This is a genomic window from Mycobacterium sp. SMC-18, assembly GCF_045310895.1.
Classification (GTDB): domain Bacteria; phylum Actinomycetota; class Actinomycetes; order Mycobacteriales; family Mycobacteriaceae; genus Mycobacterium.
The window spans coordinates 111338-165905 of the sequence record NZ_JBJIAL010000005.1 but is presented as its reverse complement, the minus strand read 5'-3'; the positions used below and the strand labels follow the sequence as shown (position 1 = coordinate 165905).

General features: G+C 67.4%; 56 protein-coding genes and 3 pseudogenes (2 of these 59 cut by a window edge). 25 read left to right on the top strand and 34 right to left on the bottom strand.

What is annotated here, in order from left to right; all coding sequences use genetic code 11:
• On the bottom strand, positions 1–531 hold the 5' portion of the coding sequence (locus tag ACJH6J_RS06655) for an A/G-specific adenine glycosylase (protein WP_135356480.1). It extends 357 nt beyond the left edge of the window; only the first 531 of its 888 coding nucleotides appear in the window; its start codon is at positions 529–531; its stop codon lies off the left edge, out of view.
• A 37-nt stretch (positions 532–568) separates the two neighbouring features.
• On the opposite strand from ACJH6J_RS06655, the gene ACJH6J_RS06650 reads away from it, so the two are divergent.
• Complete coding sequence (locus ACJH6J_RS06650) at positions 569–1186, top strand: carbonic anhydrase (RefSeq protein WP_135356481.1); 618 nt, start codon at positions 569–571, stop codon at positions 1184–1186.
• Positions 1187–1339: 153 nt separating this feature from the next.
• A complete protein-coding gene (locus tag ACJH6J_RS06645; RefSeq protein WP_135356528.1) occupies positions 1340–2083 on the top strand; it encodes a hypothetical protein in 744 nt (247 codons plus the stop codon).
• A gap of 2 nt (positions 2084–2085) precedes the next feature.
• Here ACJH6J_RS06645 and disA read toward each other — a convergent pair whose 3' ends face one another.
• From disA to ACJH6J_RS06625, 4 genes are all read right to left on the bottom strand, one after another.
• On the bottom strand, positions 2086–3165 hold the full coding sequence (gene disA, locus ACJH6J_RS06640; RefSeq protein WP_346415104.1) for a DNA integrity scanning diadenylate cyclase DisA: 1080 nt from the start codon (positions 3163–3165) through the stop codon (positions 2086–2088).
• 75 nt (positions 3166–3240) lie between these two features.
• Positions 3241–4635, bottom strand: coding sequence for a DNA repair protein RadA (gene radA, locus ACJH6J_RS06635; protein WP_135356482.1), 1395 nt, complete (start codon positions 4633–4635; stop codon positions 3241–3243).
• A 35-nt stretch (positions 4636–4670) separates the two neighbouring features.
• Positions 4671–5249: a DUF4241 domain-containing protein gene (locus tag ACJH6J_RS06630; RefSeq protein ID WP_212807273.1), complete on the bottom strand. Its 579-nt coding sequence runs from the start codon at positions 5247–5249 to the stop codon at positions 4671–4673.
• A 67-nt stretch (positions 5250–5316) separates the two neighbouring features.
• Complete coding sequence (locus tag ACJH6J_RS06625; RefSeq protein WP_371825686.1) at positions 5317–5916, bottom strand: hypothetical protein; 600 nt, start codon at positions 5914–5916, stop codon at positions 5317–5319.
• A gap of 349 nt (positions 5917–6265) precedes the next feature.
• Between ACJH6J_RS06625 and carD the strand changes: the two genes are divergently transcribed.
• Genes carD through rlmB form a run of 4 tightly spaced genes read left to right on the top strand, consistent with a single transcriptional unit; the run spans position 6266 to position 9649 of the window.
• Positions 6266–6754, top strand: coding sequence for an RNA polymerase-binding transcription factor CarD (carD, locus tag ACJH6J_RS06620; RefSeq protein ID WP_020100886.1), 489 nt, complete (start codon positions 6266–6268; stop codon positions 6752–6754).
• Between the two features lie 20 nt (positions 6755–6774).
• On the top strand, positions 6775–7248 hold the full coding sequence (gene ispF / locus ACJH6J_RS06615; RefSeq protein ID WP_020100885.1) for a 2-C-methyl-D-erythritol 2,4-cyclodiphosphate synthase: 474 nt from the start codon (positions 6775–6777) through the stop codon (positions 7246–7248).
• A 19-nt stretch (positions 7249–7267) separates the two neighbouring features.
• Complete coding sequence (cysS, locus tag ACJH6J_RS06610) at positions 7268–8707, top strand: cysteine--tRNA ligase (protein ID WP_256445373.1); 1440 nt, start codon at positions 7268–7270, stop codon at positions 8705–8707.
• A gap of 3 nt (positions 8708–8710) precedes the next feature.
• Positions 8711–9649: a 23S rRNA (guanosine(2251)-2'-O)-methyltransferase RlmB gene (gene rlmB / locus ACJH6J_RS06605; RefSeq protein ID WP_064984810.1), complete on the top strand. Its 939-nt coding sequence runs from the start codon at positions 8711–8713 to the stop codon at positions 9647–9649.
• Between the two features lies 1 nt (position 9650).
• On the opposite strand, the gene ACJH6J_RS06600 is transcribed toward rlmB, so the two are convergent.
• From ACJH6J_RS06600 to ACJH6J_RS06580, 5 genes and pseudogenes are all read right to left on the bottom strand, one after another.
• Complete coding sequence (locus tag ACJH6J_RS06600) at positions 9651–11207, bottom strand: metallophosphoesterase family protein (RefSeq protein ID WP_212807271.1); 1557 nt, start codon at positions 11205–11207, stop codon at positions 9651–9653.
• A 90-nt stretch (positions 11208–11297) separates the two neighbouring features.
• A complete protein-coding gene (locus ACJH6J_RS06595; protein ID WP_212807270.1) occupies positions 11298–11705 on the bottom strand; it encodes a nitroreductase/quinone reductase family protein in 408 nt (135 codons plus the stop codon).
• A gap of 13 nt (positions 11706–11718) precedes the next feature.
• A pseudogene (locus ACJH6J_RS06590) lies at positions 11719–12888 on the bottom strand (SLC13 family permease); the annotation flags it as partial.
• Positions 12840–13760 carry an MBL fold metallo-hydrolase gene (locus ACJH6J_RS06585; RefSeq protein ID WP_318985410.1) on the bottom strand — a complete coding sequence of 307 codons (921 nt, stop codon included), beginning with the start codon at positions 13758–13760 and terminating at the stop codon, positions 12840–12842. The pseudogene ACJH6J_RS06590 and the gene ACJH6J_RS06585, both read right to left, overlap by 49 nt.
• Positions 13760–14518 (bottom strand): 5-oxoprolinase subunit PxpA, encoded by a 759-nt coding sequence (locus tag ACJH6J_RS06580; RefSeq protein WP_318985411.1) that lies wholly within the window; start codon positions 14516–14518, stop codon positions 13760–13762. Before ACJH6J_RS06580 ends, ACJH6J_RS06585 begins: the two co-directional genes overlap by 1 nt.
• Before the next feature lie 24 nt (positions 14519–14542).
• Here ACJH6J_RS06580 and ACJH6J_RS06575 point away from each other — a divergent pair, with 24 nt between their 5' ends.
• The gene (locus ACJH6J_RS06575; protein ID WP_406784036.1) at positions 14543–15346 is read left to right on the top strand and encodes a sulfurtransferase; all 804 of its coding nucleotides are present in this window, start codon (positions 14543–14545) and stop codon (positions 15344–15346) included.
• Between the two features lie 19 nt (positions 15347–15365).
• Here the strand turns inward: ACJH6J_RS06575 and ACJH6J_RS06570 are convergent, their stop codons facing one another.
• The 3 genes from ACJH6J_RS06570 to ACJH6J_RS06560 are packed head-to-tail and all read right to left on the bottom strand — an operon-like array spanning position 15366 to position 17916.
• A complete protein-coding gene (locus ACJH6J_RS06570) occupies positions 15366–16214 on the bottom strand; it encodes a metal ABC transporter permease (RefSeq protein ID WP_406784037.1) in 849 nt (282 codons plus the stop codon).
• Positions 16189–16986 carry a metal ABC transporter ATP-binding protein gene (locus ACJH6J_RS06565; protein ID WP_346416110.1) on the bottom strand — a complete coding sequence of 266 codons (798 nt, stop codon included), beginning with the start codon at positions 16984–16986 and terminating at the stop codon, positions 16189–16191. The genes ACJH6J_RS06570 and ACJH6J_RS06565 overlap by 26 nt, the downstream gene beginning before the upstream one ends.
• 9 nt (positions 16987–16995) lie before the next feature.
• Entirely contained in the window at positions 16996–17916 is a 921-nt protein-coding gene (locus ACJH6J_RS06560) for a metal ABC transporter solute-binding protein, Zn/Mn family (protein ID WP_406784038.1), read from the bottom strand.
• Positions 17917–18013: 97 nt separating this feature from the next.
• On the opposite strand from ACJH6J_RS06560, the gene ACJH6J_RS06555 reads away from it, so the two are divergent.
• A complete protein-coding gene (locus ACJH6J_RS06555) occupies positions 18014–19114 on the top strand; it encodes a LacI family DNA-binding transcriptional regulator (protein ID WP_064984829.1) in 1101 nt (366 codons plus the stop codon).
• On the opposite strand, the gene otsB is transcribed toward ACJH6J_RS06555, so the two are convergent.
• Complete coding sequence (gene otsB / locus ACJH6J_RS06550) at positions 19111–19854, bottom strand: trehalose-phosphatase (protein WP_226519844.1); 744 nt, start codon at positions 19852–19854, stop codon at positions 19111–19113. The two genes, ACJH6J_RS06555 and otsB, sit on opposite strands and share 4 nt — an antisense overlap.
• A gap of 3 nt (positions 19855–19857) precedes the next feature.
• Positions 19858–20463 carry a cholesterol catabolism transcriptional regulator KstR gene (gene kstR / locus ACJH6J_RS06545; RefSeq protein WP_346416108.1) on the bottom strand — a complete coding sequence of 202 codons (606 nt, stop codon included), beginning with the start codon at positions 20461–20463 and terminating at the stop codon, positions 19858–19860.
• 255 nt (positions 20464–20718) lie between these two features.
• Between kstR and ACJH6J_RS06540 the strand changes: the two genes are divergently transcribed.
• Complete coding sequence (locus tag ACJH6J_RS06540) at positions 20719–22827, top strand: acyl-CoA dehydrogenase (RefSeq protein WP_318985415.1); 2109 nt, start codon at positions 20719–20721, stop codon at positions 22825–22827.
• Here the strand turns inward: ACJH6J_RS06540 and ACJH6J_RS06535 are convergent.
• On the bottom strand, positions 22824–23711 hold the full coding sequence (locus ACJH6J_RS06535) for a helix-turn-helix domain-containing protein (RefSeq protein WP_406803717.1): 888 nt from the start codon (positions 23709–23711) through the stop codon (positions 22824–22826). The two genes, ACJH6J_RS06540 and ACJH6J_RS06535, sit on opposite strands and share 4 nt — an antisense overlap.
• A 188-nt stretch (positions 23712–23899) precedes the next feature.
• On the opposite strand from ACJH6J_RS06535, the gene ACJH6J_RS06530 reads away from it, so the two are divergent.
• Positions 23900–25249, top strand: coding sequence for a hypothetical protein (locus tag ACJH6J_RS06530; protein ID WP_406803716.1), 1350 nt, complete (start codon positions 23900–23902; stop codon positions 25247–25249).
• Positions 25250–25338: 89 nt separating this feature from the next.
• Here the strand turns inward: ACJH6J_RS06530 and ACJH6J_RS06525 are convergent, their stop codons facing one another.
• From ACJH6J_RS06525 to ACJH6J_RS06515, 3 genes are all read right to left on the bottom strand, one after another.
• On the bottom strand, positions 25339–25851 hold the full coding sequence (locus ACJH6J_RS06525; RefSeq protein WP_406803715.1) for a DUF6130 family protein: 513 nt from the start codon (positions 25849–25851) through the stop codon (positions 25339–25341).
• Positions 25848–26354: a DUF1097 domain-containing protein gene (locus ACJH6J_RS06520; protein WP_406803714.1), complete on the bottom strand. Its 507-nt coding sequence runs from the start codon at positions 26352–26354 to the stop codon at positions 25848–25850. Before ACJH6J_RS06520 ends, ACJH6J_RS06525 begins: the two co-directional genes overlap by 4 nt.
• A gap of 73 nt (positions 26355–26427) precedes the next feature.
• Positions 26428–26850 (bottom strand): organic hydroperoxide resistance protein, encoded by a 423-nt coding sequence (locus ACJH6J_RS06515; RefSeq protein WP_318985420.1) that lies wholly within the window; start codon positions 26848–26850, stop codon positions 26428–26430.
• 156 nt (positions 26851–27006) lie between these two features.
• Here ACJH6J_RS06515 and ACJH6J_RS06510 point away from each other — a divergent pair, with 156 nt between their 5' ends.
• Positions 27007–27471, top strand: a complete 465-nt coding sequence (locus ACJH6J_RS06510) for a MarR family winged helix-turn-helix transcriptional regulator (RefSeq protein WP_406803740.1) — start codon at positions 27007–27009, stop codon at positions 27469–27471.
• Between the two features lie 4 nt (positions 27472–27475).
• Here ACJH6J_RS06510 and ACJH6J_RS06505 read toward each other — a convergent pair whose 3' ends face one another.
• Complete coding sequence (locus ACJH6J_RS06505; protein ID WP_406803713.1) at positions 27476–28330, bottom strand: LysR family transcriptional regulator; 855 nt, start codon at positions 28328–28330, stop codon at positions 27476–27478.
• A 71-nt stretch (positions 28331–28401) separates the two neighbouring features.
• On the opposite strand from ACJH6J_RS06505, the gene ACJH6J_RS06500 reads away from it, so the two are divergent.
• Positions 28402–29406: a bile acid:sodium symporter family protein gene (locus ACJH6J_RS06500; protein WP_406803712.1), complete on the top strand. Its 1005-nt coding sequence runs from the start codon at positions 28402–28404 to the stop codon at positions 29404–29406.
• Positions 29407–29588: 182 nt separating this feature from the next.
• Here ACJH6J_RS06500 and ACJH6J_RS06495 read toward each other — a convergent pair whose 3' ends face one another.
• Complete coding sequence (locus tag ACJH6J_RS06495) at positions 29589–30401, bottom strand: amidohydrolase family protein (protein ID WP_406803711.1); 813 nt, start codon at positions 30399–30401, stop codon at positions 29589–29591.
• A 37-nt stretch (positions 30402–30438) separates the two neighbouring features.
• Between ACJH6J_RS06495 and ACJH6J_RS06490 the strand changes: the two genes are divergently transcribed.
• Positions 30439–30900, top strand: coding sequence for a MarR family winged helix-turn-helix transcriptional regulator (locus ACJH6J_RS06490; protein WP_406803710.1), 462 nt, complete (start codon positions 30439–30441; stop codon positions 30898–30900).
• 60 nt (positions 30901–30960) lie between these two features.
• Here ACJH6J_RS06490 and ACJH6J_RS06485 read toward each other — a convergent pair whose 3' ends face one another.
• Together ACJH6J_RS06485 and ACJH6J_RS06480 are read right to left on the bottom strand one after the other, a co-directional pair.
• Positions 30961–31536, bottom strand: a complete 576-nt coding sequence (locus tag ACJH6J_RS06485; RefSeq protein ID WP_133426406.1) for a hypothetical protein — start codon at positions 31534–31536, stop codon at positions 30961–30963.
• A gap of 22 nt (positions 31537–31558) precedes the next feature.
• Complete coding sequence (locus ACJH6J_RS06480) at positions 31559–32620, bottom strand: 2Fe-2S iron-sulfur cluster-binding protein (protein ID WP_406803739.1); 1062 nt, start codon at positions 32618–32620, stop codon at positions 31559–31561.
• A gap of 155 nt (positions 32621–32775) precedes the next feature.
• Between ACJH6J_RS06480 and hsaA the strand changes: the two genes are divergently transcribed.
• From hsaA to ACJH6J_RS06455, 5 genes are read left to right on the top strand one after another with little or no spacing between them, the layout of a single operon-like run.
• Positions 32776–33966, top strand: a complete 1191-nt coding sequence (hsaA, locus tag ACJH6J_RS06475; RefSeq protein ID WP_406803709.1) for a 3-hydroxy-9,10-secoandrosta-1,3,5(10)-triene-9,17-dione monooxygenase oxygenase subunit — start codon at positions 32776–32778, stop codon at positions 33964–33966.
• Entirely contained in the window at positions 33966–34832 is an 867-nt protein-coding gene (gene hsaD / locus ACJH6J_RS06470) for a 4,5:9,10-diseco-3-hydroxy-5,9,17-trioxoandrosta-1(10),2-diene-4-oate hydrolase (protein ID WP_133426407.1), read from the top strand. Before hsaA ends, hsaD begins: the two co-directional genes overlap by 1 nt.
• A 12-nt stretch (positions 34833–34844) precedes the next feature.
• Positions 34845–35747 (top strand): iron-dependent extradiol dioxygenase HsaC, encoded by a 903-nt coding sequence (gene hsaC, locus ACJH6J_RS06465; RefSeq protein WP_064984852.1) that lies wholly within the window; start codon positions 34845–34847, stop codon positions 35745–35747.
• An 11-nt stretch (positions 35748–35758) separates the two neighbouring features.
• The gene (gene hsaB, locus ACJH6J_RS06460; protein ID WP_133426408.1) at positions 35759–36328 is read left to right on the top strand and encodes a 3-hydroxy-9,10-secoandrosta-1,3,5(10)-triene-9,17-dione monooxygenase reductase subunit; all 570 of its coding nucleotides are present in this window, start codon (positions 35759–35761) and stop codon (positions 36326–36328) included.
• A 7-nt stretch (positions 36329–36335) separates the two neighbouring features.
• On the top strand, positions 36336–37682 hold the full coding sequence (locus ACJH6J_RS06455; protein WP_406801620.1) for an MFS transporter: 1347 nt from the start codon (positions 36336–36338) through the stop codon (positions 37680–37682).
• A gap of 49 nt (positions 37683–37731) precedes the next feature.
• Here the strand turns inward: ACJH6J_RS06455 and ACJH6J_RS06450 are convergent, their stop codons facing one another.
• The 7 genes and pseudogenes from ACJH6J_RS06450 to ACJH6J_RS06420 all read right to left on the bottom strand — a co-directional run.
• Entirely contained in the window at positions 37732–38895 is a 1164-nt protein-coding gene (locus tag ACJH6J_RS06450; RefSeq protein ID WP_226522072.1) for an IS30 family transposase, read from the bottom strand.
• Between the two features lie 521 nt (positions 38896–39416).
• Positions 39417–40223: an Abi-alpha family protein gene (locus tag ACJH6J_RS06445; protein WP_406801619.1), complete on the bottom strand. Its 807-nt coding sequence runs from the start codon at positions 40221–40223 to the stop codon at positions 39417–39419.
• A gap of 60 nt (positions 40224–40283) precedes the next feature.
• Entirely contained in the window at positions 40284–41459 is a 1176-nt protein-coding gene (locus ACJH6J_RS06440) for a pyridoxal phosphate-dependent aminotransferase (protein ID WP_406803708.1), read from the bottom strand.
• Between the two features lie 9 nt (positions 41460–41468).
• Complete coding sequence (locus ACJH6J_RS06435; protein WP_406803707.1) at positions 41469–42407, bottom strand: acyl-CoA dehydrogenase family protein; 939 nt, start codon at positions 42405–42407, stop codon at positions 41469–41471.
• A gap of 2 nt (positions 42408–42409) precedes the next feature.
• Positions 42410–43384 (bottom strand): acyl-CoA dehydrogenase family protein, encoded by a 975-nt coding sequence (locus ACJH6J_RS06430; protein WP_406803706.1) that lies wholly within the window; start codon positions 43382–43384, stop codon positions 42410–42412.
• A 12-nt stretch (positions 43385–43396) separates the two neighbouring features.
• A complete protein-coding gene (locus tag ACJH6J_RS06425; protein WP_406803705.1) occupies positions 43397–44521 on the bottom strand; it encodes an acyl-CoA dehydrogenase family protein in 1125 nt (374 codons plus the stop codon).
• Positions 44522–44641 (bottom strand): annotated as a pseudogene (locus tag ACJH6J_RS06420) (hypothetical protein); the annotation flags it as partial. It lies immediately after the preceding gene.
• 90 nt (positions 44642–44731) lie between these two features.
• On the opposite strand from ACJH6J_RS06420, the gene ipdE1 reads away from it, so the two are divergent.
• Both ipdE1 and ipdF read left to right on the top strand, forming a co-directional pair.
• The gene (gene ipdE1 / locus ACJH6J_RS06415; RefSeq protein ID WP_406803704.1) at positions 44732–45880 is read left to right on the top strand and encodes an acyl-CoA dehydrogenase IpdE1; all 1149 of its coding nucleotides are present in this window, start codon (positions 44732–44734) and stop codon (positions 45878–45880) included.
• Positions 45880–46668 carry a (5R,7aS)-5-hydroxy-7a-methyl-1-oxo-2,3,5,6,7,7a-hexahydro-1H-indene-carboxyl-CoA reductase gene (ipdF, locus tag ACJH6J_RS06410; protein WP_138250845.1) on the top strand — a complete coding sequence of 263 codons (789 nt, stop codon included), beginning with the start codon at positions 45880–45882 and terminating at the stop codon, positions 46666–46668. The genes ipdE1 and ipdF overlap by 1 nt, the downstream gene beginning before the upstream one ends.
• Positions 46669–46804: 136 nt before the next feature.
• Here the strand turns inward: ipdF and ACJH6J_RS06405 are convergent, their stop codons facing one another.
• Positions 46805–48046: a CaiB/BaiF CoA transferase family protein gene (locus tag ACJH6J_RS06405; protein ID WP_406803703.1), complete on the bottom strand. Its 1242-nt coding sequence runs from the start codon at positions 48044–48046 to the stop codon at positions 46805–46807.
• Between the two features lie 263 nt (positions 48047–48309).
• Here ACJH6J_RS06405 and ACJH6J_RS06400 point away from each other — a divergent pair.
• The 3 genes and pseudogenes from ACJH6J_RS06400 to ACJH6J_RS06390 all read left to right on the top strand — a co-directional run.
• Positions 48310–48399, top strand: a pseudogene (locus ACJH6J_RS06400) (TetR family transcriptional regulator); the annotation flags it as partial.
• 258 nt (positions 48400–48657) lie between these two features.
• Complete coding sequence (locus ACJH6J_RS06395; RefSeq protein WP_406803738.1) at positions 48658–51123, top strand: SpoIIE family protein phosphatase; 2466 nt, start codon at positions 48658–48660, stop codon at positions 51121–51123.
• The gene (locus tag ACJH6J_RS06390) at positions 51123–51455 is read left to right on the top strand and encodes an STAS domain-containing protein (protein ID WP_406803702.1); all 333 of its coding nucleotides are present in this window, start codon (positions 51123–51125) and stop codon (positions 51453–51455) included. The genes ACJH6J_RS06395 and ACJH6J_RS06390 overlap by 1 nt, the downstream gene beginning before the upstream one ends.
• On the opposite strand, the gene ACJH6J_RS06385 is transcribed toward ACJH6J_RS06390, so the two are convergent.
• Both ACJH6J_RS06385 and ACJH6J_RS06380 read right to left on the bottom strand, forming a co-directional pair.
• Entirely contained in the window at positions 51452–51904 is a 453-nt protein-coding gene (locus ACJH6J_RS06385) for an ATP-binding protein (protein ID WP_406784557.1), read from the bottom strand. The genes ACJH6J_RS06390 and ACJH6J_RS06385 overlap by 4 nt on opposite strands.
• 12 nt (positions 51905–51916) lie before the next feature.
• On the bottom strand, positions 51917–52312 hold the full coding sequence (locus ACJH6J_RS06380; protein ID WP_406803701.1) for an STAS domain-containing protein: 396 nt from the start codon (positions 52310–52312) through the stop codon (positions 51917–51919).
• A gap of 184 nt (positions 52313–52496) precedes the next feature.
• Here ACJH6J_RS06380 and kstR2 point away from each other — a divergent pair, with 184 nt between their 5' ends.
• Positions 52497–53117 carry a TetR family transcriptional regulator KstR2 gene (kstR2, locus tag ACJH6J_RS06375; protein WP_406803700.1) on the top strand — a complete coding sequence of 207 codons (621 nt, stop codon included), beginning with the start codon at positions 52497–52499 and terminating at the stop codon, positions 53115–53117.
• A gap of 28 nt (positions 53118–53145) precedes the next feature.
• Positions 53146–54300 carry an acetyl-CoA C-acetyltransferase gene (locus tag ACJH6J_RS06370; RefSeq protein WP_212807240.1) on the top strand — a complete coding sequence of 385 codons (1155 nt, stop codon included), beginning with the start codon at positions 53146–53148 and terminating at the stop codon, positions 54298–54300.
• A gap of 2 nt (positions 54301–54302) precedes the next feature.
• Here the strand turns inward: ACJH6J_RS06370 and ACJH6J_RS06365 are convergent, their stop codons facing one another.
• Positions 54303–54568, bottom strand: the 3' portion of a protein-coding gene (locus ACJH6J_RS06365; RefSeq protein WP_406803699.1) for a hypothetical protein. It continues 103 nt past the right edge of the window; the window shows 266 of its 369 coding nt (coding positions 104–369); its start codon lies off the right edge, out of view; its stop codon occupies positions 54303–54305.

Here is a 54568-nt window from a genome sequence, read left to right as displayed (position 1 = left end):
CGTGCCATCTTCGGGCAGGAGCGCGGCGACGTCGTCGAGGTCACGCGAGCGTGCGGGCGTGTCGGCCACACCGCGAACCGCGCGTGCCACCACGCGGCGCACGTTGGTGTCGACCACGGGGACGTCCTGCTGATACGCGAAGCAGGCGACGGCCCGCGCGGTGTAGGCGCCGACGCCCGGCAGTGTCAGCAGCGTCTCGACGTCGCGGGGTACCTCGTCGCCGTGTTCGGTGGCGATGACCTCGGCGCATTCGTGCAACCGCTTGGCGCGCCGCGGATAGCCCAGCTTGCCCCACGCGCGCAGCACGTCAGCGGCCCCGGCCGCCGCGGTCGCGGACGGCGTGGGCCAGCGGGCGATCCAGTCCCGCCAGATCGGTTCGACCCGCGACACCGGGGTCTGCTGCAGCATGAACTCGCTGACCAGAATTTGCCATGCGGTGACATCCGGGGCCCGCCACGGCAAGTCGCGCTGCGCCGTGCGGTACCAGCCCAGGAGCTCGTCGGCGGGTATGAGAATTTGCCCTGAACTCATTGCGCGTCCGCTATGCGTGCAGGGCACAATGGGCGGCATGCCCAACTCGAACCCGATAAGCGCGTGGAAAGCACTGAGAGAGGGTAACGAGCGATTCGTTGCCGGTGAGTCGCTGCACCCCAGCCAGAGCATCGAGCGCCGTGCCGAACTGGCCGGCGGGCAGAAGCCGACGGCCGTCCTCTTCGGTTGCGCGGACAGCCGCGTCGCCGCCGAGATCATCTTCGACCAGGGTCTCGGCGACATGTTCGTCGTGCGTACCGCCGGTCACGTCCTCGACTCCGCGGTGATCGGCTCGATCGAGTACGCCGTGGCCGTTCTGGAAGTGCCGCTGATCGTCGTGCTCGGCCACGACAGCTGCGGTGCGGTCAAGGCCACCATCACGGCTCTCGACGACGGCGCGGTGCCGGGCGGGTTTGTGCGGGACATCGTCGAGCGCGTGACGCCGTCGATCCTCGTCGGCCGCCGCGAAGGACTCTCCGAGGTCGACGAGCTCGAGGCCAAGCACGTCAACGAGACGGTGCGCCTGCTGAGCGGGCGGTCGAACATCATCGCCGAGCGTCTGGCGTCGGGCAAGGTCGCCATCGTCGGCGCCACCTATCACTTGGCCGAGGGTCGGATCACCAAGCGCGACCACGTCGGCGATATCGGCGAATAGTCGGCGGAACTGGGGTGGCGAATACCACCCCAGTTCACAGACGACACGCCGGACCAGGTCAGAGCCCACCGCGTTTTGTGCCCTTACCGTGACAATGTGCCGGATCTAGAACCGCATGGCCCGCTGCCATCCCAGATCTATTTCCGTCGTCGGATGCTGGCGATCGGTGTCGCCGCAGTCGTCCTGCTCCTGGTTGTGATCATCGGGGTCGTCGTCTTCAGCAACAGCACGGGCGATTCCAAGGATGCTCAGCCCACCGCGAAGACGTCGACGTCCGCGACGCCGCTTCCGGGCGAAACACCCGGGGTGAAGAGTCCGATCGCGCCGCCGCCGAACGCGGCTCCGGCCCCGACGCCCACCCCGACCACCGCGGTCACGCCGCCGCCGGTGCTCAAGGCGGGCGACGACTGCCCGGACAGCACACTGGCCGCCAAGGGCATCACCAACCAGCCGACCTACGTGATCGGCGACCAGCCGAAGTTCACGATGGTGGTCACCAACATCGGCCTCGTCGAGTGCAAGCGTGACGTCGGTGCCGCGGTGCTGGCCGCCTACGTCTACTCACTGGACAACAACCGGCTGTGGTCCAACCTGGACTGCGCCCCGTCGAACGAGACCCTGGTCCGCGGCTTCAAGCCCGGCGAGCAGGTGACCACCGAGGTCACCTGGACCGGCATGGGCTCGGCGCCCAACTGCCCGCTGCCGCGTCAGGCGATCGGGCCGGGCACCTACAACCTGGTCGTCCAGCTGGGCAACCTGCGATCGGCCCCCGTGCCGTTCGTGTTGTCCGAGGCGCAGCAGCCCGGCGCGGGTGCACCGCCGGCGGGCGAGGCACCGCCCCCGGCGCCGGCGGCCCCGGCGCCCGGCGAGCCGACGCTGCCCGGCCCGGCCAACTGATCTCAGGCCAGCCGGTCTGCGATCGTCGACTCGGCGAGCAGCGACAAACCCTCACGGATGTGGCGGGCCCACATGGACCCGATGCCCTCCACCGACTGCAGGTCGTCGGCGCTCGCGGCGAGCAGGCCCTGTAGCGATCCGAACGACCGCACCAACAGGTCGACGTGTGCGAACTGCAGGCGCGGGATGCCGGCCATCGCCCGGTAGCCGCGCGAGCTCATCGCCGAATCCTGCGCCTCGGGCGTCGACGGATAACCGAAAACCCTTGCCAGCGTGGTGAAGTCGAGTAGCTCGTTGTCGCTCAGTGCGTCGAGCTCCTCGAGCGTCGCCGTCACCTGGTCGGCGGTCGGCGGGTCGGGGTTGGCGTGGTAGTCACGCACGATCAGTTCGCGGGCGGCGTCGTTGTCGCCGACGAGTTCGTCGAGCTGCAGCTTGAGCTGGCGGCCGTCGGTACCGAGCTCGACGACGTCGGCGTCGATCTCCAGGCTGATCCGGCGGACCATCTCCATGCGCTGCACGACGGTCATGACGTCGCGCAGCGTCACGAAGTCCTCGATCTCGGCCATCGACAGCTGCTTGCTGACCTCGTCGAGCCGGAACTTGTAGCGCTCCAGCGTGGCGATGGTCTGGTTCGCGCGCGACAGGATGGTCGCCGATTCCGGAACGACGTGCCGCTCCCCGGCGACGTACACCGTGACGATGCTCATCGAGTGGCTGACGGACACCACCGGGAAGCCGGTCTGGATGGCCGCGCGCTCGGCCGAGCGGTGCCGGGTACCGGATTCGTCGGTCGGGATGGACGGGTCGGGCACGAGCTGCACGTTGGCCCGCAGGATGCGGGTGAGGTCGCTGGAGAGCACGACGGCGCCGTCCATCTTCGACAGCTCCCGCAGCCGGGTCGGCGCGAACCGGACGTCGAGGGGGAAGCCGCCGTCGCAGATGGCCTCCACGCTGTCGTCGTAGCCCAGCACGATCAGCCCGCCGGTACGGCCGCGCAGGATGCGCTCGAGGCCGTCCCGCAGCGGCGTGCCGGGCGCCAGCTTGCCCAACGTCTCGCGCAGTGTCGGTCGGGCCAGATGCACGACGTTGCCGCGCCCGGCCCGGGTTCCCGCTTTCACCGACATCGGTGCACTCCTCGGTGGTTTTCCGGCCGGGCTCTACCCGGTCCGGTCCACATTCTCTGTGATCTTGCGTAACACCCGCAACGCCGCGGTGATGTTGTCGGCCGGCAGCACCCGAAGCCCGCGCGGCGGTGACTCGATTCCGGTGGGCACCACGGCCGTGGTGAAGCCGAGGCGGGCGGCCTCGGCGAGCCGGCGGTCCATGCCGGTGACCCGGCGCAGATCACCCGCCAGGCCCACCTCGCCGATGGCGATCGCGGTGGCCGGCAGTGGCAGGTCGGTGTACGCCGACGCGATGGCCAGCGCGACCGCCAGATCGGACGACGGATCGGTCAGCCGCATGCCGCCCACCGTGGACAGGTAGATGTCGTTGGTGCCGACGGGAAGCCGCGCCCGCTTCTCGAGCACCGCGGTGATCATGGCCGCGCGGGCCGAGTCGATACCGCTGACCGCGCGGCGCGGCGAACCCGCTGACGGCGAGCCGATCAGCGCCTGCACCTCGCCGATGAGTGGCCGCTTGCCGTCGAGGCTGACGGTCACCGCGGTGCCGGACACCGGGGCCGGCCGCTGGTCGAGGAACAGCCCAGACGGGTCGGCAACGCATTCGATTCCGTTGTCGTGCAACATGAAACAGCCGACCTCGTCGGCCGCGCCGAAGCGGTTCTTGACGCCGCGGACCATGCGCAGTGCCGACGCGCGGTCGCCCTCGAAGTGCAGCACGACGTCCACGAGGTGCTCCAGTGAGCGCGGCCCGGCGATGGCGCCGTCCTTCGTGACGTGGCCGACCAGAACCATCGCGATGCCCGTCGTCTTGGCCGCCATGGTGAGGGCAGTGGTGACGGCCCGGACCTGTGTCACGCCGCCGGTGACGCCGTCGGCCTCGGCGGTGGACATGGTCTGCACCGAATCCACCACCACGAGGGTGGGCTGGACTGCCTCGATGTGGCCGAGCGCGGTCTGCAGATCGGATTCGGCGGCCAGGTAGACGTCGTCGTGCGTGCAGCCGGTGCGCTCGGCGCGCAGCCGGATCTGCCCGGCGGACTCCTCGCCCGACAGATAGAGCGCACGCCGCCCGGACATGGCCCAGCGGTGCGCGACCTCGAGCAGCAGTGTCGACTTGCCGACGCCGGGATCACCGGCCAGCAGCGTCACCGAACCCGGTACGACACCACCGCCCAGCACGCGGTCCAGTTCGCTGATCCCGGTGTGGAAATGCCTGGTCGTGCCCGGATCGATCGAGCTGATCGGTACTGCGGGCGACGCCGGCGCGACGGCGCGATGCGTCGCGGGCGTCAGCGTGCTCAGTACGGCGACTTCGTTGACCGTGCCCCAGGTGCCGCAGTCCGGGCAGCGGCCCACCCATTTCGCCGTGGTGTGCTGGCACTCCGAGCAGCGGAACTGCGAACGTACTTTCGAACCGGTTCTGGCCATGCCGCGAACTTAGTCGCTGGTACCGACAGATTGCGTCAGGCTCGGCGTCCGAATCCGAGTCGCCTGGCCAGTTTTCGCATCAAGCCGGGTTGATCATCCGGGTGGTCCCCGATGACACCGAAATCCACGTGTACGGCGACGGGCCTGTCGTCGCGGTCGTACGTCGCAAGGACCGGGAAACCGCCGTCGCCCCAACCGGATCCGCTGACGACGACATTGGCACCGGAGGCCGGGTCGAGTGACACATTGGCGTAGCCCGGGCCGATATCCGGTGCCCACAGGCCGCGGTCGATGGCCTCGGCGCGATCTGCCAGCACTGAATCCTCGACCGCCGCATCGTGAACCGCGAGCAGCCCGTGGTCGGTGCCGGTGAACGCGCCGAAGCTGGGGACGGGCGGCACGAGTAATTCGTCGGCGGAACCGAGCAGGGCCGGTTGGCCGTCGCCGATCGCCACGCTCAAATATGCCTGGCGGGGCTCAGGAGTGCCGTCGTCGCTCACATCGACCACCGTTGCCCAAACCCGGTACGAGCCATTCGGGACGGCGAGTATGCAACCGCCGCTTCTCGGGCCGAACGGATCCCGCGCGATCAATGCGCCGGTACTGACCTGCACCGTTCCGAGTTCGACGACGGTGCATCCCGCAGCGCGACCGGTGGTGGCTGCGAGGAACGAAGCGAGGCTAGTGATGTCCCTCGCCGCCGCCGGCAGGTGCCGGAGCGGCGTCGCCGGCCTCGCGGCGCGGGGCCTCGCCGGCGGAGATCGGGACCGCGATGGTCTTCTCGCCGGCGTTCTGGAACTTGAACGTGAAGTTGTAGTTCAGGCCGTTGCTGATGGGCTTGGTCAGCGCCACCATCGCGATGGAGGTCGTGGCGTCCTCGGACCGCGGCAGGGTCTGCTTCTGGCCGTCCGGGGTGCCGACCAGCAGCACGCCGCCCGCGGGCACCGTGGTGCCGCCGTTGACCAGCACCTCGCCGGTGTCGGAGGTGATGCCGATCAGCTTGTCGGGGTTGTCGGGCGACTTGTTGGTCGCGACGAACAGCAGCTCGACCATGGTGCCGGGCTTGACGAAGTCGCGGGTCTGCGGGGCGCGCAGGTAGACGTTGCGCAGATCCACACCGGCCTTCTCGTTGCCGATGGTGGTGGCGGTGCCGTTGACCGCAGGCAGCTGGTTCGCGCTCTGTGAGACCTGGCCGCTGCTGCAGCCGGTGAGCGTCACCGCGGTGGCCAGCCCGAAGGCGGCCAGCGTGACGGCAGAAGTGCGCGATTTCATGCGGTTCACTCAAGCCTCCTGCTTGGGCGCCAGCGGCGATGCGCGTGACGGCCTTGGGTATGTCCTGCTGTGTCCCCGGACTGGTCCGGCGTTCGACTATGCAGAGTAGTAGGTGGCGGTTGGCGGCGGTAGCGGAGGCCCGCCATCTGCCTGGTTCGGGCGTCTTTCCGGCCGGGAATGACCGGTGAATGGGACGTGAATCCGGGGGAATTCGGCCGGATTGTGGCCCCCGCCACTGCACGTAAACGCCGCGCTGTCAACCCCTTTCACGCATCTGTATGGCCCCTGACCTGCATTGTTGATCCGCGGGTGTCTGACGCCCGTGCTAACATTGCTATGTGAAAGGGGCCCGAATCTGATGATTTTCAAGGTCGGAGACACCGTCGTTTACCCACACCACGGTGCAGCATTGATCGAGGCGATTGAAACCCGGACCATCAAAGGCGAGCAGAAGGAATATCTCGTCCTCAAGGTTGCGCAGGGCGATCTGACCGTTCGAGTACCCGCAGAAAACGCTGAATACGTCGGTGTTCGCGACGTGGTGGGTCAGGAAGGCCTCGACAAGGTGTTCCAGGTGCTGCGCGCCCCGCACACCGAGGAGCCGACCAACTGGTCCCGTCGTTACAAGGCGAACCTGGAGAAGCTGGCTTCCGGTGATGTGAACAAGGTCGCCGAGGTCGTTCGTGACCTGTGGCGTCGTGACCAGGAGCGCGGGCTGTCCGCCGGCGAGAAGCGCATGCTGGCCAAGGCTCGTCAGATCCTTGTCGGTGAGCTGGCCCTGGCCGAGAACACCGATGACGCGAAGGCCGCCACCATCCTGGACGAGGTTCTCGCCGCGGCGTCCTGAACGCCATCTCCAACGGAGCAGTGAACTTCCGTATCGGTCTCGGTACCGACGTACATCCCATCGAGGCAGGGCGGCCGTGTTGGCTGCTCTGCCTGTCCTTTGACGATGCTGACGGCTGTGCCGGGCATTCCGACGGCGACGTCGCCGCGCATGCACTCTGTGATGCCTTGCTGAGTGCTGCCGGCCTCGGTGACCTGGGCAGTGTCTTCGGTACCGATCGTCCCGAGTGGCGCGGCGTCACCGGCACCGACATGCTCAAACATGTCGCCACGCTGCTGACGGCTGCCGGTTTTCGGGTCGGCAATGCGGCGGTCCAGGTGATCGGCAACCGCCCGAAAATCGCGCCCCGCAGGGAAGAGGCCCAGCAGGTGCTGTCGGCGCTTCTGGATGCTCCTGTCTCCGTCTCGGCGACCACCACCGATGGTCTCGGGCTCACCGGTCGGGGCGAGGGTCTGGCGGCGATTGCGACGGCGCTGGTGGTCTCGCTCGATTAGGCCGGTAAGCTGGCCCGTCGTGACCGAAAACCGTCTCGAGGGCCTGAGGCTCTACGACACCATGACCGGTGCCGTGCGGGACTTCACCCCGGTGCGGCCCGGACACGCATCCATCTACCTGTGTGGCGCAACCGTGCAGGGCCTGCCCCACATCGGCCATGTCCGCAGCGGCGTCGCTTTCGACGTGCTGCGACGCTGGCTGACGGCCAAGGGCTACGACGTTGCGTTCATCCGGAACGTCACCGACATCGACGACAAGATTCTCAACAAGGCCGCCGAAGCCGGCCGGCCCTGGTGGGAGTGGGCCGCCACCTTCGAGCGGGCCTTCACTGCCGCCTACGACGCGCTGGGCGTGCTGCCGCCGTCGGCCGAGCCCCGGGCCACCGGGCACATCACCCAGATGGTCGAGGTCATCGAGAAGCTGATCGAGCGCGGGCACGCCTACGCGGCCGACGGCGACGTGTATTTCGACGTGCTGAGCCTGCCCGACTACGGCAAGCTCTCGGGTCACCGCATCGACGATGTGCACCAGGGCGAGGGCGTGGCGACCGGCAAGCGTGATCCGCGGGACTTCACCCTGTGGAAGGGCGCCAAGCCCGGTGAGCCGTCCTGGCCGACGCCGTGGGGCCGGGGCCGCCCCGGCTGGCACACCGAGTGCGTCGCGATGTGCCAGGAGTACCTGGGCTCGGTGTTCGACATCCACGCCGGCGGTATGGACCTGATCTTCCCGCACCACGAGAACGAGACGGCGCAGGCCAACGCCTGCGGCGACGAGTTCGCGCGGTTCTGGCTGCACAACGGCTGGGTCACCATGGGTGGCGAGAAGATGAGCAAGTCGTTGGGCAACGTGCTGGCGATTCCGGCTGTGCTGCAACGGGTTCGGGCCGCCGAGCTGCGTTACTACCTGGGCAGTGCGCACTACCGGTCCATGCTCGAGTTCTCCGAGAACTCGCTGCAGGACGCGGCCAAGGCCTACACCGGCATCGAGGAGTTCCTGCACCGGGTCCGCACCCGGGTGGGTGCCGTCGAGGTCGGTACCTGGACCGAGAAGTTCGCGGCCGCACTCGATGACGACCTGGCGGTGCCGGCGGCCCTGGCCGAGGTGCACGCCGCCCGCGCCGACGGCAACCGCGCGCTGGATGCCGGTGACCACGCCGGCGCGATGGCCGCGGCGACGTCGATCCGGGCCATGATGGGCATCCTCGGTTGCGACCCGCTCGACGAGCGCTGGGAAACCCGCGACGAGACGTCGGCAGCGCTGAACGCCGTCGACGCTCTGGTGCAGTGGGCGCTCAAGAGCCGCGCCGAGGCCCGGGAGAACCGGGACTGGGCTGCCGCCGACGCGATCCGCGACCAGCTGAAGCTGGCCGGCATCGAGGTCACCGATACCGCTGACGGCCCGCAGTGGGCCCTGACTGATGGGGTTCCTGGGGCGAGCGAAGCGACGGGGAAGAGGTAGGACATGGCCGGAAACTCCCAGCGCCGCGGCGCGATTCGTAAAGCGGGCACCAAGAAGGGCCCGACCGTCGGCTCCGGTGGCCAGCGCCGGCGTGGGCTGGAGGGCAAGGGCGCGACGCCGCGCGCCGAACAGCGCCCCAACCACAAGGCGTACAAGATCGCGCAGAAGGCCGCCCGGTCGAATCAGGGACGGCACAAGAAGACCGATGACGTCGAGGTCGTGGTCGGCCGCAACCCGGTCGTGGAATGCCTCCGCGCCGGCGTCCCGGCCACCGCGCTCTATGTCGTGCTGGGCACCGAGGCCGACGAGCGGCTGACCGAGTCGGTCACGCGCGCGGCCGATGCCGGTATCGCCATCATGGAGGTGCAGCGCCACGATCTGGACCGCATCACCAGCAACGGCATGCACCAGGGCATCGCGCTGCAGGTGCCGCCGTACCAGTACGCGCACCCGGACGATCTGCTGAAGTCGGCGACCTCCGACTCGAGCCCGGCCCTGCTCGTCGCGCTCGACAACATCTCCGACCCGCGCAACCTGGGCGCCATCGTGCGGTCCGTGGCGGCGTTCGGCGGGCATGGCGTGGTGATCCCGCAGCGGCGTTCGGCGTCGGTCAGCGCGGTGGCCTGGCGCACCAGCGCCGGAGCGGCCGCCCGGCTGCCGGTGTCTCGGGCGACGAATCTCAACCGAACGCTCAAGGATTGGGCCGACGCCGGCCTGACCATCGTCGGACTGGACGCCGGCGGCGACACCACCCTGGACGAGCTGGACGCCTCGGGGCCGATGGTCGTCGTGGTGGGCTCGGAGGGCAAGGGTCTGTCGCGACTGGTGCGGGAGAACTGCGACCACATCGTCTCGATCCCGATGGCGGGCCCCACCGAGTCGCTCAACGCGTCGGTGGCCGCCGGCGTGGTGCTGGCCGAGATCGCCCGGCAGCGCCGCTGATTCAGCGGTCGGTGCGGGGCCGCGTCAACTTGAAGCTGTCGACCGCCCGCACCTCGCCGAACGGACCGCTCACCGCGTAGTAGGTGGCGTCCATCGAGGTATTGCCACCCGGTTGGCCTGGGTCGACATCGAAAGCCACGAATCCGCACGGGTTTTCCCGATCGCGGAAGACGGACCAGGGCGCGGCTTCCTCGATGTAGTTCGGTGTCTTCCTTCCGGTGCCGGGATTCACCTCGCCGACGGACATGAGGACGCGGCAGCGCGGTTCGGGGAACAGCATCGTGTTCGACGGGATCGACGTGCCGCCCCCGCCGATGACCAGGTGCACGGTGCCCTTGCTGGTGTCGATCGAGTCCGATTGTGCGGCAACCGGATTCGGTGTCAGGGTGTCGGTCGGCAGGGTGCCGCGGAGCGCATGGCTGCGTTCGTAGTGGTGCTCGTGCCCGCACACCACGAGGTCGACGTTGAACCGGTCGAACAGGGGCAGCCAGTTCTCGCGGATGCCGAGGTCGGCGCCGTTGGTCTTGTTGCCCGTGGAGACCGCCGTCTGGTGCATGCACACCACCACCCAGTCGATGTCCTTGTTGCTGCGGGTTCGTTCGAGTTCTTTTTCCAGCCAACGTTTTTGGGCGCCACCGGAGTAGCCGCGCACGTATGAGTTGCCGCCGTCCTGGTAGCAGACGTCGTCGTTGGCGAGGATGATCACGCGGACCGAGCCGGCGGTGAAGGCGTACCAGAGGCCACGCAGTTCGGGGTCGGAACCGGAGTCCGGCAGCCCGAAGTAGGCCTGGTAGGCGCCGTAGCCGATGGGGCCGTTGCCCAGTTCGTTCTCGTGATTGCCCGGCGCCGGCATCCACGGCCGGTGCCGCGCGGAACGGGTGTTGTTCTCGAACCATTCCGACCAGGTGCGGACCCGGTCGTGCGCGAGGTTGGCGTAGCAGAGGTCGCCGTTGACGAGGTGAAACAGCGGGGCCAGCCGTTCGACCGCGGTGGTGATGTCGCCGGCGGCCGGCGATCCGACGTGATCGCTGCCGAACGATGCCGCGACCTTGGCGTCGAGCATGGGCGTCGACTGGTCGCCGAAGCTGGTGAACCGGATGGGTGCGCGGCCCCGGGGTGCGGTACGCACCGAGCCCAGTTCGGGACTCGCGCCGTCATGCACGGCGGCGTAGATGTAGTCGGTGTCGGGCGCGAGGCCGGTCAACCGGGCATGGTGGACGCGAATCTCACTGCGTGACGCCGCGTCGCGGTAGGTGACGGTCTCGGCCGCGACGGCGGTGCCGACACCGTCGTCCGGGGTGCCCAGCATGACGTGGGGATTCTGCACTGCGGACGCGGTGTGCCAGGACACCACGACCTCGGTGGCCGCGTCGGAGCCGAACTGGGTGTGCAGCCCGGTGACCGGTGGGGCGCCGCCGCGGTCGGCCCGCTGCCACAGCATCGGACCGCTGCGCGTGGTCGTGACGTATCCGGTGGCGCCGGCTCCGAGGCCCGCGCCGACGAGAGCCGACGTGCCTCCCACGATCAGCGATCTGCGGCTCACGTCCACGACAGCCATCTTGCCTGCGATGCGGACCGCCGGCCCGGCGGCAGCGCCGCCCGACAACGAATCGACGTGTGCTGTTCTCGCCGCGGTAACCGCGCTGGCTCAGCGGCGCTGCAGCTCGACGACCGGGATGACGCGGTCGGTCTTCTTCTCGTAGTCGGCGAAACCGGGTGCGCGCTCGACGATGCGGGCGTAGGCGGCGTCCCGTTCGGCACGGGGCAGTTCGCGCGCCACGACGTCGTATTCCTCGGTGCCGATTTCGATGTGGGCGTTGGGATTTGCCCGCAGGTTGTGTACCCAGGCCGGGTCGGCGTCGGCGCCGCCGGCGGATCCGACGATCAGTCGCTTGCCGTCGATGACGAACGTGGCCGCCGGGTTCACCCGCGGCTCACCGCTCTTGGCGCCGGTGGTGTGCAGCAGGAGCAGCGTCAGGTTCTCGAACGGTCCGCCGACCTTGCCGCCGTTGGCCCGGAATTCGGCCATGATCTGTTCGTTCCAGCTGTCGGCCATTCGTCTTCCCCGCTCATCGCAGTCCCAACATCGAACAGGTCAACCATAATCCGGTCACGGCCAGAATCAGGGTGACCGGCGCCGTCACCAGCCCGACGGTCGTGAACTCCCGGGCCCGCGCGGGCATCTCGCCGCGGACCACGTTGCGCCACAAGAGGTTCGACAGCGACCCGGGGTAGGTCAGGTTGGGGCCGATGTTCACCCCGATGAGGACCGCCAGCACCGCGACCGGCCCACCGGCCGCGACCAGCGGCAGCAGCACCAGCACGGCGGGCAGGTTGTTGATCAGATTCGAGAGCAGCGCCGCGATGGCCGCGATGCCGAGCAGTGCCGGCAGCGTGGCGCCGTGTGGCAGCAGCTGAGAAAGGACCCGGCCCAAACCGAGATCCAGTACCGCGCTCACCAATACACCCAGCGCCAGCACGGCGACGAGGAACGGCACGTTGGCCGCCCGCACGATGCCCATGGGCGTCTCGTGACCGCGCACGACGGCCCGCACCGCCAGCACCGCGGCGCCGGCGAACGCGGCCCACGCCGGCTCCAGCCCGAGCAGTGAAGTGGCGCCGAAGCCGATGAGCGTCAGGATCAGCACGGTCAGGACGAAATACGGGATCTCGGGTGGGGGTGGGGCCGGTCGGTCCACGGCGCCGGCCTGCAGTTCGCGCCGGAAGTACCACCGCAGCAACACATATTCGGCAGCGACGGCGAACAGCCAGGGCAGGGACATCGCCGCGGTGAATCTGGTGAAGCTCAGGCCTGCGGTCGTGAAGGCCAGCAGATTCGTCAGGTTCGATACCGGCAGCAGCAGCGACGCGGTGTTGGCCAGGTGCGCCGCGGCATAGCCGTGCGGCCGCGCCGGCACGCCGAGCGTGCGTGCGGTCGACAGCACGACGGGCGTCAGCAGCACGACGGTGGCATCGAGGCTCAGCACGGCGGTCGTCCCGGCCGCGATGATGAAGACGATGACCAAGAGGCGGCGCGCCGCGGACTGTCCGGCGCCCCAACTGTGCCGGGCCATGTAGACGCCGGCGGCGTGGAAGAGCCCTTCGTCGTCGCAGAGTTTGGCCAGCACCAGGACCGCGGCGAGAAACCCGACGACCGGCAGCAATCGGCCGATCTCGTGGAGTGCGGTGTTCACAGCCAGGGATCGGCGGGTTGCCAGAGCGTCGGCAGATGCAGCGGCAGGCCGTCGTCGGCGGCCAGCCGGCTCAGGACGCGCATCGAGACGTCGAGGTCGTCACCGGCGTACGGCAGGGCGCGCAGCGGCTCGTGCAGGGGCCGGAAGAAGTCGTCCCAGTGCGTCAGCACCACCCGGCGCGCCCCGACGGTCCGAACCGTCTCGTTCCAGTAGTCGACGAGGTACTGCTCGGGCTGCAGACCGAGCTGCCCGATCCCGAGATACACGACCTCGGCGCGTTGCCCGGCGAGGGCGCCCGGCACGAATCCGGCGCTGCCGACGGCGAGCAGACGACGGCCGCTGCTGCGGTGGTGGATGTGCGTCGACCACGCCTCGCCGCACTTGTATGCCGATGCTCGTACCGGCGGCACCACGGGTGCGGTGATGGTGCCGGGAAAACGGTCGGGTGGGCAGTGGTGTCCGGTGAACAGCGTTACGTCGAAGGCGCCCAACGTGATCGGCTCGCCGGGAGTGGCCACCGTCAACTGCGCGTCGGGAAGCCCGCCGCCGCGGCCGATGTTCGCGGCCGACGTCCCGCCCACCAGCTGTGCGCCGGTGCGCGCGGCGACGACAGCGGAGTCCATGGCGTGGTCGAAGTGCGTGTGGACCGGCAGCACCGCATCGAGCCGGTCGATGCCGAGCCGGTGCAGGCAGCCATCAATGCGCGGTAGTGCGGGGTTCAGCCGGCCCAGCCCGACGGCCAAGAGACTCGGCCGGGAGAAGAAGCCGTCGGTCAACAGCGCCGACGAACCGTCGGACACCAGCATGGTGGTGACGCCGGCCCAGGTGACGGTCAGCGGCGAGTCGGAACCGGCCGCGGGCTGGTCGAAGTAGCGGGTGTATGCGGCCAGGTCGGGCCGGCCCAGTTTCGGTCGCATCAGCAGAAGGCCTCGATCTGTACGTTCTCGGTGGTGAGCCGGTCGAGGACGGCCCGCGCGATGTCGACGGCGCCGGGCGAATCACCGTGCACACAAATTGATTTCACGGTGATCTTGATGGTTGAGCCGTCGACGGCACCGACGCGGCCGGCGGTCACCATGGAGGCCACCCGATCGGCGATGGTGGAAACGTTGTGCAGCACCGCATTGCGCTGCGTGCGCGGCACCAGTTGTCCGTCGGGGCGGTAGGAGCGGTCGGCGAAAGCCTCGGGCACGGTGCGAAGTCCGATTTCTTCGGCGGCGGCGAAGAACGCCGAACCGGCCAGTCCCAGCACCGGGAGCGATGGGTCGACGGCGTGCACCGCCGCGGCCACGGCCCGCGCCTGCACATGATCGGTGACGATCGTGTTGTACAGGGCGCCATGGGGTTTGACGTAGCTGACAGTTGATCCGGCGACCTGCGCCAGCGCCTGCAGCGCGCCGATCTGGTAGATCACGTCGGCGGTCAGGTCCTCGGAGCTGACGTCGATGTAGCGGCGCCCGAAGCCCGCCAGATCGCGGTAGCCCACCTGTGCGCCGATCCGCACGCCGCGTTCGGCGGCCGCCCGGCAGACCCGCAGCAGCCCGGCCGGATCACCGGCATGGAAGCCGCAGGCGATGTTGGCGCTGGTGACCAGATCGAGCATCGCGTCGTCGTCACCGAGGCGCCACACCCCGAAGCCCTCGCCGAGATCGGCATTGAGATCCACCACCGCCATGGCAGCCAGCCTAGGCTCGACGCCATGTCCACTCGTGACGACATTCTGATCACCGCCTTCGGTCTCGCCCAGCTGATCGCCGCGGGCGACGTGACGCTGCTCGATGTGCGCTGGCAGCTGGCCAAGCCCGACGGCCGCGACGACTACCTGGACGGGCACATCCCCGACGCGGTCTACGTCTCGCTGGAGGACGAGCTGTCCGATCACACCGTCACGGGCCGTGGCCGTCATCCACTGCCGTCGGGCGCCGCGGTGCAGGAGGCGGCGCGCCGGTGGGGCGTGCGGGATGGCGTGCCGACCGTCATCTATGACGACTGGAACCGCGCGGGCTCGGCGCGCGCCTGGTGGGTGCTGCGCGCCGCGGGCGTCGAGAACGTCCGCATCCTGGACGGCGGGCTGGCCGCCTGGACCACCTCGGGTGGTCCGCTGGACCGCGGTGACGTCGAACCGGCACCGGGCGACGTCACCGTCACGCACCAGGACCTGTATGCCGGCGCCATGCCGACGCTGACCGCCGACGAGGCCGCCGCGCTGGGCCCGCGCCTGGGTGACGTCCGCGCGCCGGAACGGTTCCGTGGCGACGTCGAACCCATCGACCCCATCGCCGGGCACATTCCGGGGGCGATCAACCTGCCGAGCGTGCTGGCGGCCGACGGCACCCTGCGCACCGATGGAGGCGCAGACGTGGACGGTGTCTACTGCGGTTCGGGCGTCACCGCGGCGGTGGCGGTGGCCGCGCTGGCGGCCGCGGGTCGGGACGTCGCGCTGTTCCCCGGTTCGTGGTCGCAGTGGAGCAACGAGCCGGGGCGAGCGGTCGGGCGAGCGTAGCGACGGGTGGTCGATCCCGCTACCGGCGACTGACCCGTCCGACGCCCCAGCACAGCAGGAAGATGCCGAACGAGATCGACGTGACGAACACCGAGACCGGCACACCCGGCGCCAGCGACAGCACGATGCCGCCGACCGCGGCGATCTCGGCGAACACCACCGACGCCACGATGGTGGTGACGGGGGAACTGAAGACCCGGCCCGCCGCGGCGGCCGGGGTGATCAACAGCGACATCACCAGCAGGGCCCCGACGATCTGCACGCCCTGGGCGGCCGCGACACCGACCAGCGCGGCGAACACGATGCCCAGCGCTCGCACCGGAACCCCGCGGGCGGCAGCCACTTCCGGGTCGGCGGTGGCGAACAGCAGCGGCCGGTAGCAGGCTGCCAGGATCGCGACCACCAGCACGGTGACGACTGCCAGCAGCGTCAGTCCCGAATAGCCGACGCCGACGATCTGCCCGGTGAGCAACGCGAAACTGGTGCCGGTGCGACCGGGGTACAGGTGGATGAACAGCACGGCCAGACCCAGCCCGAAGGCCAGTACGACGCCGATGGCCGAGTCGCGCTCGCGTGAGCGTTGCCCCAGGATGCCGAAAAGGATTGCTGCCAGGGCACTTCCGACGAGGGCGCCGAGGCCGACGTTGAGCCCGGTCAGCAGTGCGAAGGCCGCACCGGTGAGGGAGAGCTCGCTGGAGCCGTGCACTGCGAACGACATCTGCCGCATCACGATGAACGGTCCGATCAGGCCACCGAGCAGCGCCAGTAGCGCCGCGGCGAGCACGGCCTGCTGGACGAAGTCGCGGCCGAGCAGGTCCGCGGTCAGCGCCGTGTTGAAGAAGTTATTCACAGCAGTGTCCGCTCGCATGCTCGGAGTTGTCCACGCCGGCACCGTCCTGGCCGACGACGACGTACTGGCCACCGATCCGGGCGACCTGGATGTCGGCGCGGTACAGCGCGGACAGCGTTTCGGACGTCATGACCTCCTCGACGGTGCCGATCCGGAAGCGGCCGTCGACCAGGTACAGCACGCGGTCGACGTACGGCAGTACGGGATTGACCTCGTGGGTGACGAACAGGACCGCGGTACCGGCGTCCTTGCGGCGCTGGTCGATGAGGGCCGACACCAGTTTCGCGTTGGCCGGGTCGAGGTTGAGCAGCGGTTCGTCGCACAGCAGCAGCGCGGGGTCGGACGCCAGGGCCTGCGCGATGCGGACCCGCTGCAGTTCGCCGCCGGACATCACCGAGACGGGGACGTCGGCCAGCCGCGCGCCGTCGACCTGGCCGAGTGCCTGGGTCACCACGGCGCGGCGCTGCGCGCGCTTTCGCGGACCGGCGAAACCCCACTTGTGCCCGTCGCAGCCGAGGCCGACGAGGTCGCGGCCGCGCAGCGTCAGCCCGGTGTCCAGTGAGCGGTGCTGCGGCACGTAGCCGATGGCGCCGGTGGTGGTCATCCGCCCGGCCGTCAGCAGCTGTTGGCGCAGCAGCACTTTGAGCAGCGAGGTCTTGCCGGTGCCGTTCGGGCCGAGCACCGCGATGAACTCGCCGCGGCGCACCGTCAGGTCCAGCCGGTCCCACAGGACGCGGTCGCCGAACGACAGTCGTGCGCCGGTGAGTTCGGCGACCGCTTCAGAAGGCACGGTTACTGATTATCGACCCGGCGCCGCGGCGATATCGAGCTGGTGGGCCAATGCCTCCGCGGTCTGCCGCTGCCAGGTCAGGAAGTCCTGTCCGGCGGGCAGCGTCTCGGTGACCTCGACGATGGGCAGCGCGGACTTACGGGCGGCGTCCTGGAGCTGCTTGGTGACGGCGGTCTCGGTCTGCTTGTTCACCACCAGGGCGTCGACCTTGTGGCCGTTGATGAGGTCGAGCACCGCGGCCACGTCGGCCGGGGCGGGGTCGTGGCCTTCTTCGGCGGCGGCGGCGAAGCCGTGCGGGGTGCTGTCGACGACGCCCGCGGCGGCGAGCAGGTAGTGCGCGACGGGTTCGGTGGAGACCACCGCGGCGCCCGGGTGCTTCTGTCCGATGGCGTGCTCGGTGGCGGCGATCGCGTCGGTCTTCTTGCCGAACTCCGCGGCGTTGGCGCGGTAGGCGTCGGCGTTCGCGGAATCGGACTTGGCCAGGTCGTCGGCGATCTTGGCGGCGACGGCCTTGGCGACGGCCATGTTGTAGAAGACGTGCTCGTTGGCCTCGCCGGGCGCGCTGTGCGGCAGCAGCGAGTAGGCGTCCACGGTGGTGACGTTCTTGTGGTTCTTCAGCACATCGTCGGCCCAGTGGTCGTAGCCGCCGCCGTTGATGACGACGAGGGAGGCGTCGGCGATGGCGGCCGCGTCGGCCGGGGTGGCCTCGTAGGAGTGCGGGTCGTCGACGTCGCTGGTGAGGAGGGACTTGACGTCGGCGTGTCCGCCGGCGACGGCGGTGGCGACGCTGCCCCAGACGTTGGTGGTGGTGACGACCTTGGCGGCGCCGTTGGCGTGGCCGGAGTCGTCCTGCGACCCGCAGGCGGCCAACCCGGTGACCGAGGCCAGCGCGGTGAGGGCGGACAGTGCGATGAGCCTGGTCCGGGTCATGTGTGCTCCTGTGGGCTAGTGTTAATGAAAACCGTTTGCAATAAATCTAGTGCACCGTTGCCGTGCAGCGCGAATCGGATGCGCTAGCGTCACAAATATGCCGAGGAGCCCCAACCCGAGGCGTCGGGCCACGCTGGCCTCGCTCGCTGCCGAGTTGAAGGTCTCGCGCACCACGATCTCGAATGCCTACAACCGGCCGGACCAGCTCTCGCCGGAGTTGCGTGAGCGGGTGCTCGCCGCCGCCAAGGAGATGGGCTACCCGGGGCCGGACCCGGTGGCGCGTTCGCTGCGCACCCGGAAGGCCGGTGCCGTCGGACTGATCATCACCGAGCCGCTCAACTACTCGTTCCGTGATCCGGCGGCGCTGGATTTCGTTGCCGGACTTGCCGAATCATGCGAGGAGGCCGGGCAGGGCCTGCTGCTGGTGGCGGCCGGGCCCAATCGGTCGGTCGAGGACGGCACCGCCGCGGTGCTGTCCGCCGGGGTCGACGGGTTCGCGGTGTACGCCGCCTCCGACGACGATCCGTACCTACCGGTCGTGCAGCAGCGCGGCGTCCCGATCGTCGTCGTCGACCAGCCGAAGGACCTGCAGGGCGCATCCCGGGTCTGCATCGACGATCGTGCGGCCATGCGCGGGATCGCGGAATATGTTGTCGGCCTTGGACATCGGGAGATCGGCCTGCTGACCATGCGGCTCGGCCGGGACTGGCCGCACGGTGACGCGCAGTCGGCCGTGGTGGACCCGGAACGGCTCACCTCGCAGCATTTCCACGTGCAGTGCGAACGCATCCTCGGGGTCCGCGACGCGATGTCCGATGCGGGCCTGAACCCCGACGGCCTGACTGTGGTGGAGACCTTCGAGCACCTACCGAGCTCCGGTGGCACGGCGGCTGCCGTTGCGCTGCAAGCCAATCCGCGCATCACGGCGCTGATGTGCACCGCCGACGTGCTGGCGCTCTCGGCGATGGACCATCTGCGGTCACGCGGCATCTACGTGCCCGGCCAGATGACCGTCACCGGATTCGACGGCGTCCCCGAGGCGCTGGCGCGCGGGCTCACGACCGTCGCCCAGCCGAGCCTCGAGAAGGGCCGGCGGGCCGGATATCTGTTGAACAATCCGCCGCGGTCCGGCATCCCGGTGATCGAGGTGCTCGACACCGAACTCGTCCGCGGCCGCACGTCGGGCCCGCCTGCCTAACCGGCCCGGCGCGCCGCCAGGTACGCCAGCGCCGCCGCGACGTCCTCGGGGGAGTCGACGCGGTACTGCGCGGCCGACGGCCCCGGGCCGACCTTCACGCCGACGTCACCGTCGCGCAGCCGGGCGAAGGCCTTCTCGTCGGTGACGTCGTCGCCCAGAAAGACCACGGCGGTCGCGTCGTCGCGCTCCCGCAGGGCGTCGATGGCCGAGCCCTTGTTGGTGGTGACCACCGCGAACTCCAGCACCGCCTTGCCCTCGGTGGGCTCGGCGGCCCACTGCGTTCCCGCCTCGCGCGCGGCGGCCAGCGCGGCCTCGCCGTCGGCCGCCGAGGCGTTGCGCACGTGCAGGGCGGCGCTGGCCGGTTTGGTCTCGACCGCTGCACCCGGGTAGCGGTTTGCGATCTCGGTGAGTGAATCCACGATCTCGGCCAGCAGTGCGGTGTCGACGGTCTGCGTGAATCCGGTGTTGAACTCCGCGCCGTGACTGCCCACGAGGTGCACCGAGTCCGGCATGCCGGACAGCTCGCGCAGGACGTCGAGGGCGCGTCCCGACACCAGGGCGACGAAGGTGTCCGGCAGGGCAGCCAGGTCCAGCAGGGCGGCCGACCCGGCGGGCAGGGCCCGCGCGTCGGCAGGGTTGTTCACGATCGGCGACAGCGTGCCGTCGAAATCCGAGGTGACGAGCAGTCGGGGGGTGGCGGCGACGGTGTCGAGCGCCGCGATCAGATCAGCCGGGAGCACCGGTCAGACTTTAGGGTGCTCCCCGTCACCGATCAGCAGCCGGACCGCCAGATCGAGCCGCTTGCTCACGTCGGTGGCCGAGGCACGACGCGTCAGCCAGGCCAGCAGGTTCGACAGCCACACATCGGAGATGACGCGGGCGATGTGGTACTGGTCCTCGGTGGGCTCACCGTCGCTCATGGCACGGGCGAACATCGAGTCCATGAGCTTGCCGACGTGATCAACCTCACCGGCTGCGGACGCGTCGGCGAACACGAAAGCACGCGTCATGGCCTCGGTCAGCAGCGGATTGCGCTGCATCGACCGGTTCAGCTTGCTGACCATCACGTTGAGACGCTGGTACGGCGTACCGCCCGTCAGTGAGGCGCGATCGGTCTTGGCGTCGATGCGCTCGAACTCCCGGCCCAGCGCGGACACCAGCAGGTGCACCTTGGACGGGAAGTAGCGGTACAGGGTGCCGACGGCGACGTCGGCGCGTTCGGCCACCGCACGCATCTGAACTGCCTCGTAGCCGCCCTTGGAGGCGATGGCCAGGGTGGCGTCCAGGATGCGCTTGCGGCGCTCGCGCTGTGCTTCGGAACCGAGCTCGGATTCGGTTAGTACGGCCATGTTCGTCACCTCCCGCGGGCGGACGGCGGAATCGGACTCGGGTGTTGCTGGCGTCGGCATTCGGCGGTCAGTTCCTTCAGGTAGCGCATTGGGTGAAAACGATACGCAAAGTGATCGGTAATTTCCCACCTCCAGGCGCCCCGGGACACCCGAGTGTCCTGCTGTAATGGCGATCGACTTGACGTCTGATTGCTGTCACCATTAGAACACGTTCTAGTGAGAAGCGTGTTCTTCTCGCCCAAACGCTAGGAGCGCATGGTGTCCATCACTTCCACAACTATCGACTCGGAACGGGCCGAGGTCCGCGAAATGGTCCGTAGCTGGGCTGTCGCGTCGGGTTCCATCTCCGCGGTCCGGGCTGCCGAAGGGAATGGCGCCGATGCGTGGCGGGGCCCGTATGAGGGTCTGGTCGAACTAGGGACCTTCGGCGTCGCGGTGCCCGAGGACCTCGGTGGCGCCGGCGGCTCCATCGCCGATCTGTGCGTGATGGTCGACGAAGCCGCCGCCGCGCTGGTGCCCGGCCCCGTCGCCACCACCGCTCTGGCAACTCTCGTGATCACGGACCCCGCTCTGCTGGAGGCATTGGCCTCGGGGCAGCGCACGGCCGGTCTCGCGCTGAAGTCCGACATCGCCTTCGACGGGCAGACCGCGACCGGCACCGCCAAGTTCGTGCTGGGCGCCCTGCCTGACGGCCTGCTGATCCTGCCCGCGGGTGATACGTGGCTCCTGGTCGACGCCACTGCGGCCGGCGTCACCGTCACGCCGCTCGAGGCCACCGACTTCTCGCGGCCGCTGGCCCGGGTCGAGCTCAGTGGCGCCGCGGCGACCGTCCTCGATGCGCCGGTGGCCGACCTGGCCGTGACCGTGCTGGCCGCCGAGGCCGCGGGCCTGGCCCGCTGGCAGCTCGAGACGGCCGCCGAATACGCCAAGGTGCGTGAGCAGTTCGGCAAGCCGATCGGCAGCTTCCAGGCCGTCAAGCACATGTGTGCCGAGATGCTGCTGCGTTCGCAGCAGGTCGCCGTCGCCGCGAGCGACGTCGCCGAGGCCGCCGTCGAGGGCGACGCCACACAACTCTCCATCGCGGCTGCGGTGGCCGCCGCGGCCGCCATCGACGCCGCGAAACACAATGGGCGCGACTGCATTCAGGTCCTGGGTGGCATCGGCTTCACCTGGGAGCACGACGCCCATCTGTACCTGCGGCGCGCGTACGCCACCGCGCAGATCCTGGGTGGCCACGGCACGTGGCTGCGCCGCGTGGCCGCGCTGACCCGCGCGGGGCTGCGCCGTCAGCTGCACGTCGACACCGGTGCGGCCGAGACGATCCGTCCCGAGATCGCCGCCACCGTCGCCCAGATCGCCGCGCTGCCCGTCGAGAAGCATCAGGCCGCGCTGGCCGAGGCCGGGTTGATGGCGCCGCACTGGCCCGCGCCCTACGGCCGCGCCGCGTCGCCGGGCGAGCAGCTCGTGATCGACGACGAGCTCAGCGCCGCAGGCGTTGTGCGCCCGGACATTTCGATCGGCTGGTGGGCCGCGCCGACCATCCTCGGGCACGGCACCCCCGAGCAGATCGACCGCTTCATCCCCGGCACGCTCACCGGGGACGTGTACTGGTGCCAGCTGTTCAGCGAGCCGGGCGCCGGCTCGGACCTGGCGGCACTGCGCACCAAGGCCGTCAAGGTCGACGGTGGCTGGAAGCTGACGGGCCAGAAGGTGTGGACCTCCAACGCGCACCGCGCCAACTGGGGAATCTGCTTGGCGCGCACCAACCCTGACGCACCGAAGCACAAGGGCATCACCTACTTCGTCGTCGACATGAGCTCGCCCGGCATCGACATCCGGCCGCTGCGCGAGATCACCGGCGAGGCGCTGTTCAACGAGGTCTTCCTGGACGACCTGTTCGTGCCGGACGACTGCGTCATCGGCCCCGTCGACGGCGGCTGGGCCCTGGCCCGCACGACGCTCGCCAACGAGCGCGTCGCCATGGCCGCCGGCGGCGCGCTGGACAAGGGCATGGAGCACCTGCTGGACGTGCTCGGTGACCGCGAACTGGACGCCGCCGAGGCGGAACGCCTTGGCGCACTGATCGTTGCGGCCCAGGTGGGTTCGCTGCTGGATCAGCTGACGGCCCAGATGGCCGTCGGTGGCCACGATCCGGGTGCGCCGTCGAGTGTGCGCAAGCTGATCGGCGTGCGCTACCGCCAGACGCTGGCCGAGACCATCATGGACGCCCACGACGGTTCCGGTATCGAGGATTCGCCGGACGTCCGGTACTTCCTCAACACCCGCTGCCTGTCGATCGCCGGTGGTACGGAACAGATTCTGCTCACCGTGGCCGGCGAGCGCCTGTTGGGCCTGCCGCGCTAGCGGCCCCTGCGGAAGTCGCGCGGGGTCAGGCCGACGCGCTGTCGGAATGTCGTGGCGAAGTGGTTGGGTGTCGAAAACCCAACTGCCGCGCTGATTTCGGTGATCGACAACCGGGTTGAGGACAGCAGTGTCTTGGCGCGGTCGATACGGCGGTCGAGCAGGAACTGGTACGGCGTGGTGTGGAACGCGCCCCGGAATGCCTTGATGAACGTCGCCACGGACATCTGGGCAAGGTGCGCAAGCGATTCCAGGTTGATGTCGGATTCGAGGCTGGTTTCCAGGAACTCGATGATCGACGCGCGTGCCGACGGCGGCAGGGTGTCACGCTCGGATTCCGTGGCCGGTGGCCTCGTGGTGTAGGTGTCCCGGATCAGTAATCGCAGTGTCTCGCCTGCGGAATCGAGCAGCAGCCGGGCGAGCGCGTCTTCGCGGCCTGCGACGCTGCGAATCTTGGTCACCAGCTGGAGGATCAGCGGATCGTGGTGCTTGCGCCGTGGGATGTGCACGACCTCGCCCAGCGCGTTCTCGGGTATCGAGATCTCGCAGAAGCCCGAGATGTCGCCCGTGACGACCGAGGTGCAGCGCACGCCCGCCGGCACCACCCAGGTATCACCGACGCGTGGCAGTGTGCGATCGGTCGGCCCCCAGTCCAGGTTGGTCTCCATGGACCGCAGCGCGCCCATGCGGTGCACATAGATCAGGTGGCGGCTCGAGTCATGGCAGCACCAATCGGTGGTGCGCTCGATCCGCTCGGTGGCGAAGCGCAGCGACATACCGCGACTGTCGACGGACCTCTCGCCGACGACGATGCGGGGCGTCATGGGGCGGTCGTCATTCCATGGCTTGAGTGCCATGCCGAACCTCCGAATGTCCAGCTTGGCCATGATCATGCTCCCTGGCCCAGGGGCTCACGGGAGATTTCTCCGAAAATCCTGTGAGCAATCATCGAGAGCGTCAATACCGGACGCCTGGAAATTGGAACTCGTTACAGATTTCGAATGTTTGTTTTCGGCTTGGTCGTTACCGTCTGCGCGGCCACAAGTGCTGACACCTCAGAGTCCAAGGAGAACGTATGGCATTCGAGCTGCGCCGATATTCGACTGCGGGAATCGCGATGGCATCCGCCGGCGTCATCGCCCTCAGCCCGCTGACGATTCCGTCGCCAGACCTCCATCTACCGGCGCCGACCAGTGCGGTTGCCACCCGCACCGTGGACCTCACGGCGTTCGTGAACCCGATCGCGGCCTGGGGAGATGTATTCACGACGACGGTCGCCGACCTCGGAGCACTGGGGCAGAAGTATGCTGCCGACCCCTTCCCGATCGTGCGTCAAATCATTGCCAACCAGGTCGGTTACGCCCAGGAAGTTATTTCAATCGGCGAGCAGATGGCCAATGGCCTGGCCTACTGGGTGAACCGGGCACCAGGGGAACTGCGAACGGCGCTTCAGCAGTTGGCCTCGGGCCAGTTTGCCGCCGGAGTGGATGGTCTCTACAGCTTGGGACTCAGCGGGGTTTTCGGCGTCTTGTTCCCCCTCCTGCAGTTCGATGTCCCGAAGAAGATCGCCCAGAACGTCACCAACGTCATCGGCAGCATCAGCACGGTCGGCATTCAACTGGCTCTCGGCGGGCTGACAGTCGCATTCGGGGCAGAGCAGGCGTTTGCGAACACTGGCCAGCAATTCCTCGATGCGGTCAAGGCCGGCGATGCCGCAACAGCCGTCAGCGCGGTGATCAACTTTCCCGCAACGTTGGTCAACGCTGTGCTGAACGGTTACGGCGACAGCAAGGGTTGGGGCGGACTCCTGGGGAGCAACGGGTTCGTCGCGCAGGTCTTCAACGCCCTCAAGACCATCGCAAACGCGATCAAGCCGCCGGCTCCGGAGGCTCCGGTCGCGTCGACCGCGGGCAGTGCAGCCGTACCGACGGCCGTAACTGACACGGCTACAAAGGCTCTGGCGCCGGCCACCAAGCCGTCGGCGACCGCAGCAATCAAGACCGGTGACATCGACAAGTCTTCGACCGCCCCGGCGAAGTCGAAAGATACTGTGGCCAAGGAGGATTCGAAGGCAGAGGCGCCGTCCGTGACCGAGGCCGAGGCGCCGGCGACGCAGCCGGTGAAGGTCACCGAACCGACGAAGGCCGACACGTCCACACCCGCAGCCGACCCCGTATCGGCCGAACCGGCCAAGGTCGAGACCACCGAACCGGTTCAGAAAGACACCACCAAGTCCGAGCCGGGGACCAAGGCGACGGGGACAACTTCGTCTGACGCCGATTCCGCCGGCAAGCCGGACAAGTCGGACAAGCCGGCCGAGAAAGCACCGAAGGCCGAGAAGGCGCCGAAGACCCCGAAGGGTCCGAAGGTCGCCAAGCAGCCGAAGAAGGCGTCGTCGACGCAGCGGTCAGCCAACGCGGGTTGATGGGGGACGAGATCGGCGAAATGGTTGCGAAAGCCATTCGGCAGGCAACCATTTCGCCGATCTCGGCTCGCGTCCGAAGTAGTCAGGGCTCAGGGGACCACGAAGTCGGTGGTGACGCGGTCGAGCGGATGGTGATTGGCATCCGCGAGGATGATCTCGACCTTGTGCGGTCCGTGCGGCAGGCCGACCAGGATCACCGGTTCACCGCTGGCGTCCGCCCAGTGCCACGGGGCCCCGTCGACGACGACGTGGATATGGCCGATGCGCGGAGTCACCTTGAGTGCCTCGGGGCCGAATACCGGTTCGATGCGCAGGTTTTCGGCGCGGTATTGGATGAACACCTGTCCCTTGGCGAGGGCCTCGGGGACCGGTGGATCGACGATCAGTTTGGCCGGCGGCTGCGGCGCGGTCAGCGGCACCACGCCCGGAGGGCCGAGCACGTCCGCGGCGCTGGGTACTCCGGCGGCGTGCGAAGTCGTAGGGGGAGCAGAACTCTCGTGACTCGCGTGGTCCGAGGTCTCGACGGTCGTGCCACATGATGCGATGAGCCCCGCAGTGGCCGCGATGACCGCACACCCCATGAGGCGCGGCAGCTTCGTCATTCGTTTCCCTTCTGAAAGCGGCTCTGACAGTAGTCGGAAAGCGCTGCGCCGGTGGCTCCGACGGCTCCCGCCGTTCCGAGCGCAATCACCGTTGCGACCGTGGGCGCGTGCCCTGCGTAGAAGAAACTGGTGATGCCGAGAAAATATGCCGGCGGATAGTTGAACACGGGCAGCGCTCGCAGACACATGACGATGGCGACGAGGGCAAATATCGCAATGCCGGTGGCGGCCAGACCGAGTGATGGCTGCAGTCGATTGATCACCAGCGTCGTCACGGCGCCGAAGGCCAGGCCGGCCACGTACGACGCCAGATTGGCATAGCGGTGACGCACGGTGTCGCCGGTGACGCCGTAGGCGACCCAGCCGAGAAACATCGCAGGTGCAGAGAGCATCGCCCAACCCGTACCGAACGTGACGACGGCCGCGACGCCGGCGACGATCAGCGTGATGGTGTGAAACGGGATCGCGGGCGTTCTGGCCGCGCCGGTTGAGGTGATGCTCACGTGCGTCTCCTGGTGGTTGATCGGTGCGGCTTCCGTTGGCGAAGTGGACATTTCGATGTACTGCCGAGTCCGCTCAGGCCACGCTGAGCACGACGTCGATGTTGCCCCGGGTGGCCTTGGAATACGGGCAGGTCTGATGTGCGGCGTCCACGATGGACAGGGCAGTGTCCCGCTCGATGCCCGGCAGGCTGACGTTCAGGCGCGCCTGTAGGAAGTAGGCGCCGTCGATGCTGCAGAGGTCGACCTCGGCGTCGACGGCGGTATCGGCCGGCAGTTTGACGTTCGCCTTACCGGCCGCGATCTGCATGGCTCCGATGAAGCATGCGGACCAGCCTGCAGCGAAGAGCTGCTCGGGATTGGTGCCGGGCCGGTTGCTGCCGGGGGGATCGAGGCGGATGTCGAGCCGGCCGTCGGAGCTTTGCGCGTGTCCGTCACGGCCGCCCGTGGTGCGGGTCTTGCCGGTGTAGAGGACGGCGTCCTGGGTGCTGGTGCTCATCTGTGACTCCTGGGAAGGGCGGTGCGGATAATCAATCGCATCCGATTGACTCGGATGCGATGAGACTAGCGCACGACGTCGAGATGTCAACCCATCCGATTGAATCGCATCCGATAGAATCGCTTCGGGATGTCACTGAAGCGTCAGGAGTTGTCGATGGCTGTCGAGCACCCAACCGAGGCTGCCGGTCCCCGGCTTGCCGACTTCATGTGTTTCGCGATCTACTCGGCGAATCTCGCCTACGGGAAGGCGTACAAGCCGATCCTCGACGAGCTCGGTGTCACATATACCCAGTACATCGCGATCGTCGCGCTCTGGGAGAACGATCATCAAACCGTCCGCAGCCTGGGCGAAAACCTCTTCCTGGAGTCGAACACGCTGACCCCGATCCTCAAGAAGCTCGAAGCCCAGGGATACGTGCGCCGCCGGCGCGATCCGTCCGACGAGCGTCAGGTCATCGTCAGCCTCACGGATGCGGGCCGGGCGCTGCGTGAGAAGGCCCTGCCGATGAACCTGGTGGCAGCGACCGGCTTGCCGTCTGATGAGTTCGACAAGCTGCAAAAGGCGGTGGTCACCTTGCGCGACAACCTTCGCGAGCACGCGCAGACGCACGCCCGGTGAACTGTCAGTGCCGCATGCGGTGTGCACCGGCGACGATGGCGTCGTGCAGCGCGACCTCGGCTTCGGACGGTGTGCTCCGGCGGTGCAACAGCACGAACTCCAGATGACCCAGGTTCGGTAGCCGGCTGACGGTAATCGGTTGAAGTCCTTGCGGCAGAACGGATTCGGAATGCGCGATGATCCCGAGTCCGGCGAGTGCCGCAGCCTGCAGGCCGAGCAGACTGTCGCTGACGCACGCGATGCGCCAACTGCGGCGCTCACGTTCCAGTTCGCGTAGCGCGATATGGCGGGTCAGGCTCGGTGGTGGGTACGTCACGATCGGCACCGGGTCGGTGATGTCGGTCAGCCCGGGCCGGCCGGCCCACACGAGGCGATCGCGCCACAGCAGCTCGCCGTGTTGTTCGCCGGGTAGTCGTTTGGCCACCATGAGGTCCAATTCGCCTGCGGCCATGCGCGTTTTCAGGTTCTCGCTCAGGCCCACGACCAGTTCCAGGTCGACACCGGGGTAGGACCGCCGAAACTCGACCAGCACGTCCGAGAGCATGCGGCCGACCAGATCGTCGGAGGCGCCCAGCCGGATGAGGCCCGTGGGTTGGGATTCGGAGAAGTAGCGGTCTGCCTTGGCCTGCGCGTCCAGGATGTCGTGCGCAAAGCCCACCATCGCGGCGCCGTCAGCGGTGAGGGCCAGGTTGCGGGTGTCGCGCCGGAACAACTCGCGGCCGACGGCCTGCTCCAGTCGGGCGATGTGGCCGCTCACCGTCGACTGGCGCAGGCCCAGCAGACGTCCGGCGGCAGTGAATCCGCCGGCGCGCTCCACGGCCAGAAAGGTGCGCAGCAAGTCGGGATCGAACACATTCATCACAATATTCGGTTAGAGATATCGAATCTATCGCCTGGAAACATTAGTCGAGGCAGCAGTACGTTTGTTCGGTGAATCTGCTCGCCAAGCTCCGTATCGACGGCTTTCTGCTCGGGCTGTTCGCCGCGATGGTCATCGGTGTGCTGCTTCCGGCCCGCGGCGACGCGGGTCAGGCCGTCGAAACCGCCACCAAAGTCGCGATCGCCGTGTTGTTCCTGCTGTACGGCACGCGCCTGGAGCCGCGCGAGGCGCTCGAGGGGCTGAAGCACTGGCGGCTGCACACCACGGTGCTGGCCGCGACCTTTGTGCTGTTCCCGCTGCTCGGGCTGGCGATGAAGGTGCTGGTGCCGTCGGTCCTGACCGACGAGCTCTACGTCGGCATGCTGTACCTGTGCCTGCTGCCGTCGACGGTGCAGTCGTCCATCGCCTTCACTTCGATCGCCCGCGGCAACGTCGCGGCAGCCGTCGTCAGCGCCTCGGCGTCGAACCTGTTGGGCATCTTCCTCACCCCGTTGTTGGTGACCCTGCTGATGCAGACCACCGGCGCGGCCACGGTGTCGGCGAATTCGGTCCTGGAGATCGTCGTGCAGCTCTTGCTGCCGTTCCTCGCCGGCCAGTTGTTGCGGTCCAAGCTGCACCGCGTGCTGGCGCACACCACGCTCACCAAGGTTGTCGACCGCGGTTCGGTCTACCTCGTCGTCTATGCGGCGTTCAGTGCCGGCATGGCCGAACACATCTGGGCGGGCATGAAGTTCACCAACGTGCTCGCGGTGATCGCCGTCAGCGTGGTGCTGCTCGCCGTGGTGCTCGGCATCACCGCCGGGGCGGCGCGGCTGCTGAAGTTCGATCGCGCCGACCGCATCGTGATCATCTTCTGCGGATCGAAGAAGAGCCTCGCCACTGGTCTGCCGATGGCCACCGTGCTGTTCGCCGGACATCCGGTCGGCCTGATCGTGTTGCCGCTCATGATCTTCCATCAGATTCAGCTCATCACCTGCGCGGTCCTGGCCGGCCGCTGGGGACGGCAGGCTGACGCCGAGGCGGAGCGGCAAGAACTCGCGGTCGCGCCGAGCTGATACCTGGACCTGCGCGCGGGTGCACCCGCGCCCGTTGGCATCGAACAATCTCGGCATCTTGGCCGCGGACGCGTTGGTGGACGCCGTCAGGTCGCTCGACTCGAAGTCCTGACACGCGGCAATTGATCTGCGGCAGCGAGTGATTCGGTGCCGCAGATCAACTCGCGGCACAGTACTGGCTGTCAGACCCGGAAAACCCGGGCCGCATTCCCGCCGAGGTAGAGGTCGCGCGCCTCGGCATCGATGCCCAGGCTGTCAAGCCGTTCCAGACACCGCTCGGCCGACAACATGGGCCAGTTGGTGCCGAAAAGCACTCGGGTGCGGCCGGATCCGCGCATGTAGTCCACGAGCGCCGCGGGTAGGCGATGCACGGCGTAGGCCGAGGTGTCGATGTAGAAGTTCGGAAACTTCTTGGCCAGGAACAGCACTTCGTCGATCCACGGCGCGCCGACGTGGCCACCGATGACCACGAGTTCCGGGAACTCGAGCAGAACCGTCTCCAGGTAGGGGATCGGCCGGCCGGGTTCGGACGGGCACAGCGGGCCGGTGTGCCCGATCTGCGTGCAGAACGGGATGCCGAGTTCGACGCAGGCCTGCAGCAGCGGATAGTAGCGGCGGTCATCGGGTGGCAGGTTCCACAGCCACGGGACGACCCGCAGTGCCACCATGCCCAGTTCGGTTACCGCCCTGCGTAATTCGCGGACAGCCTCGACCGGCCGGGTGAGGTCCACGGCGGCGACACCGGCGAACCGGTCGGGATGTGCGCGCATGTGCGCTGCCGTCTCGTCGTTGTCGATCAGTGCGCCGTGCGGCCCGACCCACGCGCACAACAACGACTTCTCGACGCCGGCGTCATCCATCGCCTTCAGGGTGACGTCGATGGGCAGGGCCGGCAGGTCTTCCTGGCGGGTCCAGCGCAGCAGCGGCCGAAGCCAGGGCTGCCGCATGAACAACTCGTTCGGCTGCTGGGACCACGCGTCGATCACTCGTGTCATATCCCAATTACTTCACTAGTGAAGTAATAATGCAAGAGTGGATCCGAAACACAGGTCACCGGCAGGCAGACGGCGCGCGTATTTCCAGCTGCAGACCGTCGCGCAGCGGCTGCGCACCACCGCCGACCGGCTGTTCACCGAGGAGGCCGGCATCACGACGGCGCAGGCTGCCGCACTGATGCTCATCGCGAACCACGCCGGATGTCGCCAGTCGCTCATCGCGGCACAGCTCGGCCAACGGGAATCGGCGGTCACGGCGATGGTTGGCCGGCTGGAGACCGCGGGGTTCGTCGAGCGCAGGGCCAGCCAGAGCGACGGCCGCGCCTGGGAGCTGTGGCCGACCGAATCCGGCGCGGACGCGCTCCGGCGACTGGACGCCGCGCTGGCCACCGTCAACGGTTACATCGACGAGGCCTTCGGGGTCGACGAGGTCGACGGCGTCGTCGACGCACTGCTGCGGTTGAGCGATCTCCTCGACGGCACCGACGGCCGAACGTGAACTTGATCGCGAAAAATCAGCGAAAGTTCGCGATCTACTTCACGTTCGGGGATGCGATGCTCAGTTGTAGTGCGTCGTCGCGCAGGCGGTCGGCGTCGTGAGGTTCACGCCGGGGTAGGTGACCTGAATGTCGGCGCAGGCAATGAAATTAGCCTCGGTGTTGGGCCTGCCGGTCCGCACATCGAGCGTCAGCGACGTGCCGTCGACCGCGAACTCCTCGAACGTGCCGCCACCGTTGAACGTGACCGAGACCAGAGCGCTGTTCTGCGACTTGAGCTGCCGCGAGTTCACCGGGCCGTTCCACGAGCCGCGGTTGATCGGCGGGGCTCCGGTCGGTGCACTGTACGAGACGTCTTGGTACACATTGCGGTTGGAGCTGCGCAGCGTGATGTTCTCGCGTGCCCAGGTGTTCGGCGGCAGCGGAACCGGATTGCCCCCGACGACCAGGTTGGCGGCGGTGTTGAAGGTGCACGCACCTCCCGAGCACTGTGCCGTCACGTGAATCTGAATCTTCGTGGCGTCGTCGACGGGCACGAAGGCGTCGGCCGAATTGACTGCGGCAGCAGCCGTCGCGGGGGACATCAGAGCCGTCGCGGTCAGCACAGCGGCCGCGGTTGCTGCGGTAAGCCGGTTCACAGTCAAGAAACTAATCCGTTCGCTACTCGTCGTAGGTGACTTCGACGGAATCCGTCTTGGGCACCGCCTGGCAACCGAGGATGAGGCCCTCTTCGAGGTCGGACGGCTCCAACACGTCGTTGATCGCCATGTCGACGTCGCCCTTCTTCATCAGCACCGCACATGCCCCGCAGTGCCCCTCTCGGCAGGAGAACGGTGCGTCCAGTCCCTTGTCGAGCAGCACGTCGAGCAGTACGGCCTTGCGCGGCCACTGCAACTCGTGCGTCTCACCGTCGAGCGTGACGATTGCGGTGGCCGGGCCCTCATCGCTGTCATCCTCGGCGAGCACGACGGCGGCGAACGGGTCGGAGTCCAGTGACTGGAACACCTCGAGGTGGACATTGCTCTTGTCGGCGCCGGACTTGAGGAGCGCCTCCTCGGCGGCGGCCATGAACGGGCCCGGGCCGCAGATGAACGTCTCGCGTGTGGTGTAGGGCGCCAGCTGCGTGGCCAGGATGGTCGGGTTGGGCAGGCCCTGCACCGACTCGAGCCAGTGCACGACGGACAGCCGATCGGGGTACAGCGACGTCAGTTCGCGCAGCGCCTTGCCGAAGATCACCGACTTCTCGTCGCGGTTGGCGTAGAACAGCGTCACCTTGCCGGTGCCCTCGGACAGCGCGGACTTGAGGATCGACAGCATCGGGGTGATGCCGCTACCGCCGGCCAGCAGCAGGAAGTCGGTGTCGAGGTTCTTGGGGACGAACGTGCCGGACGGCGCCAGCACGTGCATCCGCATGCCGACATGTGCGTTGTCGCACAGCCAGTTCGACGCGTAGCCGTCCGCGGTGCGCTTGACCGCGACGGTCAGCGCCTCGTCGGCATGCGGCGAGCTGCACAGGGAGTAGCAGCGGGCGACCGATCCGGTGCGGGTGCTCGGGACGCGCAGGGTCAGGAACTGACCGGGGGAGTACTTCAGTCGCTCTGGCGGGATGTCGCTGCCGTCGGGCGTCTTGAACACCAAGACGCGCGCGTCGTTCGTCTCGGCGACGACATCGGCCACCACAAGTTCCAGCACGTGGCTGCCCAGCGGCTCGTCCACAACGATCACCCTTCGTTCGAACCGGCCTGACGGCCAGTAACTAGAACAGGTTACAAAAGTGCAGTTATGCGGGTCTACCTGCTGCAGTACCGCCATGCTCGACACAAATCGTAACGTGTTCTAATCTTCTGTCTAGACGACCACTCCCCGGGAGGCAATCCGTGACGTCAATTGAACAACTCGACGTGCAGACCGTGCTGGCTGGCATCGACGACCTGCTGCCGGTGCTGCGCGAACGCGCACAGCTGACCGAGGACCTGCGCCAGGTGCCGCAGGAGTCTATCGACAGTCTGAACGAGATCGGCTTCTTCAAACTGCTGCAGCCCGCCCAGTGGGACGGCCTCGAGGCCGACCCCACCGTGTTCTACGAGGCGGTCCGCCGCATCGCCAGTGCCTGCGGTTCCACCGGCTGGGTCGCGTCGATCATCGGCGTGCACAACTGGCACCTGGCGCTGTTCGACCAGCAGGCCCAGGAAGACGTCTGGGGCGAGGACTCGACCGTCCGCATCTCCTCGTCCTACGCCCCGATGGGCGCCGGCGTGGTGACCGAGACCGGCGACGGCTACATCGTCAACGGCGCGTGGAACTGGTCCTCCGGTTCGGAGCACGCCACCTGGGCGTTCCTCGGTGGCCCGGTCATCAAGGACGGCCGTCCGGTCGACTTCGGCAGCTTCCTGATCCCGCGCACCGAATACACCATCGACGACGTGTGGAACGTGGTCGGCCTGCGTGGCACCGGCAGCAACACCATCGTCGTCAAGGACGTGTTCGTGCCGCGGCACCGCTTCCTGTCCTACAAGGCGATGAACGACGGCACCGCCGGCGGCTACCAGACCAACACCGCCCCGGTCTACAAGATGCCGTGGGGCACCGTGCACCCCACCACCATCTCCGCCCCGATCGTCGGCATGGCCTACGGCGCCTACGCCGCGCACGTCGAGCACCAGGGCAAGCGCGTGCGCGCCGCGTTCGCCGGTGAGAAGTCCAAGGGCGACCCGTTCGCCAAGGTCCGCATCGCCGAGGCCGCCAGCGACATCGACGCCGCCTGGCGCCAGCTGATCGGCAACGTCGCCGACGAGTACGCCCTGCTGGTCGCCGGCAAGGAGATTCCGTTCGAGCTGCGGGCCCGTGCCCGTCGTGACCAGGTGCGCGCCACCGGCCGCGCCATCGCGTCCGTCGACCGCCTCTTCGAGGCCGCCGGCGCCACCGCGCTGGCCAACGGCACCCCGCTGCAGCGCTTCTGGCGCGACGCCCACGCCGGCCGGGTGCACGCGGCCAACGAGCCCGAACGCGCCTACCTCATCTTCGGTAACAACGAATTCGGTCTGCCCCCGGCCGACACCATGGTCTGATGACCGCCGCGGTATCCGAGGTCACTTTCGAGTCCACTTCGCGGTATGCGCAGGTGAGCGATGATCTGCGCCTGCACTACCACGAGGCCGGCGACCCGGCCGCCGAGACGATCGTGCTGCTGCACGGCGGCGGCCCGGGTGCGTCGAGCTGGTCGAACTTCTCGAAGAACATCGCGGTGTTGGCCGAGCGGTTCCATGTGCTGGCCGTCGACCAGCCGGGCTACGGATATTCGGACAAGCCCACCGACCACGTGCAGTACCACCGCCACAGCGCGACGGCGCTGCTGGCGCTGTTCGACCACCTCGGTATCGAACGGGCGGCGCTGGTTGGCAATTCGCTCGGCGGTGGCACGGCGGTCCGGTTCGCGCTGGATCATCCGGAGCGGGCCGGCCGGCTGGTGCTGATGGGCCCCGGCGGGCTGAGCGTCAACCTGTTCGCGCCCGATCCCACCGAGGGCGTGAAGCTGCTCGGCAAGTTCGCCTACGCACCGACGCGCGAGACCCTCGAGGCGTTCGTGCGGATCATGGTCTTCGACCAGAGCCTGGTCACCCCGGAGCTGATCGATGAGCGGTTCGCCATCGCCAGCACACCCGAGTCGCTCGCCGCACTGCGCGCGATGGTCAAGTCCTTCGCGGGGCCGGACTACGAGCTCGGCATGATGTGGCGCGAAGTGCACAAGCTGCGGCAGCGGGTACTGCTGATCTGGGGCCGTGAGGATCGGGTCAACCCGCTCGACGGCGCGTTGGTGGCGCTCAAGCAGATTCCTCGGGTCCAGCTGCACGTGTTCGGTCAGTGCGGCCACTGGGCACAACTAGAGAAGTTCGACGAGTTCAACAAGCTGACCCTCGATTTTCTGGGCGGCTAGAGGAGACATGGCATGACGACGATCAAGGCCCTCGGCTACATGCGCATCGAGGCCACCGATGTGGCGGCCTGGCGCGAGTTCGGGCTCAAGGTGCTCGGCATGATGGAGGGCGAGGGCACCAACCCGGATGCCCTCTACCTGCGGATGGACGACGTCGCGGCGCGTCTGGTGATCGTGCCCGGCGAGAAGGACCGCCTGTTGGCCTCGGGCTGGGAGGTCGCCGACGCGCCTGCCCTCGAGCAGCTGAAGGAAACCCTCAGCGCCCACGGCGTCCCGTTCAAGGAAGGGACCAAGGAAGAACTGCTCGACCGCAAGGTCGAGGGCATGATCAGCTTCCAGGACCCGGCCGACAACACCCTCGAGGTGTACTACGGCATCCAGTACCTGGGTCGTCGCTTCGTCAGCCCCTACGGCCACAAGTTCGTCACCGCCGAGCAGGGCCTCGGCCATGTCGTGCTCACCTGCAATGACGACGCCGCGGCGCAGGCGTTCTACCAGGACGTGCTGGGCTTCCGGCTGCGCGACTCGATGCGGCTGCCCCCGCAGATCGCGGGCCGCCCGGCCGACGGCGACCCGGTGTGGCTGCGGTTCTACGGCTGCAACCCGCGCCACCACGCGCTGGCGTTCATGCCCATGCCCAACCCGACGGGCATCGTGCACCTGATGGTCGAGGTGGAGAACTCCGACGACGTCGGCCTGTGCCTGGACCGCGCCAACCGTAAGAAGGTCAAGATGTCGGCCACGCTGGGCCGGCACATCAACGACAAGATGCTGTCCTTCTACATGAAGACGCCGGGTGGCTTCGACATGGAATTCGGTTGCGAGGGACTCGAAGTCGAGGACGAGAGCTGGATCGCGCGCGAGAGCGTCGGCATCAGCCTCTGGGGTCACGACTTCAGCGTCGGGTTCAAGTAGGCTCGCGCGGCATGACTTCGACCCCGCAGATCGACCCCCGCACATTCCGTAATGTGCTCGGGCAGTTCTGTACCGGCATCACCGTCATCACCACCGTGAATGACGGTGTGCCGGTCGGTTTCGCCTGCCAGTCGTTCGCTGCCCTGTCACTGGACCCGCCGCTGGTCCTGTTCTGCCCGACAAAGCAGTCCCGGGCCTGGAAGGCCATCGAGGCCAGTGGCAAGTTCTGCGTCAACATGCTGCACGAGAACCAACAGCACGTCTCGGCGCAGTTCGGCTCCAGGGCCGAGGACAAGTTCGCCGGGATCGATTGGAGCCCTTCGGGATTGGGCTCCCCGGTGCTCGACGGCACGCTCGCCCACATCGACTGCACGGTGCACTCGGTCCACGACGGCGGCGACCATTTCGTGGTGTTCGGCGCGGTGCAGTCCATGTCCGAGCCGCAGGCCATCAAGCCGCGTCCGCTGCTGTTCTACCGCGGCGAGTACACCGGCATCGAGCCGGACAAGAACACCCCGGCGCAATGGCGCGACGATCTGGATGCGTTTCTCACCACGACGACCGAGGACACCTGGCTATAGTCGCGCAATGAGCGCGCCGATCCGGTCCGGATTGCGTCGGGTCGTCCTGGCTTCCATGGCCGGCACCGTCGTGGAGTGGTACGAGTTCTTCCTGTACGGCACCGCAGCCACCCTGGTGTTCAGCAAGGTGTTCTTCGGGCAGAGCGGCAGCGATCTCGATGCCATCTTCGCCGCCTTCGTCACCTACGCGGTGGGCTTCGTCGCCCGGCCGCTGGGTGGCGTGGTGTTCGGTCACTTCGGCGACAAGTTCGGCCGCAAGACTCTGCTGCAGTTCTCGTTGCTGCTGGTCGGTTCAGCCACGTTCCTCATGGGCTGCCTACCGACCTATGGACAGATCGGCTACTGGGCGCCGGCGCTGCTGGTGGTGCTGCGGTTCATCCAGGGCTTCGCGGTCGGCGGCGAGTGGGGCGGCGCGGTGCTCCTGGTCGCCGAGCACAGTCCCGCCCAGAGCCGCGGATTCTGGTCCAGTTGGCCACAGGCCGGGGTGCCGGTCGGCAACATCCTGGCGACCGTCGTGCTACTGACGTTGACGAAGACGTTGTCCGAGCCGGAGTTCCTGTCGTGGGGCTGGCGGGTCGCGTTCTGGCTGTCGGCGGTCGTGGTGCTGGTTGGTTACTACATCCGTACCAAGGTCACCGATGCGCCGATTTTCGTTGCGGCACAAGAAGAAGCCGAGCGCGTCAAGGCATCGTCGATGAGCGTCGTCGAGGTGCTCCGGTACTATCCGGGCAAGGTGCTGACCGCCATGGGGCTGCGGTTCGCCGAGAACATCATGTACTACCTGGTGGTCACGTTCTCGATCACGTATCTGAAAGTGCATGCGGGCGTGAGCACTTCGCTGATCCTGTGGTACCTGCTGGTGGCCCACGCGGTGCACCTGGTGGCAATCCCGTTGGTGGGCAGGCTCTCCGACCGCATCGGCCGTCGCCCCGTCTACCTCATCGGGACGCTGCTGACCGCCGCCTGGGGCTTCGTCGCGTTCCCGATGATGGACAGCAAGCACTACTTCGTCATCATGACGGCGATCACCGCGGGCCTGGTCGCGCATGCGTTCATGTACGCGCCGCAACCGGCGCTGATGTCGGAGATGTTCCCGACCCGGATGCGCTATTCCGGTGTTTCCCTTGGCTATCAGGTGACGGCGATCTTCGCCGGGTCACTCGCACCGATCATCGCGGTGCGGTTGCTGAAGGACTACCACTCGTCGGTGCCGATCGCGATCTACCTGGCCGGGGCCTGCGTGGTGACGCTCGTGGCGCTGGCGTTCGCGCACGAGACCAAGGGCATCGACCTGGCGGATGTGGATCGGGCCGACAATGAGCGCGTTGTTGCCGCCGGCGTGCCCCGTCCGTGACGGTTCGCGCGCCGAGTGTGCGTACAGATCGTCATATCCGTGGGCAGATTCAAGCGGTCGCCGCAACAAATGTGGACGGGTCTGACAGTAGCCGGTCGAGTTCCTCGGCCGGGGTGCGCCAACCGTGGCGTTTACGGGGTCGGGCGTTGAGTTCAGCGGCGACCTGGTCGAGCCATCCGGGTCCGTAGAACGACAGGTCGGTCCCTTTAGGAAAGTACTGGCGCAGAAGACCGTTGGTGTTCTCGTTGGTGCCGCGCTGCCAGGGGCTGTGCGGATCGCAGAAGTAGATCGGCAGGCCGAGGGCTTTGGTGATGTCGGCGTGCTTGGCCATCTCGCTACCTTGGTCCCAGGTCAGCGAGCGGCGCAGGATCTCGGGAATCTCCGGGATTTTGGCGCTCATCGCGGCGGCCAACGTCGCGGCGGTGTGATCGCCCGGCAGGTGCAGCAGCACCACGAACCCGGTGGTGCGCTCCACCAGGGTGCCGATCGCCGAACCTGATGCGGTGCTGCCCAGGATCAGGTCCCCTTCCCAATGCCCCGGGACCGCCCGATCATCAGCCTCTTTCGGGCGGTCGCTGATGCTGACCATGTCTTTGATTTTGCTTCCGGTTTCGTTGCGGCCCTGCGGTTTCCGTCGAACCCGGCCCGTGCGCAGGGCTTCTTTGACGATGCGGGCCAGCTCACCGCGCGGCTGTACATACAGCGCTTGGTAGATCGTTTCGTGGGACACCCACATCTCCGGATCGTCGGGAAAATCAAGGCGCAGTCGGCCCGCGATCTGCGCCGGGCTGTCGTGCTTTTCTAAGCGTGCCACGACCTGCTCCAGCAGGGCAGGGTTGGACTCCAACTTGCGAGCCTTGGGTCGCTTGGCGTTGGTGGTGGCCACCTCCTGAGCCACCCAGGCCCGATATCCGCTGGTGGTGGCTCCACGTTTGCGTTCCTGGTGGATCGTGGTCCGGGACCGCCCCAGAGCCGCTGCGGCCTCGGTGACGGTCGCGCCGGCGGTCAGCAACTGCTCGAGGCGCCACCGCTCGATAAACGACAACGGCCCCCGCGAGACCCCGGGATCGAGTTCAACCACGGCGCATGACGGATCATCGGTAGGAGCGGGGGTTTTCGGCACGAATCCAGCCTGAGCGACCCACCGCCGGCCCTGGTTCTCTGACACGCCCGCGACCACTGCGGCGTCGGCCACAGTGGCACCGGCATGCATCTCCTGCCAGAACGACGCTTTCACCGCACCCGAATACCGCGTGCCGCAATGCCGCGGATCGGTTTGATACCCAGCTTCTTTGGCCCATCGCCGACCCGTCGCACCACTCACCCCTGCCACGGTTCCAGCCGCCGTCGGTGACAGCCCCGACCTCAACGCCGCATCGAAAGCATCTCGCACCGACTGCGGAACACCATAACTACCCAAATGACTCCAACGCCTCGGATGCATCGAACAACACCTCTCAAATCAGGTGTTGTGACGACCCCTTGAATCTGCCGTGGCTGAGACGCGCTGTACGCACACTCGCGCTGAACCCTGATTCAGCGACTTCGCGAGTGTGCGTACAGATCGTCGGATCCGCGGTTGCGCCGCTCTGACTGCACATTCGTGTGCGTGAATGTGCTGGGCACTTGACAAGCAAATGCCTTGTGGGCGTTGACCGTGCGCGGGCGCATGCAAAGTGCGAGAAGCGAAGACCCAGGGCGCACGATCAACATGTGGCCGACGGGAAAGGTCGACTACGACTCGTCCTGCATCGCGGCTTCCCACAGCCCGCGGCCCAGCTCCGACAGCCGCAGCGCAAGCTTCTCGACGCGCGCGGGGAAGGGGCCCCGCGAGGCGTCCTTGATGGCCTTCAACACCATCGACTCCGCGCTGAGAATCTCGTAGTCGGCCTTCAGCTCGGGGTCCTCGGGAACGGTCTCGACCAGCCCGAGCGCCAGCAGGTGGCTGACGTACTGCGGCACCATCTGCGGCAGCGCGACGTTGGCGGTGCGGCCGATCAGGCACGCGTTCTCCAGCGTCGCGACGCTGCGGTTCCGCGGGTAGATGTTCACCAGCGGCGACGACTCGTTGTCGGACAGCGCGCCGATGATGCGGGCCTCGTCGGCAACCAGCTGATCGAGCAGCCGGTGATAGAGCTCGGTCTTCCCGTCGGCAGTGCTCTGGTCGATGGCGCGGTCCAGCAGGCCGCCGAGCTTGCCGTGCAGGGACTCCTTGGCGGGCTGTTTCTGCGGGGCGGGTGCCGGCGTGCGTTCGGGGGCCATCTCGATGGCCTCGACGGTGGTCTTGGTCGCGATCGCAATCTGCTCGCCACCCCAGGCGGCAAGCTTGAAACCGAACTTCGCGACGCCGAGGGCGCGGTTGGCCAGGCCGAGCGGATCGAATCGCTTCGGGATCGCCAAACCACCGCGCGGCGTCGAGATCGCGATGGCGATCTCACCGATGGGCGTGGACAGCTTGATGCCGTGCCGTTCGAGGCCCTCGCGGTTCACCGGTAAGTCGTCGGTAACTTCCGGTTCTGGGTTGTCGGTTTCCTGGGACATTGCGGACCGATGGTACCGGCCTGCCGATTGTTCTCGCCCCTTGTGTGGCAAACGCGACAGCTACCCCTGCCGGTATGCGGCAAGCCAGGGACCCAGCCGGCGCAGCGCTTCTTCGATGTCGGACTTCGGCCCGGCGAACGACAACCGAACGAACGATCCGCCGTGCTGAGTGTCGAAATCCACGCCCGGCGCGATCGCCAGGCCGGTGTCGGCCAGCAGCTTCTCGCAGAAGGTCAGGGAGTCCGTCGAGTACGCCGAAATATCGGCGTAGACGTAGAACGCGCCGTCGGCGGGTGCCAACTTGTCGAGCCCCACGTCGGCCAGCCCGGCGAGTAGCAGCGCGCGGTTCTCGGCGTAGTGGTGGACGAGGGAGTCGGCTTCGGCGATCGCCTCCGGCGTGAACGCCGCGACGGCCGCGTACTGGGGGAGTGTGGGAGGGCAGATGGAGAAGTTGCCGGTCAGGCAGTCGACGGCCCGGCGCAGCGGCTCAGGCACCAGCAGCCAGCCCAACCGCCAGCCGGTCATGGCGAAGTACTTCGAAAAGCTGTTCACCACAATGGCGTTGCGCGAGGTCTCCCAGGCGCAGCTGGTCGCGGGCGCGTCGTCGTAGATGAGCCCGTGGTACAGCTCGTCGCTGATGAGCTGTAAGGAGTTGTCGTCGCACCAGGTGGCGATGGCGGCCAGATCCTCGGCCGGCAGCACGGTGCCCGTCGGGTTGTTGGGGCTGGCGATGATCAGACCCTTCACCGGTGGGTCCAGCTGCTCCAACATGGAAATGGTCGGGTGGAAACGGGTTTCGGGTCCGCACGGTATCTCGACGACCTCGCAACCGAGCGCCGACAGGATGTTGCGGTAGCAGGGGTAGCCCGGGCTCGCCACCGCGACGCGATCGCCGATGTCGAAGCACGAGAGGAACGCCAGCAGGAATCCGCCGGTGGATCCGGTGGTGATGACGACGGCGTCCGGTTCCACCTCGACGCCGTACCGGTCGAGGTACGACTTGGCGATGGCTTCTCGCAGCTCGGGAATACCGAGTGCGACGGTGTACCCGAGGTTGTCGTTGGCCAGCGCCTCGGCGGCGGCGGCCCGGATGGGCGCCGGTGCCTGTGCGGCGGGTTGCCCCGCCGACAGGTTCACCAGGTCGCCGTGGCTGCGCTGGCGCTCGGCCGCGGCCAGCCACACGTCCATCACATAGAACGGTGGGATGCCCGCGCGCAGCGCTACCGGATTGGTCATACCTCGACGTTAGGCCAGAACGTCAGCCTCGAGGCGACGCAGGTGCTCCCGCGACGACCCGAGCAGCTGCGCACTGCCGTGCGCGCGCTTGAAGTAGAACTGGATATCGCTTTCCCAGGTGATCGCGATGCCGCCGTGCATCTGGATCGCCTCGCCGGCAACGGCATTGAACGCCTCGGTGGCCATGTAGCGGGCCAGCGACGCATTCGTGGGGGTCGGGTCGGCGAGGGCGTCGTTGACGATCGAGCGGGCGGCCGAAACCTTGACGTACAGGTCCGACATCCGGTGCTTGAGCGCCTGGAAGCTGCCGATCGGGCGGCCGAACTGCACGCGGTCCTTGGAGTAGGCCACGGTCAGGTCCAGGCAGCGGCTTGCGGCGGCGACCTGCTCGACGGCCATCAGGATGGCGGCGGTGTCCGCCAGGCCCGGGTCGGCGCCGAGGGTGGTGGTGCTACCTGGGGCCACTGCGGCGAGCCGACGGGTCGGGTCCATCGCGGTCGCCGGCGTGACGGTGTTGTCGGTCCAGCGGGTCAGCTGGCCGTCCTGCGCGGCGATGACCACGTCGGCGACGTCGCCGTTGATGACGTAGCCGGCGTCGAAAACCACTGTGCCGATGGATGTTCCCTCGGCCAGGCCTTGCAGCGGCTCTTCCTCATCGGCGGCAAGCAGCGCCAGTTCGGCCAGCGTGGTGCCGAGCAGTGGCGTCGGGACCAGGTTCTTGGCCAGCTCCTCGAGAACGACGGCGGCGTCACCGAGCTCGCCGCCGGCGCCGCCGAGCTCCTCGGGCACGACCAGCGCCGCGGCGCCGACCTGCTCGCACAACATCCGCCAGAGCTTCTCGTCGTAGCCCTTCTCGGACTCGATGGCAGCCCGGACGGCCTCGGGGCTCGCGTGCTTCTCGACCAGCGCTGCGACGGTGGCGCGCAGCATCTCCCGTTCTTCGCTCACAATCACAGCCCTTCCAGTACGCGGGTCCGGTGCCACGTCGAGTCGCCCCACGCCGAGCGCAGCGCCTGGGTACGCAGCAGCAGCAGGGACAGGTCGTGCTCCTGCGTGAAACCGATAGCGCCGTGCGTCTGCAGCGACGAGCGCGCGGCCAGCAGCGCGGCCTCGTTGGCGGCCACCTTGGCGGCGCTGACGTCGCGGGCCAGCGTGGGCGAGCCGTCGGCCAGGGCCAGGGCCGCACCGTAGAGCAGCGGGCGGGCCAGTTCGACGGCGATGTGCACGTCGGCAAGCTTGTGCTTGATGGCCTGGTAGGAACCGATCACGGTGCCGAACTGGGTGCGCTGCTTGGCGTACTCGACGGCCGTGTCGAGCATCGCCTGGCCCGCGCCGACCAGCTGTGCCGCGGTGGCCAGCGCCCCGAACTCGAAAGCCTTTGCGGTGTCGGCCGATTGGGCCTCGCCGGTGGCAGTCACGTCGAACAGGTGCCGCGCCGGGTCGACGGACTGGTGCTGAGTCCCAATCGTGGCGTCCTGCACTTGCCCGCCTTGCCCTTCTGAGGCCAGCAGGATCAGCCCGGCGGTGTCGGCGTCGACGGCCCGCGGGGCCAGCGGCGGCAGGGCGACGGTGGCGATGAGCTCACCGGAGGCCAGGCCTTCCGAACGCTTGTCTGCCGCCAGCAGCACCGGGGCCACCGCGATGGATTCGGTGACGGGACCGGGCACGGCCCAGTAGCCCAGACGCTCAAGGGCGACAACCAGATCCACCGGATGCGCGCCGATACCGTCGAACTCTTCCGGCACGTTCAGTGCGGTGACGCCGAGGTCGGCCAGCGTCGACCACACCTTGCGGCCGGGGGCAGCGTCGGCTGCCTTCTCGACTCCGCCCCACGCCCGAACGGCGGCGGGCACGTCTGCCGCGCCCAGCGCGGCGTCGATGCTCGCAGCGAAATCGCGCTGCGATTCGTCCAATTCAAAGAACACGTCTGATCTCTCTTATTTGCGGGGCAGGCCCAGCAGGCGCTCGGCGATGATGTTGCGCTGAATTTCGTTGGTACCGGCGTAGATCGGCCCGCCCAGGGCGAACAGCAATCCTTCGGTCCAGTGGTCGTACAGTTCGGCGTCGGGGCCGCGCAGGTCCAGTGCGGTCTGGTGCAGGGCGACGTCGAGATCGGACCAGAACACCTTGGTCACCGAGGACTCGGCGCCCAGTTCGCCACCGTTGGCCAGCCGCGTCACGGTGCCGAAGGTGTGCAGGCGGTAGGCCTGGGCCTTGATCCAGGCATCGGCGACGCGCTCGGCGTAGGCCGGGTTCTGGTCGGCCTTCCATTGCGCGACAAGGCGTTCGGCCGGGGCGACGAAGCGGGCCGGGCTGCGCAGCGACATGCCGCGCTCGTTGCTCGACGTGCTCATGGCCGCGGTCCAGCCGTTGTGCACCTGACCGATGACGTCCTCATCGGGGACGAACACGTCGTCGAGGAAGATTTCACCGAAACCGGTCTCGCCGCCCAATTGGGCGATGGGGCGGACGGTGATGCCCTCGGCCTTGAGGTCGAACATGAAGTACGTCAGACCCTTGTGCCGCTGGGCTTCCGGGTCGGAGCGGAACAGGCCGAAGCCGCGCTCACCGAACGGGGCGCGCGAACTCCAGATCTTCTGGCCGTTGAGCTTCCAGCCGCCGTCGACCTTGGTCGCGGTCGAGCGCAGGGAGGCCAGGTCGCTACCGGATTCGGGCTCGGACCAGGCCTGGGCCCAGATCTCTTCGCCGGAGGCCATTTTCGGCAGCACGCGCTGCAGCTGCTCTTTGGTGCCGTGTGCGAACAGCGTCGGCGCGAGCATCGCGGTGCCGTTGGCGGAGGCTCGGCCGGGGGCGCCGGCTTTGAAGTACTCCTCCTCGTACACCACCCACTGCAGCATGGTGGCGTCGCGGCCGCCGTACTCCTTGGGCCATGCGATGACCGACAGGCCGGCGTCGAAAAGCACCTTGTCCCAGACCCGGTGCTGCTCGAAGCCCTCGAGGGTGTCGTAGGACTTGGTGGGGAACTTGTCCCTGTTGGCCGACAGGAAGTCGCGGACCTCGGCCCGGAATTCCTCGGTTTCGTCGTCGAATGTCAGATCCATTTACTGATTCATCTTTCGCAATTCGGGCTTGACCACTTTGCCCCCAGGGTTGCGTGGCAGCGTCTCGAGGAACGCCACCGACCGCGGCGTCTTGAAGTCAGCCAAATGTTCCTTGGTGTAGGTCTGCCGACCGGGCTGCTGGGTGCCGTCGGACCCACTCATTGGAACTCCCTCTAACAAAGCAAGTGCTTGGTAGGTTAGCCTACAAGGGTGATAGAGGTCCAGACGTTCCGGGCTGAGGTCCGACAATGGCTCGCAGACAATCTCGTCGGCGAATTCGCAGCTCTCAAAGGTCTTGGCGGCCCCGGCCGCGAGCATGAGGCATACGAAGAACGACGCGCGTGGAACCAGCACCTGGCCGCGGCAGGGCTGACCTGCCTGGGCTGGCCGGACGAGCACGGCGGTCGGGGACTGTCAGTCGCGCACCGCGTCGCCTTCTACGAGGAGTACGCCAAGGCGGACGCCCCGGACAAGGTCAATCACCTCGGTGAGGAACTGCTGGGGCCGACGCTCATCGCGTACGGCACTGAGGAGCAGAAGAAGCGCTTCCTGCCGAACATCCTCAATGTCACCGAGCTGTGGGCCCAGGGTTACTCCGAGCCCGGCGCCGGTAGCGACCTGGCCAACGTCTCGACGTCGGCTGAACTGGTCGGCGACGAATGGGTGATCAACGGCCAGAAGGTGTGGACCTCACTGGCGCACTGGGCGCAGTGGTGCTTCGTGGTGGCCCGCTCCGAGAAGGGCTCCAAGCGCCACCACGGCCTGTCGTATCTGTTGGTGCCGCTGGACCAGCCGGGCGTCGAGATCCGTCCGATCGTTCAGCTGACCGGTGACTCCGAGTTCAACGAGGTGTTCTTCGACGACGCCCGTACCGACGCGTCGCTGGTGGTCGGTGAGCCCGGGCAGGGCTGGGGCGTGGCGATGGCCACCCTCACCTTCGAGCGTGGTGTTTCGACGCTGGGCCAGCAGATCCGTTATAAGCGTGAGCTTGAGGGCCTGATCGACGTGGCCAAGCGCACGGGCGCCATCGAGGATCCGCTGATCCGCACCAAGCTGACCGAGTCCTGGACCGGCCTGCAGGCCATGCGGTCCTACGCGATGGCGACCATGGACGTCGAGCAGCCGGGCCAGGACAACGTGTCAAAGCTGTTGTGGGCCAACTGGCATCGCGAGCTCGGTGAGATCGCCATGGACGTGCAGGGCATGGCCGGCCTGACGCTGCCCGGCGGCGAGTTCGACGAGTGGCAGCGCCTGTACCTGTTCTCCCGTTCGGACACCATCTACGGCGGCTCCAACGAAATTCAGCGCAACATCATCGCCGAGCGGGTGCTCGGCCTACCCCGAGAGGCCAAGGGCTGATGGATCTTTCAGTTGCACCCACCGAGGTTGAAGGCCACGGCCTGCTGAAGGGCAAGGTCGTCCTCGTGACGGCAGCCGCCGGCACCGGCATCGGCTCGTCCACCGCCCGTCGGGCGCTGTTGGAAGGCGCCGACGTCGTGGTGTCCGACTACCACGAGCGTCGCCTCAACGAAACGCGTGACCAGCTGGCCGCACTCGGCCTGGGCAAGGTCGAGGCCGTCGTCTGCGACGTGACCTCGACCGAGGCCGTCGACGCCCTGATCACCGCGGCCGTCGAGAAGATGGGCCGCCTGGACGTATTGGTCAACAACGCCGGCCTCGGTGGCGAGACACCGCTGGTCGACATGACCGACGACGAGTGGGACCGCGTCCTGAACGTCACGCTGAACTCGGTGATGCGCGCGACCCGGGCAGCGCTGCGGTACTTCCGCGGTGCTGAGCACGGTGGTGTGATCGTCAACAACGCTAGTGTCCTGGGCTGGCGCGCCCAGCACTCGCAGTCGCACTACGCCGCTGCCAAGGCCGGGGTGATGGCCCTGACCCGTTGCAGCGCAATCGAAGCCGTCGAGTACGGGGTGCGGATCAACGCGGTGTCCCCGAGCATTGCGCGGCACAAGTTCCTGGAGAAGTCGGCCGATGCCGCGCTGCTGGACCGGCTGTCCTCCGACGAGGCATTCGGCCGTGCCGCCGAGCCGTGGGAAATCGCCACCACCATCGCGTATTTGGCCAGTGACTACTCCAGTTACCTGACCGGTGAGATCATTTCGGTGTCGAGCCAGCGGGCGTAGTTTTCATCCGGCCGCGAGGTTCGGATATATGTATTTGCCCGCCTAGTTGCGACAACTCTGTCGCAACTAGGCGGGCATTTTCATGTGTGGCTGGATCGCGATCTCGCGAGCCTGACCTGGTGGCGGACCCTCTCGATCAGATGATCTCCTGCTCCTGCAAGCTCGCGATCCGCGCCGCGTCATAGCCCAGTTCGCCCAGTACCTCCGCGGTGTGCTCGCCGATCAGCGGCGGCGCGAGGCGGATCGTCGCAGGCGTCGCGCCCATGCCCGCCAGCGGGCTGCCGATCAGGTCGACCGATCCGGCGGCGGCCCACATGTGCGGAGTCGTGGCGCGCAGGCCCCGATGCTGCACCTGCGGATCATCCCAGACCTCTGCTAGATCGTTATAGCGCGCGGCCGGGATGCCCACGCTGTCGAACTTCGCCTGAAGCTCCTCCGTCGTGAACTGCCGGCTCCACACGTTGATGATGTCGATCAACTCCGCGCGATTGATCTTGGCCCGCTTGGCGTTGGTGTCGAAGCGCGGGTCGGCGTAGAGCTCGGGCCGGCCCATCAACTCCGCCATGCGCCGCCAGTGGGCGTCGCTGCCGGCCGTAATGTACGTCATGCCGTCGCGCGCATGGATGAGGTCGGCGGGTCCGCCGCCGTTGCCACCATTGCCCAGACGCTCCGCCTGGACGCCGCTGATCAGATAGTCCTGCATGATGTGGCAGATCATCGCCACGGAACTGTCGAGCAGCGCCATGTCGATGTGCTGGCCCTCGCCGGTGTTGTTGCGATGGTTCAGCGCGGCGAGGATCGCGATGGCGCTGTTGTGGCCGGTCACGAAGTCGACCAGGCTGGGACCGGCTTTCACCGGACCGGCGCCGGGTTGGCCTTCGGGGATACCGGTCACGGCCATCATGCCGCCGCTCGCCTGGAACAACCCGTCGTAGCCCGCGCGCGCCGCCATCGGCCCGGTCTGGCCAAAGCCGGTGATCGAGCAATAGATGAGGCGGGGATTGATCGCCTTCAGGCTCTCGTAGTCCAGCCCGAACCGCTTGAGGTCGCCGACCTTGTAATTCTCGATCAGGATGTCCGCGGTCTTGACCAGGGCACGCAGGATGTCCTGCCCCTCCGGCTTGGAGTGGTTGACCGTGATCGACCGCTTGTTGCGGTTCGACGCGGTGAAGAAGCCGGACTGGCGAAGGTCCTTGCCATCCTTGCCCTCGACCGAGGCAAGACCGTAACCGCGCCCTTCGTCACCGCTGCCCGGTCGCTCCACCTTGATGACGTCAGCGCCGAGGTCGCCCAGTATCTGCGCGCTGATCGGGCCGGCGAAGACGCGGGTCATGTCGATGACCCGGATACCCTCCAGGGCACGCTGTGTCGTGCTCATGATCTCCTGCTACTCATCCATTTCGAGTCGTGCTGCGCGCAAGCATAGGGCTCGAATCGAAGCGCCCGACGCTTTACGCATCCCATCTATCGGTCGCGGTCGAGAACCGCGCGTGTGACCTCGCCCGCTCTCAGGGCCGCGATCGCCTCAACGTGCGCGACCCCTGTGAGCACTCGATCTTTGTGTACGTAGTGGCCAAGTCAACACCGGCCCGACCTACCCTAGCAAGCGCTTGGTTTCCATGCTGTCGAGATGGCGTCTCCATCGCCAGTCAACCCGCGAGCAGGCGCGACGAGCTACTTCAGCTCGCCGCGGCGATGTTCGCTGAGCGTGGGCTGAAGGCAACCACTGTCCCTGGTCTTCTCGCTACTAACGGGCCGCCGAACGTGAGCTTGTGTGCGAAAAATCGCCGATTCTTTGCACACAAGCTCACGTTGGGCACAGCCGCACAACCGCGCCGACGGGCCGAAGTGGATTGCCGGCGCCGCGGTACCGATATCTTGATACTCGTGGTCGGTAAGGACGAAGCGGCGTTCAGCGGAGAAGGTTGGCGCGAGCTTGTGGGCCGCGTCCACGCCGAGCTCGACGAACTGGTGGCCGCCCGGGACCGCATGGAGCAACTGGTGCGGCTCATCGTGGACGTGGGCTCCGACCTGGATCTGGATGTGACACTGCGGCGGATCGTCAGCGCCGCCTTGGAACTCACCGAAGCGAAATACGGGGCACTCGGGACCCGTGCCGCCGACGGAACCCTGGGCGTTTTCGTCGGTGCGGGCATCGACGCTGACACGGCGCGCGAGCTGGCCGAGCTACCTGTCGGTGAGGGTCTGCGTATCGACGATCTGCAAGCCCATCCGCTGGCTGCTCGGTTGCCGGCGCACGACCCGCCGATGCACGCACTGTTGGGATTGCCGATCCGCGTTCGGGACAGCGATTTCGGCAGCCTGTACCTGATCGACGACCGGCCTGACCGGGTGTTCGCGCCGTCCCAGGAGGCGGCCGTCCGCGCGCTGGCGATGGCCGCGGCAGCCGCTATCGACAACGCCAGGCTTTTCGAGCGGGAACGTGAATCCGCCAAATGGATGAAAGCCAGTCGCGAGATCACCGCCGCGCTGCTGTCCGGTAATCCGCAGACGAGGCCGCTGCAGCTCATCGTGAACCGCGCACTCGAGCTGGCCGACGCCGAGCAGGCGATCCTGCTGGTGCCGAACGAATCCGATCTCACCACCAGCGGCGCCGACACCCTGGTCGTCGCCGCTACGGCGGGGCGGTACTCGTCGGAGGTGATCGGCCGGCAGGTCCCGATGGACGGCTCTACGACAGGCAGTGTTGCGCGTCGGGGGCTGCCGCTGATCTCTGACTCATTCCAGTATCCGATCGAGGGGTTCACCGATGTCGGTGAACGGTCGGCGATCGTCATGCCGCTGATCGCCGATGATGCGGTGCTCGGAGTGATCGCGGTGGCACGCCGACCGCACCAGCCGGCATTCGACGAGGTTTACCTGGATCTGGTCAACGACTTTGCCCGCCACGCGGCAATCGCCCTGGCGCTGGCCGCCGGTCGCGAGCACGCGCTCAACCGAGAGTTGGCGCAAGCGGACACCGTCGACGGAGCGCTGCTTGCCGCGGCGGAGGAACTGCGTCGGCTGTGGCGGGCACGTCGGGTGCTGACGGTGACTTTCCCGACTTACAGTTCGTCGGCGGGGACCGCCTACGGTGAGCCGCACATCTTGGCGGCCGGTGACTCCACCCGGTGGTCAGACCTGCCAACTGAAACCCGTCAGATTCTCGTGTCACTGCGCGACGGAGATTTCTTGACGCCGAACGCTGCGCTGCCGGGTTCGGCAGGTATCGCGTTGCAGCACCCCGACGGGGTGCTTGTCGTCTGGATCGAGCTCAGTGAAGAGCGACCGTTCACGCTCGAGGACCAGACCCTGTTGACGGTGCGTGCGGGGCGTCTGGGCCAAGGTTTGCAGCGCGTGCATCGAGTCGATCAACAACGCGAAACGGCGTTGGCGCTGCAGCATGCCATTCTCGGACCCGCTGATCTGCCAAAGGGTTTCGCGGTCCGCTATCAGGCGGCCAGCCGGCCGCTGCAAGTGGGCGGTGATTGGTACGACGTCTTCCGGCTCGATGACGGACGCATTGCGATGGTGGTGGGTGACTGTGTCGGTCATGGTTTGGCCGCCGCCACGGTGATGGGACAGATTCGCAGTGCCTGCCGCGCACTGCTGTTCGAGAATCCCAGCCCCGCTGTCGCGTTGGCGGGCCTGGACCGCTTCGCGGCTCGACTGCCCGGTGCCCAGTGCACGACAGCGGTGTGCGCGGTGCTCAACCCGGATACCGGGGAGTTGGTCTATTCCAGTGCCGGGCATCCGCCGCCCGTGTTGATCGAGCCCGACGGTGCGCAGCGAACACTCGATGGCGGCCACACCATCGCGCTCGGGCTCCGGCACAACTGGCAGCGTCCCGAAGCGACGATCACTGTGCCGGCGCGGGCCACCCTGGCGTTCTACACCGATGGGCTGGTCGAACGTCGCAATCACCCTTTGGAGCACGGGATTTGCACTGTCGGTGGCCTCATTCGCGACGCCCAAGGGTCCACGCTGGACGATTTGGCAGACCACGTGATGGCCAACCTCGCGCCGCCCGACGGTTATCAGGATGACGTCGTTCTCCTGCTCTACCGCCAGCCGGCCGCACTGGAACTGGAGTTCCCGGCCGATGCTGCCCATCTGGCCGAAGCCCGTACCACCTTGCGCGACTGGCTCTCTCGAGCCGGCATAGACGCCCAGCAGGCCATGAACGTGCTCGTCGCTGCCGGGGAAGCCATCACCAACGGCATCGAGCACGGGTATTGCCGCAGTACCGACGGCACGATTCGACTGTCCGCAACGGCATCGGCCGATCAGGTTCAGGTCGCCGTCGCCGACAGCGGACGGTGGAAGTCCGCGCCGGCTGCGGTAGGCACCAATCGCGGTCGGGGCATCGCACTCATGCGCGAGCTCATGGACGACCTTGTCATCACCCGCGACACTGCCGGAACGACAGTGCACCTGACCATGAGGATCACTTGATGGCCACGTCGCTCACGCTGAACAGCACACGCAGCAATGACGGGACATCCGTTCTGGCTGTTGCCGGAGAAATCGACATGAGCAATGTCGAGGCGTTCGACGACGGTCTCACGGCCGCCATCGCGGACTGCGACGGCGGTCAGCGGTTGACCGTCGACCTCAGCGCCGTGCAGTACCTGGACAGCACGGCCATATCCGCGTTGTTCACCCGCGCCGACCGCATCGAGATCATCGCCCACCCCCATCTGATGGGCGTGTTCCGGGTCAGTGGCCTCACCGAACTGATTTCGGTCGAGCCCGCGTCGTCGGCGACGGAGTCCGCACGGGACTAACCCGGTGCCTCGAGGTGCCAAAGCAGGAGCACCCGGGTTCCGGTCGGGGTGGCCGTGATCTCGGCGCGGTCGGTGAGCGCATGAATCAGGGGAATGCCGCGCCCGTGGGCCGCGCCGCGCAGCTGTGGATCAGGAGCCCGCCAGGCGCCGTCGTCGCTCACCTCGACGGTCAGCGTCGCCAGGGCGGGGTCGTAGCCGGCGTGAACGTGCATGGCCCCGGGCGCGGGAGCGCCGCTGTACGCGGACTCAGCCGCATTGGCCATCGCCTCGTAGACGGCCAGGAGGATGTCGTTCCTCTTGGTCGGGTCCAGGTCGAAGGTACGGGCCAGCCAGGCTGCGAATTCGTCGCGGAGCAGCGCGGCGTTGGCGGGGTCCGCGCCGATACCGGTCTTGGCGAAGCTGGTCGCCGGCTGCTGTGCGTCGATCATGTCGGACTGGTCAGTACCCACTGGCGCAAGGCTTTATGTCGCTACAGCCGCGAGAGCTTCGTCGCGGGTGGCGAAAAGCTCGACGATCTCGGCAATTCCGACGAGCTCGAGGGGTCGACGGGTGGCGGGGCCGTCCGCAACCAGCACGAACCGGATACCGGGCGCCAGTTCTTCGTTGGCGGCCGCCAGCGCTCCCATGCCGGCGGAGGCCAGGAAATCCACCTCGGTCAAGTCGACAACGAGGGCGGCGGGGCTGTCGTCCTGGGCTGCAGATCGGATCGCCGCGGCTAGCTGCGGTGCGGTGAGCATGTCGACGGTTCCCGTCACCGCCACCACGGCGACCTGCCCGCTGCGATGGTGCTCGATGGTGCATGCCGGCGGTGCCAGGTCGCCCGGGTTGTCGCCCGCTGGACTCGATTGACCGGTCATATCTCCTCCCCGAGGGTTCAACGCCTTCAGTGGCAGCGGACAAGATGATATCGACCGCGGACCGGGTCGCGTATCAGACCGTGTTCGCCGTCTACGCTCGCTCAAGGGACGGGCGAGCCCGCGAATCGAGCCGCCAGCAGGGCGGATATCGACCTAACAAGCGCTTGGTTGCTATGCTGTCCCGATGGTGTCTGAATTGCCCAGCCCACAGGCCAGCAGGCGCGACGAGCTTCTCGAGCTCGCCGCGGCGATGTTCGCCGAGCGCGGGCTCAAGGCCACCACGGTGCGCGACATCGCGGACTCCGCGGGCATCTTGTCCGGCAGTCTCTATCACCACTTCAAATCCAAGGAACAGATGGTCGAGGAGATCCTCCGCGACTTCCTCGACTGGCTGTTCGAGAAGTACCAGCAGATCATCACGACCGAGTCTGATCCCTTGGAGCGGCTCAAGGGACTGTTCATGGCGTCCTTCGACGCCATCGAGCACCGGCACGCGCAGGTTGTCATCTACCAGGACGAGGCCAAGCGGCTTGGCTCGCTGCCGCAGTTCGGCTTCGTCGACGAACGCAACCGCGAGCAGCGCAAGATGTGGATCGAGATCCTCAATGAGGGTGTGCAGCAAGGGGTTTTTCGCTCCGATCTCGATGTGGACCTGGTCTACCGGTTCATCCGTGACACCACCTGGGTGTCGGTGCGCTGGTATCAGACCGGCGGTCCGCTGACCGCGCAGCAGGTTGGCGCGCAGTACCTCGCGATCGTCCTCGGGGGAATCACCACACCCGCCAAAAGCATTGCAAACACATAAGTTTCAGTAACAACAAGGGAGATGAGAAATGGCCGCATCTGAGGCGTACGTCATCGACGCTGTGCGCACCGCCGTCGGCAAGAAGGGCGGTGGCCTCTCCGGTTACCACCCGATCGATCTCGGTGTGGAGGTGTACCGCGGGATCTTCGCGCGCAACGACGTCGACCCCGCCGCGTTCGACGACGTCATCGTCGGCTGCGTCGACGCCATCGGTGGGCAGGCCGGCAACATCGGCCGCCTGACCTGGCTCGCCGCCGGCTACGACGAGGGCGTGCCCGGCACCACCGTCGACCGGCAGTGTGGTTCCTCGCAGCAGGCCATTTCCTTTGGTGCGCAGGCCATCATGTCCGGCACCGCCGACCTGATCCTGGCCGCCGGCATCCAGAACATGAGCCAGATTCCGATCAGCTCGGCGATGATCGTCGGTGAGCAGTTCGGCTTCACCTCGCCGACCAACGAGTCGAAGCGCTGGGTGGAACGCTATGGCGACCAGGAGATTTCGCAGTTCCGCGGCGCCGAGATGATCGCCGAGCAGTGGGACATCTCCCGCGAAGACATGGAAGAGTTCGCGTTCAACAGCCACCAGCGGGCGTTCACCGCGATCCGTGAGGGCCGCTTCGACAACGAGATCATCCCGGTCGACGGCTTCAAGGTCGACGAGGGCCCGCGCGAGAGCACCCGCGAGAAGCTGGCCTCGCTGAAGGTCCTGGTCGAGGGCGGCCGGCTGACCGCCGCGCTGGCCAGCCAGATTTCGGATGGCGCGTCGGCAACGCTGCTGGCCTCCGAGGCAGCGGTCAAGGCGCACGGCCTCAAGCCGCGGGCCCGCATCCACCACATCAGCTGCCGCGGCGACGACCCGGTGAAGATGCTGACCGGCCCGATCCCCGCGACCAAGTACGCGCTGGAGAAGACCGGCCTGACCATGGACGACATCGACGTCGTCGAGATCAACGAGGCGTTCGCGTCCGTCGTACTGGCGTGGGCCAAGGAGCTGGGCGTCGACCTGGCGAAGGTGAACCCCAACGGCGGCGGCATCGCGCTGGGCCACCCGCTCGGCGCCACCGGTGCCAAGCTGTTCGCCACCATGCTCAACGAGCTGGAGCGCACGGGCGGCCGCTACGGCCTGCAGACGATGTGCGAGGGCGGCGGCACCGCAAACGTCACCATCATCGAGCGCCTCTGATATCACGCACGACGAAACTGCCCCTTTCCTCCGGGAGAGGGGCAGTTTTGTGTCTGTCCGGGTTTACCGGTTCGAATGAACGGGCATTCGGCAATCATGTTGAGGTCCATCGTCGTCGTGTCCGTGGCAGCAGCAGCTGCTCTCGGTGCAAGCGCCTGTTCGGACGAGTCGCCACCGCCGTCGAATCCCACCTCCAGCACGAGCACGACGGTGACTTCGACGGAGATCATCCCGGGAGTTCCGGTCGGTCCGTCGACGCCGCCGACGA

Bases quoted from the DNA above. Each gene is read 5' to 3' on its own strand.
- ACJH6J_RS06540 (WP_318985415.1), top strand. From the start codon at position 20,719: ATGGTGTCCATCACTTCCACAACTATCGACTCGGAACGGGCCGAGGTC.
- kstR (WP_346416108.1), bottom strand. From the start codon at position 20,463: ATGGCCGTACTAACCGAATCCGAGCTCGGTTCCGAAGCACAGCGCGAG.
- radA (WP_135356482.1), bottom strand. From the start codon at position 4,635: ATGGCCAGAACCGGTTCGAAAGTACGTTCGCAGTTCCGCTGCTCGGAG.
- ACJH6J_RS06440 (WP_406803708.1), bottom strand. From the start codon at position 41,459: ATGACCAATCCGGTAGCGCTGCGCGCGGGCATCCCACCGTTCTATGTG.
- ACJH6J_RS06560 (WP_406784038.1), bottom strand. From the start codon at position 17,916: ATGACCCGGACCAGGCTCATCGCACTGTCCGCCCTCACCGCGCTGGCC.
- ACJH6J_RS06595 (WP_212807270.1), bottom strand. From the start codon at position 11,705: ATGGCCGACAGCTGGAACGAACAGATCATGGCCGAATTCCGGGCCAAC.
- ACJH6J_RS06505 (WP_406803713.1), bottom strand. From the start codon at position 28,330: ATGAATGTGTTCGATCCCGACTTGCTGCGCACCTTTCTGGCCGTGGAG.
- ACJH6J_RS06575 (WP_406784036.1), top strand. From the start codon at position 14,543: ATGTCCACTCGTGACGACATTCTGATCACCGCCTTCGGTCTCGCCCAG.
- ACJH6J_RS06535 (WP_406803717.1), bottom strand. From the start codon at position 23,711: ATGGCCAAGCTGGACATTCGGAGGTTCGGCATGGCACTCAAGCCATGG.
- ACJH6J_RS06425 (WP_406803705.1), bottom strand. From the start codon at position 44,521: ATGGATCTGACATTCGACGACGAAACCGAGGAATTCCGGGCCGAGGTC.
- ACJH6J_RS06580 (WP_318985411.1), bottom strand. From the start codon at position 14,518: ATGGCGGTGGTGGATCTCAATGCCGATCTCGGCGAGGGCTTCGGGGTG.
- ACJH6J_RS06645 (WP_135356528.1), top strand. From the start codon at position 1,340: ATGCTGGCGATCGGTGTCGCCGCAGTCGTCCTGCTCCTGGTTGTGATC.
- carD (WP_020100886.1), top strand. From the start codon at position 6,266: ATGATTTTCAAGGTCGGAGACACCGTCGTTTACCCACACCACGGTGCA.
- hsaD (WP_133426407.1), top strand. From the start codon at position 33,966: ATGACCGCCGCGGTATCCGAGGTCACTTTCGAGTCCACTTCGCGGTAT.
- ACJH6J_RS06510 (WP_406803740.1), top strand. From the start codon at position 27,007: ATGGCTGTCGAGCACCCAACCGAGGCTGCCGGTCCCCGGCTTGCCGAC.
- hsaC (WP_064984852.1), top strand. From the start codon at position 34,845: ATGACGACGATCAAGGCCCTCGGCTACATGCGCATCGAGGCCACCGAT.
- ACJH6J_RS06515 (WP_318985420.1), bottom strand. From the start codon at position 26,850: ATGAGCACCAGCACCCAGGACGCCGTCCTCTACACCGGCAAGACCCGC.
- ACJH6J_RS06455 (WP_406801620.1), top strand. From the start codon at position 36,336: ATGAGCGCGCCGATCCGGTCCGGATTGCGTCGGGTCGTCCTGGCTTCC.
- rlmB (WP_064984810.1), top strand. From the start codon at position 8,711: ATGGCCGGAAACTCCCAGCGCCGCGGCGCGATTCGTAAAGCGGGCACC.
- hsaB (WP_133426408.1), top strand. From the start codon at position 35,759: ATGACTTCGACCCCGCAGATCGACCCCCGCACATTCCGTAATGTGCTC.
- ipdF (WP_138250845.1), top strand. From the start codon at position 45,880: ATGGATCTTTCAGTTGCACCCACCGAGGTTGAAGGCCACGGCCTGCTG.
- ACJH6J_RS06570 (WP_406784037.1), bottom strand. From the start codon at position 16,214: ATGCGAGCGGACACTGCTGTGAATAACTTCTTCAACACGGCGCTGACC.
- ACJH6J_RS06530 (WP_406803716.1), top strand. From the start codon at position 23,900: ATGGCATTCGAGCTGCGCCGATATTCGACTGCGGGAATCGCGATGGCA.
- ACJH6J_RS06495 (WP_406803711.1), bottom strand. From the start codon at position 30,401: ATGACACGAGTGATCGACGCGTGGTCCCAGCAGCCGAACGAGTTGTTC.
- ACJH6J_RS06555 (WP_064984829.1), top strand. From the start codon at position 18,014: ATGCCGAGGAGCCCCAACCCGAGGCGTCGGGCCACGCTGGCCTCGCTC.
- ACJH6J_RS06445 (WP_406801619.1), bottom strand. From the start codon at position 40,223: ATGTCCCAGGAAACCGACAACCCAGAACCGGAAGTTACCGACGACTTA.
- ACJH6J_RS06370 (WP_212807240.1), top strand. From the start codon at position 53,146: ATGGCCGCATCTGAGGCGTACGTCATCGACGCTGTGCGCACCGCCGTC.
- ACJH6J_RS06585 (WP_318985410.1), bottom strand. From the start codon at position 13,760: ATGCGACCGAAACTGGGCCGGCCCGACCTGGCCGCATACACCCGCTAC.
- ACJH6J_RS06390 (WP_406803702.1), top strand. From the start codon at position 51,123: ATGGCCACGTCGCTCACGCTGAACAGCACACGCAGCAATGACGGGACA.
- ACJH6J_RS06600 (WP_212807271.1), bottom strand. From the start codon at position 11,207: ATGGCTGTCGTGGACGTGAGCCGCAGATCGCTGATCGTGGGAGGCACG.
- ACJH6J_RS06380 (WP_406803701.1), bottom strand. From the start codon at position 52,312: ATGACCGGTCAATCGAGTCCAGCGGGCGACAACCCGGGCGACCTGGCA.
- ACJH6J_RS06450 (WP_226522072.1), bottom strand. From the start codon at position 38,895: ATGCATGCCGGTGCCACTGTGGCCGACGCCGCAGTGGTCGCGGGCGTG.
- ACJH6J_RS06395 (WP_406803738.1), top strand. From the start codon at position 48,658: ATGGAGCAACTGGTGCGGCTCATCGTGGACGTGGGCTCCGACCTGGAT.
- kstR2 (WP_406803700.1), top strand. From the start codon at position 52,497: ATGGTGTCTGAATTGCCCAGCCCACAGGCCAGCAGGCGCGACGAGCTT.
- ACJH6J_RS06405 (WP_406803703.1), bottom strand. From the start codon at position 48,046: ATGAGCACGACACAGCGTGCCCTGGAGGGTATCCGGGTCATCGACATG.
- ACJH6J_RS06525 (WP_406803715.1), bottom strand. From the start codon at position 25,851: ATGACGAAGCTGCCGCGCCTCATGGGGTGTGCGGTCATCGCGGCCACT.
- ACJH6J_RS06650 (WP_135356481.1), top strand. From the start codon at position 569: ATGCCCAACTCGAACCCGATAAGCGCGTGGAAAGCACTGAGAGAGGGT.